51 protein-coding genes (2 of these 51 running past the window's edge) are annotated in these 56,991 nt (G+C 69.1%); 24 read left to right on the forward strand and 27 right to left on the reverse strand.

Annotation, left to right across the window (positions count from 1 at the left end; genetic code table 11):
* From sigJ to ABTW65_RS11320, 5 genes are all read left to right on the forward strand, one after another.
* Window positions 1-83 carry the end of an RNA polymerase sigma factor SigJ gene (gene sigJ, locus ABTW65_RS11300; protein WP_350660173.1) on the forward strand. Its footprint begins 808 nt before the window's first position, so 83 of the gene's 891 nt are visible here — the last part of the coding sequence; its start codon lies beyond the left edge, outside the window; its stop codon occupies window positions 81-83.
* 36 nt (window positions 84-119) lie between these two features.
* Window positions 120-881 (forward strand): DUF3109 family protein, encoded by a 762-nt coding sequence (locus tag ABTW65_RS11305; protein ID WP_350660174.1) that lies wholly within the window; start codon window positions 120-122, stop codon window positions 879-881.
* Window positions 882-969: 88 nt separating this feature from the next.
* Window positions 970-1,626 carry a VOC family protein gene (locus ABTW65_RS11310; RefSeq protein ID WP_160026421.1) on the forward strand — a complete coding sequence of 219 codons (657 nt, stop codon included), beginning with the start codon at window positions 970-972 and terminating at the stop codon, window positions 1,624-1,626.
* A 119-nt stretch (window positions 1,627-1,745) separates the two neighbouring features.
* The gene (locus ABTW65_RS11315) at window positions 1,746-2,336 is read left to right on the forward strand and encodes a class I SAM-dependent methyltransferase (RefSeq protein WP_350660176.1); all 591 of its coding nucleotides are present in this window, start codon (window positions 1,746-1,748) and stop codon (window positions 2,334-2,336) included.
* A gap of 66 nt (window positions 2,337-2,402) precedes the next feature.
* Window positions 2,403-3,167 (forward strand): D-Ala-D-Ala carboxypeptidase family metallohydrolase, encoded by a 765-nt coding sequence (locus ABTW65_RS11320; protein ID WP_350660177.1) that lies wholly within the window; start codon window positions 2,403-2,405, stop codon window positions 3,165-3,167.
* 5 nt (window positions 3,168-3,172) lie between these two features.
* On the opposite strand, the gene ABTW65_RS11325 is transcribed toward ABTW65_RS11320, so the two are convergent.
* A complete protein-coding gene (locus ABTW65_RS11325) occupies window positions 3,173-4,333 on the reverse strand; it encodes an NAD(P)/FAD-dependent oxidoreductase (RefSeq protein WP_350660178.1) in 1,161 nt (386 codons plus the stop codon).
* A 28-nt stretch (window positions 4,334-4,361) separates the two neighbouring features.
* On the reverse strand, window positions 4,362-5,399 hold the full coding sequence (locus ABTW65_RS11330; protein WP_350660179.1) for a LacI family DNA-binding transcriptional regulator: 1,038 nt from the start codon (window positions 5,397-5,399) through the stop codon (window positions 4,362-4,364).
* A 122-nt stretch (window positions 5,400-5,521) separates the two neighbouring features.
* On the opposite strand from ABTW65_RS11330, the gene radA reads away from it, so the two are divergent.
* Window positions 5,522-6,907 carry a DNA repair protein RadA gene (gene radA / locus ABTW65_RS11335; RefSeq protein WP_350660180.1) on the forward strand — a complete coding sequence of 462 codons (1,386 nt, stop codon included), beginning with the start codon at window positions 5,522-5,524 and terminating at the stop codon, window positions 6,905-6,907.
* Window positions 6,908-6,995: 88 nt separating this feature from the next.
* The gene (disA, locus tag ABTW65_RS11340) at window positions 6,996-8,078 is read left to right on the forward strand and encodes a DNA integrity scanning diadenylate cyclase DisA (protein ID WP_141801687.1); all 1,083 of its coding nucleotides are present in this window, start codon (window positions 6,996-6,998) and stop codon (window positions 8,076-8,078) included.
* Between the two features lie 101 nt (window positions 8,079-8,179).
* Here disA and ABTW65_RS11345 read toward each other — a convergent pair whose 3' ends face one another.
* Window positions 8,180-8,899, reverse strand: coding sequence for a hypothetical protein (locus ABTW65_RS11345; RefSeq protein ID WP_350660181.1), 720 nt, complete (start codon window positions 8,897-8,899; stop codon window positions 8,180-8,182).
* An 80-nt stretch (window positions 8,900-8,979) separates the two neighbouring features.
* Between ABTW65_RS11345 and ABTW65_RS11350 the strand changes: the two genes are divergently transcribed.
* A complete protein-coding gene (locus ABTW65_RS11350) occupies window positions 8,980-9,846 on the forward strand; it encodes an HhH-GPD family protein (protein ID WP_350660182.1) in 867 nt (288 codons plus the stop codon).
* A gap of 136 nt (window positions 9,847-9,982) precedes the next feature.
* Here the strand turns inward: ABTW65_RS11350 and ABTW65_RS11355 are convergent, their stop codons facing one another.
* The 8 genes from ABTW65_RS11355 to ABTW65_RS11390 all read right to left on the reverse strand — a co-directional run bounded on the left by ABTW65_RS11355 (window position 9,983) and on the right by ABTW65_RS11390 (window position 18,932).
* Window positions 9,983-12,568 carry an ATP-dependent Clp protease ATP-binding subunit gene (locus tag ABTW65_RS11355; RefSeq protein WP_350660183.1) on the reverse strand — a complete coding sequence of 862 codons (2,586 nt, stop codon included), beginning with the start codon at window positions 12,566-12,568 and terminating at the stop codon, window positions 9,983-9,985.
* A 216-nt stretch (window positions 12,569-12,784) separates the two neighbouring features.
* Window positions 12,785-13,108 carry a histone-like nucleoid-structuring protein Lsr2 gene (locus ABTW65_RS11360; protein ID WP_160026411.1) on the reverse strand — a complete coding sequence of 108 codons (324 nt, stop codon included), beginning with the start codon at window positions 13,106-13,108 and terminating at the stop codon, window positions 12,785-12,787.
* Window positions 13,109-13,231: 123 nt separating this feature from the next.
* Window positions 13,232-14,014 carry a type III pantothenate kinase gene (locus ABTW65_RS11365; protein WP_350660184.1) on the reverse strand — a complete coding sequence of 261 codons (783 nt, stop codon included), beginning with the start codon at window positions 14,012-14,014 and terminating at the stop codon, window positions 13,232-13,234.
* An 11-nt stretch (window positions 14,015-14,025) separates the two neighbouring features.
* Window positions 14,026-14,955, reverse strand: coding sequence for a carboxylating nicotinate-nucleotide diphosphorylase (gene nadC, locus ABTW65_RS11370; protein ID WP_350660185.1), 930 nt, complete (start codon window positions 14,953-14,955; stop codon window positions 14,026-14,028).
* Window positions 14,955-16,631 carry an L-aspartate oxidase gene (locus ABTW65_RS11375; protein WP_350660186.1) on the reverse strand — a complete coding sequence of 559 codons (1,677 nt, stop codon included), beginning with the start codon at window positions 16,629-16,631 and terminating at the stop codon, window positions 14,955-14,957. The genes nadC and ABTW65_RS11375 overlap by 1 nt, the downstream gene beginning before the upstream one ends.
* A 92-nt stretch (window positions 16,632-16,723) precedes the next feature.
* Window positions 16,724-17,149, reverse strand: a complete 426-nt coding sequence (gene panD / locus ABTW65_RS11380; RefSeq protein WP_350660187.1) for an aspartate 1-decarboxylase — start codon at window positions 17,147-17,149, stop codon at window positions 16,724-16,726.
* Window positions 17,146-18,012, reverse strand: coding sequence for a pantoate--beta-alanine ligase (panC, locus tag ABTW65_RS11385; RefSeq protein ID WP_350660188.1), 867 nt, complete (start codon window positions 18,010-18,012; stop codon window positions 17,146-17,148). Before panC ends, panD begins: the two co-directional genes overlap by 4 nt.
* Window positions 18,012-18,932: a Rossmann-like and DUF2520 domain-containing protein gene (locus ABTW65_RS11390; RefSeq protein WP_350660189.1), complete on the reverse strand. Its 921-nt coding sequence runs from the start codon at window positions 18,930-18,932 to the stop codon at window positions 18,012-18,014. Before ABTW65_RS11390 ends, panC begins: the two co-directional genes overlap by 1 nt.
* A 332-nt stretch (window positions 18,933-19,264) precedes the next feature.
* On the opposite strand from ABTW65_RS11390, the gene ABTW65_RS11395 reads away from it, so the two are divergent.
* From ABTW65_RS11395 to ABTW65_RS11405, 3 genes are all read left to right on the forward strand, one after another.
* Window positions 19,265-20,680 (forward strand): SDR family NAD(P)-dependent oxidoreductase, encoded by a 1,416-nt coding sequence (locus ABTW65_RS11395; protein ID WP_350660190.1) that lies wholly within the window; start codon window positions 19,265-19,267, stop codon window positions 20,678-20,680.
* Window positions 20,681-20,684: 4 nt separating this feature from the next.
* Complete coding sequence (locus ABTW65_RS11400) at window positions 20,685-21,818, forward strand: acyltransferase family protein (protein ID WP_350660191.1); 1,134 nt, start codon at window positions 20,685-20,687, stop codon at window positions 21,816-21,818.
* Window positions 21,819-21,893: 75 nt separating this feature from the next.
* Entirely contained in the window at window positions 21,894-23,393 is a 1,500-nt protein-coding gene (locus ABTW65_RS11405; RefSeq protein ID WP_350660192.1) for a class I SAM-dependent methyltransferase, read from the forward strand.
* Window positions 23,394-23,403: 10 nt separating this feature from the next.
* Here the strand turns inward: ABTW65_RS11405 and ABTW65_RS11410 are convergent, their stop codons facing one another.
* A complete protein-coding gene (locus tag ABTW65_RS11410; RefSeq protein WP_350660193.1) occupies window positions 23,404-25,341 on the reverse strand; it encodes a glycosyltransferase in 1,938 nt (645 codons plus the stop codon).
* Between the two features lie 147 nt (window positions 25,342-25,488).
* On the opposite strand from ABTW65_RS11410, the gene ABTW65_RS11415 reads away from it, so the two are divergent.
* Complete coding sequence (locus tag ABTW65_RS11415) at window positions 25,489-27,834, forward strand: glycosyltransferase family protein (protein WP_350660194.1); 2,346 nt, start codon at window positions 25,489-25,491, stop codon at window positions 27,832-27,834.
* A gap of 74 nt (window positions 27,835-27,908) precedes the next feature.
* Here the strand turns inward: ABTW65_RS11415 and ABTW65_RS11420 are convergent, their stop codons facing one another.
* The 5 genes from ABTW65_RS11420 to ABTW65_RS11440 are packed head-to-tail and all read right to left on the reverse strand — an operon-like array spanning window position 27,909 to window position 34,170.
* On the reverse strand, window positions 27,909-31,478 hold the full coding sequence (locus tag ABTW65_RS11420; RefSeq protein WP_350660195.1) for a bifunctional glycosyltransferase/CDP-glycerol:glycerophosphate glycerophosphotransferase: 3,570 nt from the start codon (window positions 31,476-31,478) through the stop codon (window positions 27,909-27,911).
* A 59-nt stretch (window positions 31,479-31,537) separates the two neighbouring features.
* Window positions 31,538-31,963 carry a 4'-phosphopantetheinyl transferase family protein gene (locus ABTW65_RS11425; protein ID WP_350660196.1) on the reverse strand — a complete coding sequence of 142 codons (426 nt, stop codon included), beginning with the start codon at window positions 31,961-31,963 and terminating at the stop codon, window positions 31,538-31,540.
* A complete protein-coding gene (locus ABTW65_RS11430; protein ID WP_350660197.1) occupies window positions 31,963-32,709 on the reverse strand; it encodes an SDR family NAD(P)-dependent oxidoreductase in 747 nt (248 codons plus the stop codon). Before ABTW65_RS11430 ends, ABTW65_RS11425 begins: the two co-directional genes overlap by 1 nt.
* Entirely contained in the window at window positions 32,702-33,922 is a 1,221-nt protein-coding gene (locus ABTW65_RS11435; protein ID WP_350660198.1) for an AMP-binding protein, read from the reverse strand. Before ABTW65_RS11435 ends, ABTW65_RS11430 begins: the two co-directional genes overlap by 8 nt.
* Window positions 33,919-34,170: a phosphopantetheine-binding protein gene (locus ABTW65_RS11440; protein ID WP_008354901.1), complete on the reverse strand. Its 252-nt coding sequence runs from the start codon at window positions 34,168-34,170 to the stop codon at window positions 33,919-33,921. The genes ABTW65_RS11435 and ABTW65_RS11440 overlap by 4 nt, the downstream gene beginning before the upstream one ends.
* Before the next feature lie 52 nt (window positions 34,171-34,222).
* Here ABTW65_RS11440 and ABTW65_RS11445 point away from each other — a divergent pair, with 52 nt between their 5' ends.
* Both ABTW65_RS11445 and pseI read left to right on the forward strand, forming a co-directional pair.
* Window positions 34,223-34,759, forward strand: a complete 537-nt coding sequence (locus tag ABTW65_RS11445) for a GNAT family N-acetyltransferase (RefSeq protein ID WP_350660199.1) — start codon at window positions 34,223-34,225, stop codon at window positions 34,757-34,759.
* Window positions 34,759-35,814, forward strand: a complete 1,056-nt coding sequence (pseI, locus tag ABTW65_RS11450; protein ID WP_350660200.1) for a pseudaminic acid synthase — start codon at window positions 34,759-34,761, stop codon at window positions 35,812-35,814. The genes ABTW65_RS11445 and pseI overlap by 1 nt, the downstream gene beginning before the upstream one ends.
* Here the strand turns inward: pseI and ABTW65_RS11455 are convergent.
* The gene (locus ABTW65_RS11455; RefSeq protein ID WP_350660201.1) at window positions 35,811-36,866 is read right to left on the reverse strand and encodes a PseG/SpsG family protein; all 1,056 of its coding nucleotides are present in this window, start codon (window positions 36,864-36,866) and stop codon (window positions 35,811-35,813) included. The two genes, pseI and ABTW65_RS11455, sit on opposite strands and share 4 nt — an antisense overlap.
* Window positions 36,867-36,947: 81 nt before the next feature.
* Here ABTW65_RS11455 and pseB point away from each other — a divergent pair, with 81 nt between their 5' ends.
* From pseB to ABTW65_RS11475, 4 genes are all read left to right on the forward strand, one after another.
* Window positions 36,948-38,006, forward strand: a complete 1,059-nt coding sequence (pseB, locus tag ABTW65_RS11460; protein WP_350660202.1) for a UDP-N-acetylglucosamine 4,6-dehydratase (inverting) — start codon at window positions 36,948-36,950, stop codon at window positions 38,004-38,006.
* Between the two features lie 160 nt (window positions 38,007-38,166).
* Complete coding sequence (locus ABTW65_RS11465) at window positions 38,167-39,288, forward strand: DegT/DnrJ/EryC1/StrS family aminotransferase (protein WP_350660203.1); 1,122 nt, start codon at window positions 38,167-38,169, stop codon at window positions 39,286-39,288.
* Complete coding sequence (locus ABTW65_RS11470; RefSeq protein ID WP_350660204.1) at window positions 39,285-40,007, forward strand: cytidylyltransferase domain-containing protein; 723 nt, start codon at window positions 39,285-39,287, stop codon at window positions 40,005-40,007. The genes ABTW65_RS11465 and ABTW65_RS11470 overlap by 4 nt, the downstream gene beginning before the upstream one ends.
* Window positions 40,008-40,083: 76 nt before the next feature.
* Entirely contained in the window at window positions 40,084-41,229 is a 1,146-nt protein-coding gene (locus ABTW65_RS11475; RefSeq protein ID WP_350660206.1) for a hypothetical protein, read from the forward strand.
* A 26-nt stretch (window positions 41,230-41,255) separates the two neighbouring features.
* On the opposite strand, the gene ABTW65_RS11480 is transcribed toward ABTW65_RS11475, so the two are convergent.
* On the reverse strand, window positions 41,256-43,553 hold the full coding sequence (locus ABTW65_RS11480; protein WP_350660207.1) for a hypothetical protein: 2,298 nt from the start codon (window positions 43,551-43,553) through the stop codon (window positions 41,256-41,258).
* A 73-nt stretch (window positions 43,554-43,626) separates the two neighbouring features.
* Here ABTW65_RS11480 and ABTW65_RS11485 point away from each other — a divergent pair, with 73 nt between their 5' ends.
* The 5 genes from ABTW65_RS11485 to ABTW65_RS11505 are packed head-to-tail and all read left to right on the forward strand — an operon-like array spanning window position 43,627 to window position 48,911.
* Window positions 43,627-44,625, forward strand: a complete 999-nt coding sequence (locus ABTW65_RS11485; protein ID WP_350660208.1) for a glycosyltransferase — start codon at window positions 43,627-43,629, stop codon at window positions 44,623-44,625.
* Window positions 44,622-45,626 (forward strand): NAD-dependent epimerase/dehydratase family protein, encoded by a 1,005-nt coding sequence (locus ABTW65_RS11490; RefSeq protein WP_350660209.1) that lies wholly within the window; start codon window positions 44,622-44,624, stop codon window positions 45,624-45,626. The genes ABTW65_RS11485 and ABTW65_RS11490 overlap by 4 nt, the downstream gene beginning before the upstream one ends.
* Window positions 45,623-46,381 (forward strand): class I SAM-dependent methyltransferase, encoded by a 759-nt coding sequence (locus ABTW65_RS11495; RefSeq protein ID WP_350660210.1) that lies wholly within the window; start codon window positions 45,623-45,625, stop codon window positions 46,379-46,381. The genes ABTW65_RS11490 and ABTW65_RS11495 overlap by 4 nt, the downstream gene beginning before the upstream one ends.
* Before the next feature lie 59 nt (window positions 46,382-46,440).
* Window positions 46,441-47,280, forward strand: coding sequence for a hypothetical protein (locus ABTW65_RS11500; RefSeq protein WP_350660211.1), 840 nt, complete (start codon window positions 46,441-46,443; stop codon window positions 47,278-47,280).
* Window positions 47,277-48,911 (forward strand): hypothetical protein, encoded by a 1,635-nt coding sequence (locus ABTW65_RS11505; protein ID WP_350660212.1) that lies wholly within the window; start codon window positions 47,277-47,279, stop codon window positions 48,909-48,911. Before ABTW65_RS11500 ends, ABTW65_RS11505 begins: the two co-directional genes overlap by 4 nt.
* Window positions 48,912-48,924: 13 nt before the next feature.
* Here ABTW65_RS11505 and ABTW65_RS11510 read toward each other — a convergent pair whose 3' ends face one another.
* The 8 genes from ABTW65_RS11510 to folP all read right to left on the reverse strand — a co-directional run bounded on the left by ABTW65_RS11510 (window position 48,925) and on the right by folP (window position 55,381).
* A complete protein-coding gene (locus tag ABTW65_RS11510) occupies window positions 48,925-51,219 on the reverse strand; it encodes a glycosyltransferase (protein ID WP_350660213.1) in 2,295 nt (764 codons plus the stop codon).
* A gap of 9 nt (window positions 51,220-51,228) precedes the next feature.
* Window positions 51,229-51,597 carry a hypothetical protein gene (locus tag ABTW65_RS11515; RefSeq protein ID WP_160026383.1) on the reverse strand — a complete coding sequence of 123 codons (369 nt, stop codon included), beginning with the start codon at window positions 51,595-51,597 and terminating at the stop codon, window positions 51,229-51,231.
* Window positions 51,588-52,268 carry a hypothetical protein gene (locus ABTW65_RS11520; protein WP_350660214.1) on the reverse strand — a complete coding sequence of 227 codons (681 nt, stop codon included), beginning with the start codon at window positions 52,266-52,268 and terminating at the stop codon, window positions 51,588-51,590. The genes ABTW65_RS11515 and ABTW65_RS11520 overlap by 10 nt, the downstream gene beginning before the upstream one ends.
* 225 nt (window positions 52,269-52,493) lie before the next feature.
* The gene (locus ABTW65_RS11525) at window positions 52,494-53,087 is read right to left on the reverse strand and encodes a hypothetical protein (RefSeq protein WP_350660215.1); all 594 of its coding nucleotides are present in this window, start codon (window positions 53,085-53,087) and stop codon (window positions 52,494-52,496) included.
* A gap of 15 nt (window positions 53,088-53,102) precedes the next feature.
* Window positions 53,103-53,540 carry a DUF3180 domain-containing protein gene (locus ABTW65_RS11530; RefSeq protein ID WP_350660216.1) on the reverse strand — a complete coding sequence of 146 codons (438 nt, stop codon included), beginning with the start codon at window positions 53,538-53,540 and terminating at the stop codon, window positions 53,103-53,105.
* A gap of 82 nt (window positions 53,541-53,622) precedes the next feature.
* The gene (gene folK / locus ABTW65_RS11535; RefSeq protein WP_350660218.1) at window positions 53,623-54,189 is read right to left on the reverse strand and encodes a 2-amino-4-hydroxy-6-hydroxymethyldihydropteridine diphosphokinase; all 567 of its coding nucleotides are present in this window, start codon (window positions 54,187-54,189) and stop codon (window positions 53,623-53,625) included.
* On the reverse strand, window positions 54,186-54,578 hold the full coding sequence (gene folB, locus ABTW65_RS11540) for a dihydroneopterin aldolase (protein WP_350660219.1): 393 nt from the start codon (window positions 54,576-54,578) through the stop codon (window positions 54,186-54,188). Before folB ends, folK begins: the two co-directional genes overlap by 4 nt.
* A complete protein-coding gene (gene folP, locus ABTW65_RS11545) occupies window positions 54,575-55,381 on the reverse strand; it encodes a dihydropteroate synthase (RefSeq protein WP_350660442.1) in 807 nt (268 codons plus the stop codon). Before folP ends, folB begins: the two co-directional genes overlap by 4 nt.
* A gap of 105 nt (window positions 55,382-55,486) precedes the next feature.
* On the opposite strand from folP, the gene ABTW65_RS11550 reads away from it, so the two are divergent.
* Window positions 55,487-56,991 carry the 5' portion of a polysaccharide pyruvyl transferase family protein gene (locus tag ABTW65_RS11550; protein ID WP_350660220.1) on the forward strand. The gene runs 16 nt beyond the window's last position, so only the first 1,505 of its 1,521 coding nucleotides appear in the window; the start codon lies at window positions 55,487-55,489; its stop codon lies beyond the right edge, outside the window.

Raw genomic sequence — 56,991 nt, forward strand, 5'->3', positions numbered from 1 at the left:
CCTTCGACATCGCCGACGGCCGCATCACCCGCATCTGGGCCGTACGCAACCCCGAGAAGCTGCGTCCGTGGAGCGCTCGGTGAAGCGTCGGAGGTAGATCGACCGCGTAGGCTTGGCAGGTGCCTGAGGTACCCCTGGATTTCCCGCGTGCGTGGGTGGAGTTCGTGAACCCCGACGACCCGGACGAGCGGATGCGCTGCGACCTGACCTGGTTGACGTCGGCGTACTCCTGCATCTTCGGCAACGGCTGCCCGGGGATGTTCAAGAGCTCGCCGGATGTGGGGTGCTGCACGCTCGGGGCGCACTTCGCGGACGAGGAGGACGAGGCCCGGACGGCGGAGTTCGTGCGGAAGCTGACCCCGGATCTGTGGGAGCAGCACCCGGGGCGCGAGGTGAAGAGCGACGACTGGGTCGAGCTCGATGACGAAGGCGAGCGGAAGACCCGCGTAACGGATTTTCGTGGGCAGGAGTCGTGCGTCCTGGCCAACCGGCCGGACTTCGCCGGCGGATCGGGGTGCGCTCTCCACATCCTGGCCGCGGCCGAGGGCCGGGAGCACTTCGAGACGAAGCCGGACGTGTGCTGGCAGCTGCCGATCCGGCGTACGTTCCGCGACGTCGAGCTGACCGACGGGACGACCTACACCGAGGTGACGATCACCGAGTACGACCGGCGCGGCTGGGGTCCGGGCGGCCACGACCTGGACTGGTACTGCTCGGGCAACACCGAGGCCCATGTCGCCGTCGAGCCCGTCTACCTCACCAACCAGGCCGAGCTGACCGAGCTGATGGGCAAGGCGGCGTACGCCGAGCTCGTCCGTCATTGCGAGGCGCACGTCCGGTCGCGGTCCGCGCTGGCGCTCCATCCCGCCAGCCCGCACTGAGCGGCACTGAACCCCGGGGTGTATCTCGACATCAAGAGATAGTGACCCTGGATTGGTCTCTCTCTCAGCGAGAGTTCAGAATCGTTACATGCGCCTGGACCATGTTTCGTACGCTGCAGGACCCGATGGCTTGGTACAGACCGCCAAGCAGCTCGGTGAGCTGCTCGGCCAGGAGTTCGTCGACGGCGGCGTCCACCCCCGCTTCGGCACCCGCAACTACATCCTCCCGATGCGCGGCGGCCTCTACCTCGAGGTCGTCGAGGCACTCGAGCACCCGGCCAGCGACAAGGCCCCGTTCGGGCAGGCCGTCAAGGCCCGCTCCGCGCTCGGTGGCGGCTGGATCGGCTTCGTGATCGGTGTCGACGACATGACCCCGATCGAGGAGCGGCTCGGCCGCAAGGCGGTCCCCGGAAACCGTCACCTCCCCGACGGCCGCGAGCTCCACTGGCAGCAGATCGGCATCAACGGCCTGATCGCCGACCCGCAGCTGCCCTACTTCATCAAGTGGGAGACCCCCGACCTGCACCCCGGCAACGCCGGCTCCGACATCACTCTCACGTGCCTGGAGATCTCCGGCGACCCCGAGCGGGTCAAGGACTATCTCGGCGACGAGCTGAAGGAACGCGTCGACCCGTGGACCGGCAAGCCCGCCGAGAACGTCCACATCGACTGGGTCGCCGAGCACGGCACCCCCGGTCTCCTGGCCGCGCAGTTCGTCACGCCCCGCGGCGAGGTCCGGATCTGACCAGGCTCGACCTGCCGGGGGCGACGGGCGCGATCCCGTCCCCCAACATCTGGAACCACACCGCGACGTACGAGATCGAGAACCGTGCGCTCGACCCGCACGGTCGGCTCTGGACCGCCATGGGCGAGACCGGGCCATGGGCGGGACGCGACGTCCTCGACCTGGGCTGCGGGACCGGGTTCTACCTGCCCAAGTTCGCCGAGACCGCACGCACCGTCACCGGCATCGAGCCCCATCCGGACCTCGTGACGCTGGCCCGGCGGCGTACGAAGCGACTCTCGAACGTCACCGTCCACAACGGGATCGCGCAGCGGCTTCCGCTGCCGCCGGCGTCGGTCGACGTCATGCACGCGCGCTGGTCCTACTTCTTCGGCCCGGGCTCGGAGCCCGGGCTCGGCGAGCTCGACCGGGTGATGCGCCGCGGCGGTGTGGCGATGGTGATCGACAACGACGGCTCCCGGTCGAGCTTCGGCGCGTGGTTCCGCCGCGGCTACCCGAAGGTCCCACCGCCCGACGAGCAGGAGCGGTTCTGGTCGAGGCATGGCTGGACGCGCTTCCCCGTCGACATGGACTGGTCCTTCGGCTCACGCGCGGACCTGGAGGCGGTCGTACGCATCGAGTTCGACCGCGGTACCGCGGCGGCGATCCTGGAAGAACACCAGGGGACGTATGTCGACTACGCGGTGAACCTCTGGTGGAAGCGTTTCTGAATCACTGCACGCCGCCGAGGAAAACGCGTGACCATTGAGACTCCCCCCAAGGAAAGGAGTTTCACCATGCACCACATCCCACGGCTCGGGCGTCGGCTCGGCACGGTCATCGGCACCCTCCTTCTCACGGTCGCGGCCTCGCTCGCCGCGGTCAGCGTCACGGCCGCGCCGGCTCACGCCGACGCCTGCTACACCTGGAGCGGCACCCTGCAGCAGGGCTCCTCCGGCGGCGCGGTCACCCAGCTGCAGATCCGGGTCGCCGGCTGGGCGGCCTCCGGCACGGTCTTCTCGATCGACGGGTCCTACGGCCCGGCGACGACGACCGCGGTCCGCAACTTCCAGTCCGCCTACGGGCTCGCCGCCGACGGCGTCGCCGGGGCGAACACGTTCAACAAGATCTACGCGCTCCAGGACGACGACTGCACCCCGGTCCACTTCGCGTGGAGCGAGGTCGACGACGTCTGCTACGGAGGCTGGCCGACGCCGATCTCCGGGGTGACGGTCGCGCAGGTCAAGGCCAACCTGATGCAGGCGATGTGGCGGGCCGAGGCGATCCGGCACCGGCTCGGCGACAACCCGCTGCGGGTGACCTCGGCCTACCGCTCGAAGGCCTGCAACGATCGGGTCGGCGGGGCCAGCAACAGCAACCATCTCTACGGCCGGGCGATGGATCTCGTCCCCGGCAGCAGCGCGACGACCATGTGCGGCATCGCGCGAGCCTCACGCCAGTCGTTCCCGCAGGTGCTCGGGCCGGGCTACCCCGACCACAGCGACCACATCCACCTCGGCATCCAGTCGAGCGTCTTCCACAGCGCCTCGCAGTGCTTCTGACCCGCTCAGGGTGACTCGGTGAGCTGGTCGGGATCGGCAACGGTCCCGACCAGCTCGCGGAGCTTGTCGTTGACGTCCCAGATCCCGACGTTCATCCCAGCGGTGACGGTGGCACCGCGCCGCCAGTACGCGATGAACTCGTCACCGTCGGTGTCGCCGCGGAGCAGCACCTCGTCCTCGGGCGCGGAGCGGCCGACGTACTCCATCGAGAACTCGAACTGGTCGGTGAAGAAGTAGGGCTGCCAGTCGTAGACGCCGCCCTTCCCCAGCATCGACCGCGCCGCCAGCCGGCCCTGCTTGATCGCGTTGTCCCAGTGCTCGACCCGTAGCGGGCCGTGCACGGTGTGCTTCGCGAGCGCGACGTCGCCCGCGGCGAAGACCCGAGGATCAGACGTACGCAGCCCCTCGTCGACCACGATGCCGTCGCCGACCTCGAGGCCGGCGTCAGCGGCCAGGTCCGTGGACGGTGCCGCGCCGACGGCGACGAGGACGATGTCGGCGGGGATCGTGCCGGCGCTGGTGCGTACGGCCTTCGGCTCGATCGCCTCGACAGTCGTCCCGGTGTGGATCTTGACGCCGTGGCGGGCGTGGAGATCGGCGACGTGCTCGCCGAGCACCGGGCCGAGGACGTTGAGCAGCGGCTGCGCGGCCGCTTCGAGCACGACCGCCCTCCCGCCGAGCGCGGTGACAGATGCCGCGACCTCGAGCCCGATCCAGCCGCCGCCGACCGTGACGACCCGGGTGCCGGGCTTGATGGCGCCCTTGATACGGCGGGCGTCCTCGACGGTGCGGAGGGTCGCCGCGTTCTCGATGCCGGGGATCGGCGGCGTCTTCGGCTCGGCGCCCGTGGCCAGGAGCAAGGTGCCGAAGGGCAGGTCGTCGCCGTTGTCGAGCGTGACGGTCCCGTTCTCCAGGTTCAGGGCGGTCGCGGTGGTGCCGGTGAGGACGGTGACGTCCCTCTCGGCGTACCAGGCCTCGTCGTGGGAGAGCTTGAACTCCTTGGCGCCGGCCAGGAAGTCCTTGGAGAGCTGCGGTCGCTCGTAGGGCAGCTCCGGTTCCTTCCCGACCAGGGTCAGGCGGCCGGCGTACCCCTCCTCGCGAAGGGTTTCGATGGCGCTGACCGCGGCGAGACCAGCACCGATGACGACGATGTTCTCAGTTCCCATGACGCCATCGTCGCTCGGAAGCGGTGAACTAAGAAGACCCTCGAACGGTCAGGGCGGGTTTCAGCATCACGCCGGGCGCGGCGTAGGACGGGGTCGCGAGGAGCTCCTCGAGCGCCTTGACCAGCTCGCGTGCAGCCTCCTCGAGCGGAGGACGTACGGAGGTGATGCCCGGCGGCACCGTCTGAGCGACCTGCGAGTCGTCGAAGCCGACGACCGCGATGTCCTCACCGAGCCGCAGCCGCCGCTCGAAGAGCGCGTGGAGCACGCCCATCGCGAGCGTGTCGGAGGCACAGACAAGCGCGGTGGGCTCGGTCTCGTCGAGGATCGCGTCGGCGGCGGCCTTGCCCGAGCTGATCGAGTCCTCGGTGCGCGAGGCCAGGCCGGTGGTCGAGAGGCCGTGGGTGTGCATCGCGTGGATCCAGCCGCTTCGTCTCTCCTCACCCAGGAGCGAGTCCTTGTGCCAGCCGATCCAGGCGATCTTGGAGTGACCGCGCTCGATCAGGTGCTCGGTGGCGATCTCGGCACCGTAGGCGAGGTCGACGTCGACCCAGGGGTGCTTGGCGTCGGGCTGCGTCCACGGGCGTCCGAAGGAGACGAACCGCGCCCGCCGCGACTGCAGCCAGGTCGTCTGCTGGCCGCCGAGGTGGGTGTCGGTCACGACGAACGCGTCGACCGCGGTCGACCTGAGCAGCTCGTCGTAGCCGTCGAGCGGGTCGGCGGGGTCACCGTAGAAGAGGAGCACGTGGTAGCCGGTATCGGCCGCAGCCTCGACGAAGGAGTGGACGAAGCGGTCCATCATCGCGTTGGCCGTGCCCTCCTGGAGGGCGGGCATCCGCAGGCCGATCAGGTGGCTCGCTCGCGTCCGCAGGCTGCGCGCGGCGCGGTTGGGCTGATAGCCGAGCTTGTCGATCGCGTCCTGCACCCTGGCCAGCGTGTCGGCACGCAGCAGATCGGGATTGTTGACCGCGTTCGAGACCGTCTGGCGCGACACACCGGCCAGCTCCGCGACGTCCGCGAGGGTCGGCGGAGCGGCCGAGATATGACCGCCGGAACGCGGCACCGCCACGCTCTGCCTCCCTTGATGCCGATGTGGAACTCTGGATCGTTCCAAGCCATGGTAACGAAGGCTGACCCCGCACGATGCTTTCGGCCCCATTCCTGTCGGTGCCTTGGTCTAGGTTGCTGGGCATGGCTACCGCTCGCTCGTCCAAACGCGCCACCTACCGCTGCTCCGAGTGCGGTTGGGAGACCGCGAAGTGGGTCGGTCGCTGCGGCGAGTGCCAGGCGTGGGGGTCGGTCGCCGAGGCGGCCGCCCCGATCGGACGTACGCAGGCGACACCGGTCTCCACCGCGGCGGTCCCGATCGGGACGGTGTCGGTGACCGAGTCGGAGCGGCGTACGTCGGGAGTGCCGGAGCTCGACCGGGTCCTCGGTGGCGGGCTGGTGCCGGGAGCCGCGATCCTGCTGGCCGGCGAGCCGGGCGTAGGGAAGTCGACGCTGCTGCTCGAGGTGGCGGCGCAGACGGCGCGCTACGGACGCCGGGCGCTCTACGTGACCGGTGAGGAGTCCGCCTCGCAGGTGCGACTGCGTGCCGACCGGACCAACGCGATCCAGGACGAGCTCTATCTTGCCGCCGAGACCGATCTCGGCGCGGTGCTGACCCACATCGAGGAGAGCCGGCCCGAGCTGATCGTGGTCGACTCGGTGCAGACCATCGGCGCCTCAGGTGTCGAGGGCGTTCCCGGTGGCGTGACCCAGGTGCGCGAGGTCGCGGCGGCGCTGATCCGGGTGGCCAAGACCCGCAACATCACGACCGTCGTGGTCGGCCACGTGACCAAGGACGGGGCGATCGCCGGGCCCCGGGTGCTGGAGCACCTGGTCGACGTGGTCCTCCACTTCGAGGGCGCGCGCGACTCACGGTTCCGGATGGTGCGGGCGATGAAGAACCGCTTCGGCCCGGTCGACGAGGTGGGCTGCTTCGACCTGTCCTCGGAGGGCATCGTTGCGGTCACGGACCCGTCGGGCCTTTTCGTGGAGACCCATCACGTCTCAGTCCCCGGCACGTGCGTCACCGTGACGATGGAGGGTCGCCGGCCGCTGCTCGCCGAGATCCAGGCGCTGACCGTGCTGGGCGCGGAGGAGCGGGCGAAGCGTACGACCTCGGGGTTGGACGGCTCCCGGCTCGCGATGATCCTCGCCGTCCTGCAGCGCCACGCGAGGGTCGGTCTCTCGGGTCGCGACGTGTTCGCCTCGACCGTCGGCGGGGCCCGGATCAGCGACCCGGCCGCCGACCTGGCGCTGGCGCTCGCGGTCGCCTCCAGCCACACCGGCACGCCGACGCCGCGCGGAGTGGTCGCGCTCGGGGAGATCGGCCTCGCCGGCGAGCTGCGTCGGGTGCGCGATCTCGACCAGCGGCTCTCCGAAGCGGCACGGCTCGGGTTCACCGTGGCCGTCGTTCCGGCCGACCCCGGAGCGCCCGTGCCCAACCGTCCGAATGAGCGCGAAGTCGACGGGATGCGTGTCTTTGAGGTGCATAGCATCAGTGGTGCGCTGGAATTCCTCCGCTTGGTGTGATCGGCTTGGTGACTCGTGGCCGAACGTTCTCGGCATTACGGTTGGATCCACGGTTAGAATCGCCCCATCCCACTCCGAAAGGAATCTCGTGCCCGCCGACCGCACCGCGGACTCCATCCGACTGCGCGAGACGCTTGCCCTGATCGCGCCCGGGACACCGCTGCGTGACGGGCTCGAGCGGATCCTCCGCGGCCGCACCGGCGCGCTGATCGTGCTCGGCTACGACAAGATGGTCGATGGGATATCGACCGGTGGCTTCACGCTCGACGTTCCGTTCACCTCCACCGGCCTGCGCGAGCTCGCCAAGATGGATGGGGCGATCATCGTCGACGACTCGCTGAGCCGCATCGTCCAGGCCGCAGTCCACCTCATGCCCGACCACACCATCCCCTCGACCGAGACCGGCACCCGGCACCGCACCGCCGACCGGGTCGCGAAGCAGACCGGCCACCCGGTGATCTCGGTGTCCCAGTCGATGCAGATCATCGCTGCGTACGTCGGGGAGACCCGCCACGTCCTGGAGGACTCCGGCCAGATCCTCTCCCGCGCCAACCAGGCGCTGGCGACCCTGGAGCGCTACAAGCTGCGCCTCGACGAGGTGGCGTCCACCTTGTCCGCGCTCGAGATCGAGGACCTGGTGACCGTGCGCGACGTGGCCGTCGTGGCCCAGCGCCTCGAGATGGTCACCCGCATCGCCCGCGAGATCGAGGACTATGTGCTCGAGCTCGGCACCGACGGCCGGCTGCTGTCCCTGCAGCTGGAGGAGCTCATCACCGGCGTCGACGCTGAGCGCGAGATGGTCATCCGTGACTACCTCCCCCGCGGCCGTCGCGCCCGCAGCCCCGAGGAGCTGCTGGCCGAGCTCGAGGCGCTCAACTCCGCCGAGCTCGTCGACCCGGCCGCCACCGCCCGGGTCCTGGGCCTGACCACCTCCGACGCGCTCGACGGCGCCGTCGCCCCGCGCGGCTACCGCCTCCTCGCGAAGGTCCCCCGCCTGCCACCTGCCGTCGTCGACCGCCTGGTCGACCACTTCGGCACCCTGCAGAAGCTCCTCTCCGCCAGCGTCGACGACCTCCAGGCCGTCGAGGGCGTCGGCGAGCTCCGCGCCCGCTCCGTACGCGAGGGCCTCTCCCGCCTCGCCGAGTCCACCATCCTCGAGCGCTACGTCTGACCCCTCGCCGAGGCGTCACCCGCGTCGGCCGAGGCGTCAGTTACGTCGGCCGAGTCGGCACACCGGTGCCATCTCGGCCGACGGGAGTGACGCCTCGGCGGTCAGTTGACCGGGGAGTCGGGTTCCGTACGCGACAGGGCGGAGCCGGGCTTGTAGAGGCCGAAGGTGGCCGAGGACGGTTCGCCACCGAGGGCAGAGGCGACGATCACGAAGAAGTTCGGCTTCACCCATGGGCCGTGGTCGGTGCACTCGCCGGCGACGACACGGCGGCCGGTCCAGGTCAGGGGCAGCGTGGTGACGACGTCGCGGCGTACGACGATCTCCTTGGTCGGCACCGCCTTGGCGCAGTCGACCGTCGACCAGACCAGGTCGCCGCCCTTCTGCGAGATCCGCACCTGGAGCGCGTCCGCGGAGAGCTTCCAGGTGCACGCAGACGCCTTCACCGTACGCAGCTGCAGCGGAATGGTGACGTTGTCGTAGGAGTAGCCGTCGGTGACGGCCGGCTCGACGATGATGTCGGAGGGCGAGCACTCGCCGGTCGGCTCCGGCGGGGCGCTGCTCTTCGGCTTCTTGGGCTTGTTGTTGCCGCCCGCGTTGCCCGCCTCCTTCGACGGCTTCGCGCTGGGCGTCGGCGTGACCGTCACGGTCGCGGTGGGCTCGTCGGCCACGGGGGTCGCGGTGTCGTCCGCCGCGTCGGAACCGCTGAGGAAGAACCGCGAGATCCCGACGATCAGGAGCAGGACGATGCCGAGCACCGCCAGCCGCCGGCGCCAGTAGACCGCGGCTGGCAGCCGTCCTCCAGTCCTTCTCGAGCGGGCCATAGGCGACACCGTAATGATCCCGTGCCCGGGTTTCGGGGTGCCACTCCGTGGCAATACCTGTCGCACGGCACAATCTGGGTGTGACAGTTCTCCACGACGCCGTCCTGGACTGGTACGACGCCAACGCCCGCGACCTCCCCTGGCGCTCCGCGACCGCGACACCGTGGTCGGTGATGGTCAGCGAGTTCATGCTCCAGCAGACCCCGGTCTCCCGCGTACTCCCCGTCCACGAGGCCTGGATGGAGCGCTGGCCGACCCCGGCCGACCTGGCCGCGGAGCCGACCGGCGAGGCCGTACGCGCCTGGGGCCGCCTCGGCTACCCCAGGCGGGCGCTGCGGCTGCACGCGGCCGCCACCGCGATCGTCGAGCATCACGGCGGCGAGGTGCCGGCGACGTACGACGAGCTGATCGCGCTCCCGGGTGTCGGCGACTACACCGCGGCAGCGATCGCCACCTTCGCCTACGGCAAGCGCCACGTCGTCCTCGACACGAACGTACGCCGCGTCTTCGCCAGGACGCTCAGCGGCGTCGAGTTCCCCGCGCAGTCGGTCAACAAGGCCGAGCGCGAGCTCGCCGCCGGCGTACTCCCGCAGGACGAGCCGACCGCCGCCACCTGGTCGGTCGCCGTCATGGAGCTCGGTGCCCTCGTCTGCACCGCGGCCAACCCGTCCTGCGCCCGCTGCCCGGTCGCCGACCAGTGCGCCTGGCGCGCGGCCGGCCACCCGGCGTACGACGGCCCGCCTCGCAAGGTCCAAACCTGGGCCGGCACCGACCGCCAGTGCCGCGGTCGCCTGATGGCCGTTCTCCGCGACGCCGACTCCCCCGTCCACCGCAGCCGCCTCGACGTCGTCTGGTCCGACGAAACCCAACGGCAACGGGCTCTCGAAGGCCTCCTGAAAGACAACCTCGCCACCGAGGTGGAACCCAACTTCTTCGCCCTCCCCTAACCAACCGCCGAAATCGCAGAAATGGCGGACGAAACTCTACTTTCGTCCGCCACAACTAACGACTCGGCCGCCAATTCGACCTACTCGGGAAAAGGCAACGCCCCGGCCGCTATGGCCGGGGCGTTGCTTTGTCGGACTACTCGGAATCCGGCTTGGGCTTGTCGATGTTGGTCGGCTCATCCTGGTCGGGGAGCTCGATATCGGACACGGTCGCACCCTCCAGCGGCGGTACGTCCGGGACGACGGAGCGCTTCTGGCCCTTGAAAGTGAACTGCGCGGCAGGACCCTCACCCTCGACGTCGACCAGCACGATCTCGCCGGGGCCGATGTCGCCGTAGAGCATCTTCTCGGCGAGCACGTCCTCGAGCTCGCGCTGGACCGTGCGGCGCAGCGGGCGAGCACCCAGGACCGGGTCGAAGCCGCGCTCGGCGAGCACCTTCTTCGCGGCCGTGGTGAGCTCGATGCCCATGTCGCGGTCCTTGAGACGGATCTCGACGGCCGCGATCATGTTGTCGACCATCGCGACGATCTGCTCCTGCGACAGCGGCGGGAACACGATGACCTCGTCGACACGGTTGAGGAACTCAGGCCGGAAGTGCTGCTTGAGCTCGTCGGAGACCTTGGACTTCATCCGCTCGTAGGACCCCGCGACGTCGCTGGCCTGGGAGAAGCCCAGGTTGACCGACTTCGCGATGTCCCTCGTGCCGAGGTTGGTCGTCATGATGATGACCGTGTTCTTGAAGTCGACCACGCGGCCCTGGGAGTCGGTCAGGCGACCTTCCTCCAGGATCTGCAGCAGCGAGTTGAAGATGTCCGGGTGAGCCTTCTCGACCTCGTCGAAGAGGACCACGGAGAACGGCTTGCGGCGCACCTTCTCGGTGAGCTGGCCGCCCTCCTCGTAACCGACGTAGCCCGGAGGCGAGCCGAAGAGCCGCGAGACGGTGTGCTTCTCGCCGAACTCCGACATGTCGAGCTGGATCAGCGCCTCCTCGTCGCCGAAGAGGAACTCGGCGAGCGTCTTGGACAGCCAGGTCTTACCGACACCGGAGGGACCGGCGAAGATGAACGAACCGCCGGGGCGCTTCGGGTCCTTCAGGCCGGCACGAGTACGCCGGATGGCACGGGACAGCGCCTTCACCGCCTGGTCCTGGCCGATGACGCGCTTGTGGAGCTCGTCCTCCATGCGCAACAGGCGCGCGGACTCCTCCTCGTTGACCTGCACGATCGGGATGCCGGTCGCGACAGCGAGGACCTCGGCGATGAGCTCCTCGTCGACCTCCGCGACCTCGTCCATGTCGCCGGCACGCCAGGCCTTCTCACGCTCGGCCTTCTTGGCGATGAGCTGCTTCTCCTCATCGCGAAGACGGGCCGCCGCCTCGAAGTCCTGGCCGTCGATGGCGGCCTCCTTGCGCTGGCGCACGTCGGCGATCTTGTCGTCGTACTCCCGCAGGTCGGCGGGGGCCGTCATCCGGCGGATGCGCAGGCGCGAGCCGGCCTCGTCGATCAGGTCGATCGCCTTGTCCGGCAGGAACCGGTCGGAGATGTAGCGGTCGGCCATCGTGACCGCAGCGACCAGCGCCTCGTCGGTGATCGTGACCCGGTGGTGGGCTTCGTAACGGTCGCGGATGCCCTTGAGCATCTCGATCGCGACCGCGATCGTCGGCTCGGGCACCTGGATCGGCTGGAAACGACGCTCGAGAGCGGCGTCCTTCTCCAGGTACTTCCGGTATTCGTCCAGGGTGGTCGCACCGATGGTCTGCAGCTCACCGCGAGCCAGCATCGGCTTCAGGATGCTCGCCGCATCGATCGCGCCCTCGGCCGCACCAGCACCGACGAGCGTGTGGATCTCGTCGATGAACAGCACGATGTCGCCGCGGGTCTTGATCTCCTTGAGCACCTTCTTCAGGCGCTCCTCGAAGTCACCGCGGTAACGCGAGCCAGCGACGAGCGCGCCCAGGTCGAGCGTGTAGATCTGCTTGTCCTTGAGCGTCTCGGGAACGTTGCCCTTGACGATGTCCTGGGCCAAGCCCTCGACGATCGACGTCTTGCCGACGCCGGGCTCACCGATGAGGACGGGGTTGTTCTTCGTACGCCGCGACAGCACCTGCATCACGCGCTCGATCTGGCCCTCGCGACCGATGATCGGGTCGAGCTTGCCCTCGCGGGCGTCCTGGGTCAGGTTGCGGCCGAACTGGTCGAGCACGAGGCTGGAGGACGGCGCCTCGGTCGCGGTCGTGCCGGTCGACGCGGTGGCGCCGGAGGTGCCGGCCTGGCCCTCCTTGCCCTGGAAGCCCGAGAGCAGCTGGATGACCTGCTGGCGGACCCGGTTGAGGTCGGCGCCGAGCTTCTGCAGCACCTGGGCGGCGACGCCCTCGCCCTCACGGATGAGGCCGAGCAGGATGTGCTCGGTGCCGATGTAGGAGTGGCCGAGCTGCAGCGCCTCGCGCAGGGACAGCTCGAGCACCTTCTTGGCACGCGGCGTGAACGGGATGTGCCCGGACGGTGCCTGCTGGCCCTGGCCGATGATCTCCTCGACCTGGTTGCGCACCGCCTCGAGCGAGATGTCGAGGGACTCGAGGGCCTTGGCAGCGACGCCTTCTCCCTCGTGGATCAGGCCGAGCAGGATGTGCTCGGTCCCGATGTAGTTGTGGGAGAGCATGCGGGCCTCTTCCTGGGCCAGCACGACCACCCGGCGGGCTCGGTCAGTGAACCGCTCGAACATGTACGCATCTCTCCTAAGAATTCTGGGGCGTCACCAAGATTCAACCCCGCAGACAGCCTACGCGTTCCCGACAACACAACGCGATCCGTGCGCTGAGAGCGAACACGCGTTCCGTAGGCCGGACAGACGCCTCTGCACAGCCGACCTCACACAAAGGCGGCTGCCGCGCCCCGGAGGGCGCGACAGCCGGACGTTCGGTGCGGTGAGACCGGTTTGTCAGTGAGCCGCTTCGAAAGCCGCTCGGACGTCAGCCGGAATGCGACCACGGTCGGGAACGGTGTAACCGTTGGCCTTCCCCCACTCGCGCATGACCTTCGGGGTCGAGCCACCGGCGGCGGGCGCCTTCTTGGCGCCGCCGCGACGGCCGCTCACCTTCTGGGCGTGGCCGATGAAGAGCGCGAGAGAATCACGAAGCTTTGCCGCATTGGCATCGCTGAGATCAATCTCGTAGGACGTGCCGTCCAGGGCAAAAGACACCGTCTCAGCAGCTTCCGAGCCATCGATGTCATCCTCGAGGATGATCTGAACCTTCTTAGCCATGTTCCTACCTTCACTGCTCTTCTTCACCCGGAAACGGGCCGAATATAGCCATCGCCGTTAAGCGAGATGCCCATAGCATTACATACGATCCGGATGAATCAACAGGTCGCCATACTGAAAAGACTAACGAACGGCATTTCGCTGGAATATGAGTTCCAGTCCTTGCATCGTCAGCCACGGAGAATGCGACGAGAAGCATTTACTCTCGTCGAGAACGAACTCCGCCAGATAGCCGGTCGCAATCACGGTCACTTCTTCGGCGGAGACACCCAGCTCGGCGATGATCCGAGCGACCAGTCCCTCGACCTGCGCGGCGACTCCGAAGACCATTCCCGACTGCAGTGCCTCGACCGTGTTCTTGGCGATCACCGAACGCGGGCGGGCGAGCTCGACCTTGCGCAGCTGCGCACCGCGCCGCCCCAGCGCCTCCAGCGACAGCTCGATCCCCGGCAGGATCGCGCCACCGACGTACTGTCCCGCAGCGTTGACCACGTCGAAGGTCGTCGCCGTGCCCCGGAAGTCGACCACGATCGCGGGGCCGCCGTGAAGGGCCACGGCCGCGACCGCGTTGGCGATCCGGTCGGTGCCGACCTCGCGCGGGTTGTCCATGAGGATCGGGATGCCGGAGCGTACGCCTGGCTCGACCACCACACTCTCGACCGAGCCGAGATGGCGGGCGATCATCTCCCGCCATTCGTGCAGGACCGAGGGCACGGTCGCGCACACCACCACGCCGTCGATGCTCGCCACCAAGGGGTCGCCGAGGATCCCCCGCAGCAGCGCCCACCACTCGTCGGCGGTGCGGTGCTCGAGCGTGGAGACCCGCCAGTCCGCGGACACGACACCGTCGGCGATCAGCCCGAGAACCGTGTGGCTGTTGCCGATGTTGACGGCGAGCAAAGACATGGCGGGACGCCTCAGCCCTCGGACAGGTCGAAGCCGATGTCGAAGACCTTCACCGAGTGGGTCAGCGCACCGACGGAGAGATAGTCGACACCGGTCTCGGCGACCTCGCGGGCCCGGTCCAGGGTCAGCCCGCCGGAGGCCTCGAGCACCGCACGCCCGGCGGTGATCTCGACGGCCTCCTTCATCATCACGGTCGACATGTTGTCGAGCATGATCCGGCCGCAACCCGCGTCGAGAAGCGCCTTGAGCTCCTCGAGCGTGGTCACCTCGACCTCGATCGGCACGTCCGGGTAGGCGAACTTCACGGCCTCATAAGCCTGCACCGCGCCACCCGCGGCGACGATGTGGTTGTCCTTGACCAGCGCCATGTCGGAGAGCGACATCCGGTGGTTGGCGCCGCCGCCACAACGTACGGCGTATTTCTCGAGCGCTCGGAAGCCCGGCAGCGTCTTGCGGGTGTCGAGGACCTGCGCGCCGGTGCCTTCCAGCTCCTCGGTCCAGGCCGCGACGCCGGTGGCGACGCCGGAGAGGTGAGAGGCGTAGTTGAGCGCCGTACGCTCCGCGGTCAGCAGCCCTCGGGTCGGCCCGGCGATCCGCATGATGACGTCCCCGGCCTTCACCTTGGAGCCGTCCTTGACGCGGTCGGTGACCGTGACGGAGTCGCCCATGACGTACGCGAAGACGAGCTCGGCCACGCCGAGGCCGGCCACGACGCCGTCCTCCCTAGCGGCGAAGACGCCGATCCCGGTCGAGTCGGGGGCGATGGTGGCCACGGAGGTGACGTCCTCGCTGGGCATCTCACCGGGAGCAGACGTGGGCAGGTCCTCGTCGAGAGCGAGCTCGACGGCGTCGTAGACCTCGCCGGCGTCCAGGCCGGCGTTGGTCAGCTCGTCGCGCAGCTGCTGCGGGATCTCGTCGAAGGGCACGCGTCGGATGGTCATCAGGCTCCTGCCAAGGTTGACTGGTTGTGTTCGGTCTGGGACGGGTCGGTCGCTGGGGCCGGGGTGAAGATGGCGACAGTCTCGCCGTCCCGGAGTCTCAGGTCGAAGTGGCCGGCGAACTCGGCGTCGTCGCGCTCGGCGAAGTCCTCGCGCCAGTGAGACCCGCGGGTCTCCTCGCGCAGCAGCGCGGACGTCGCGAGCGCGCGCGAGACGGTCAGCAGGTTGGTCGCCTCCCAGGCGGCCGGGTCGATCTCTGTCGCCGGGGTGCTCCCGAGCTGCTCGAGCTCGTCGATCGCCTCGGCGAGGCCGGTCGCGTTGCGGAGGACTCCGACCCTGGTCGTCATCGTCTCCTGCAGCTGCTTGAGCGCGGTGCCGGGGACGAGCGCGCGCCCGGTCCCGGGACCCGGGGCCGGGTCCTCCAGCTGCCGCAGCTCGCCGGGCAGGACCTCGGCGATCCGGCGCGAGAAGACCAGCCCCTCGAGCAGCGAGTTGGAGGCGAGCCGGTTGGCGCCGTGGACGCCGCTGCAGGCGACCTCACCAGTGGCGTAGAGCCCGGGCACGTCCGAACGGCCCCACAGGTCGGTGCGTACGCCGCCCGAGGCGTAGTGGCACGCCGGGGCGACGGGGATCAGGTCGACGGACGGGTCGACGCCGTGCTGCTCGCAGGAGGCGAGGATGTTGGGGAACCGCTTCTCCCAGAACTCACGACCGAGGTGACGGGCGTCGAGCCACATGTTGGGGTGTCCGGTCTCGAGCATCCGTTTCATGATCGCCTTGGAGACGATGTCGCGCGGAGCCAGGTCGCCGAGCTCGTGCACGCCCTCCATGAGCCGGTTGCCGTCCCAGTCCACCAGGAAGGCGCCCTCGCCGCGTACGGCCTCGGAGATCAGCGGCTGCTGGCCGCGGGAGTCCTCACCCAGATACATCACCGTGGGGTGGAACTGGACGAACTCGAGGTCGCGCAGGGTCGCGCCGGCCCGCAGCGCGATCGCCATCCCGTCGGCGGTGGCGACGGCGGGGTTGGTGGTCTGCGAGAAGACCTGGCCGAGGCCGCCGGAGGCGAGAACGACGGCCCGGGTACGCACGATCCCGACGCCGTCGGCATCGCCCTCGCCCATCACGTGGATGGTCAGGCCGGCGACACCGCCGTCGGCGGCGGTCAGCAGGTCGACGACCATCGCGTGCTCGAAGACCAGGATCTCGGGAGCGCGGCGTACGGCCTCCATCAGCGCGCGCTGGATCTCGGCACCGGTCGCGTCGCCGTCGGCGTGCGCAATCCGGTCACGCCGATGGCCGCCCTCACGGGTGAGCGAGAGGTTGCCGGACGGGTCTTTGTCGAACTCGGCGCCCCACTCGATCAGCTCACGGACCGCCTCGGCGCCCTCACCGACCAGGACACGTACGGCCTCGAGGTCGCACGCCCCGGCGCCTGCCACGAGTGTGTCGACCTCGTGCTGAGCAGGGGTGTCGCCCTCGCCGAGAGCCGCCGCGATGCCGCCCTGGGCCCACTGCGTCGAGCCGGCCTTGAGCTCGTCCTTCGTGACGACGGCGACCCGCTCGACCTGGTCCTTGAGCCGCAGCGCCGCGGTCAGCCCGGCGATCCCCGAGCCCACCACGATCACGTCTGCCCACTCGGTCCAGCCCGGGTCGCGGGCGGAGAGCAGCTCGATGTTCATGCTGCCCCCTCCGTCGAGGAGGGGAAAGCATACGGAGGCGACAGCATGATGATCTCGTCTGTCGCTCGCTGGCGCTCGCTCATGCCCGCACGCTACTGCGTGAGAACGAGCGGTCCACGCATCTGGTCGGTCCCTGGAACCGGCTCGCTCCGGTCGGAGCCGAGCGCGATGATGTGGTTGGCCTCGTCGACGTGCACGACGTGCGGCTCGAAGGCGCGGGCCTCCTCGGTGCTCATCTGCGCGTACGCGATGAGGATGACCAGGTCGCCGGGGTGGACCAGGTGGGCGGCGGCGCCGTTGATACCGAGTACGCCGCTGCCGCGCTCGCCCGCGATCGTGTAGGTCTCCAGGCGGGCACCGTTGGTGATGTCGACGATGGAGACCAGCTCGCCGGGGAGGATGTCCGCGGCGTCGAGGAGGTCGGCGTCGACCGTGACCGAGCCGACATAGTGCAGGTCTGCCTGGGTGACCGTGGCGCGGTGGATCTTGCCGGTCATCATGGTGCGCAGACGAGTCATCGGGATGCTCCGATCGTGAGGCTCATGTTGTCGATGAGTCGGGTGGTGCCGAGGCGGGCGGCGACGAGGATCCGGGCTTCGGTGGCCGGCTCCGGGTTGGCGGGCAGCTCTCCGAGCGCGGGGTCGGTGACCACGAGGTAGTCCAGGTCGACCCCCTTCGCCCGGCGCAGCTCGGCGCGGGCCGCGTGGAGGGCGGCCTCGACTCCGTGGGTGGCCTCGCGCTGCGCGGCGTAGAGCGCCCGCGACAGCGTCGTCGCCTCCTCCCGCTGCTCTGGCGAGAGGTAGCGGTTGCGCGAGGAGAGGGCCAGGCCGTCGGGCTCGCGCTGGGTCGGCGCACCGACGACGTCGACGCCGAGGCACAGGTCGGCCGACATCCGGCGGATCAGCGCGAGCTGCTGGTAGTCCTTCTGACCGAAGACGGCGACGTCGGGCTTGACCAGCCCGAACAGCTTCGCGACGACGGTGAGTACGCCGCCGAAGTGGCCCGGCCGGGTCTTGCCCTCGAGCACGTCACCGAGCTCGCCGGGGGCCACGGTCACCTGCGGCAGCCCGCCGGGATAGACGTCGTCCACCGACGGCGCGAAGACGACGTCGACGCCCTCGCGCTCGCAGACCTCCAGGTCGGCCTCGAGCGTGCGCGGGTAGCGGTCGAGGTCCTCCCCCGCGCCGAACTGCAGCGGGTTGACGAAGATCGACACGACGACAGGACCGCCGCCGACCCGCTCGCGGGCGACGCGCATCAGCGACGCGTGGCCCTCGTGGAGGGCGCCCATCGTGGGCACGAAGCCGACGAGCGTGCCCTCACGGCGGGCGGGGTCGAGGAGCTTCGCGAGTTCCTCGCGGGTGGATGCGACTTCGCTCATCACTGGTTCCAGGTGTGGATCGGACGCGGGAGCGGCTGCACGGCAGCACGATCCGCCTCGTCGAGCAGGTTCTTGATCTTGAGCGCCCGGATGGGCAGCAGCCGCCCGTCGGAGACGGCTCGGTCGAGCGTGGCCCGCGCCATGGAGACGTACGACGCCAGGGTCTGCGGAGCATTGGTGCGGATGTCGTCGAGGTGGGCCGCGACCGTGCCGGCGTCGCCGCGGACGATCGGGCCGGTCAGCGCCGCGTCGCCGTGGTCCAGGGCGTTGTCGAGGGCGGCCGTCAGCAGCGGCCGCAGGGTGCCCGCAGGGTCGGTGGCGCCAGCGGCGGAGAGGATCTCCATCGCCTCGGTGACCAGGGTGACCAGGTGGTTCGCGCCGTGGGCGAGCCCGGCGTGGTAGAGCGTACGCATCTCCTCGGGCACCCACATCGGCTTGCCGCCGAGGTCATTCACCAGCGCCTCGGCGAAGGCCCGGTCGGCAGGAGTGGCGGCGGTCAGGCCGAAGACGCAGCCGGAGAGCCGGGCCAGGTCGACCGAGGTGCCGGAGAAGGTCATCGCCGGGTGGACGGCCATCACGTGGGCGCCGATCGCGGCGGCCGGCTCGAGGATCGCCAGGCCGTGGCGGCCGGAGGTGTGCGCGACGTACATCCCGGGGCGGATTGCGCCGGCATCCGTCATCGTCTTGACGACGTTGCCGAGCATGTCGTCGGGGACGGTGAGAAGAAGGAGGTCGCACGCGCGAGCGACAGCTGTCGGCTTCTCGACCGAAACCCCCGGGAGAAGAGAGGCGATGCGCGCGCGAGAGGCGTCGGACTCGCCGGCGACAGCCACGATCTGGTGACCTGCGGAGCGCAGCGCGGCTGCAAGGACGGCCCCGACGCGACCCGCGCCGACGACGCCCACCCTGAGTGGGTTCATGGTTGTAGACCTTTCGTTCCAGTCCCTCCGACCACTCCCCCTTGTGAGCGGAGCCGGGATGGGTACCAGACGTTGTGCCTGCCTGCTCAGCCACCGTGACCGAGCCGTATTGCTTCGGGCTTCGCTTCAGCTCAGCCGAAACAAAGGTACGCCGCCCGACACTCATCCGAAACACCACAGTGCCGTGACTGCCATCACACCAGCGCACGGCCGCCGCGGATCACACGCCGAACCAACGGCTCGGTATCACCTCACACCCAGCATTGGAGTCATTCCCGCGCATCGTGGAAGAATCCACGGCTCCTCGTCATCTACCAAAGGGTCAGAGTTCAGTGCTTCGTAACGTTGCCGTGCTGCTTGCCGGCGGTGTGGGCTCCCGTGTGGGTCTCGACATCCCGAAGCAGCTCATCAAGATCGCCGGGATGCCGATCATGGAGCACACCCTCGGCGTGCTCGACCGCCACCCCCAGATCGACGAGATCATCATCCTGATGGCTCCCGGCCACCTCGACGCCGTGCACGCGATGACCCGCGACGGCCGCTACCCGAAGGTCTCCAAGATCCTCGAGGGCGCCGACACCCGCAACGAGACGACCAAGCGCGCCCTGGCCGCCCTCCCCGAGGGCGAGGACTGCAACGTCCTCCTCCACGACGCCGTACGTCCGCTGCTCAGCGAGGACGTGATCACCGACTGCTTCAAGGCGCTGGTGACCTACGAGGCCGTCGACGTGGCCATCCCGTCCGCGGACACGATCATCGAGCTCAACGACGACAACACCATCTCGCAGATCCCGGACCGCTCGCGGCTGCGCCGCGGCCAGACCCCGCAGGCCTTCCTCGCCTCGACCCTGAAGCGGGCCTACGAGATCGCCGACCAGGACCCTGAGTTCCGGGCGACCGACGACTGCAGCGTGGTGCTGAAGTACCTGCCCGACACCAAGATCTGGGTGGTCGACGGTCACGAGCAGAACATGAAGGTCACCGAGCCGATCGACGTCTACATCGCCGACAAGCTCTTCCAGCTCACCGCTCACCAGCAGTTCCCGCAGAAGGACGAGGCCGACTACCGGGCCGCCCTCGAGGGCAAGAACATGGTCGTCTTCGGCGGCAGCTACGGCATCGGCGCCGACATCGCGGAGCTGGCCGAGTCCTACGGCGCCAACGTCGCCTCCTACAGCCGCTCGGCCACCAGCACCGACGTCGCCAAGCGGGCCGACATCGTCGCCGCGGCCGCCGACGCCGGCAAGCGCTTCGGCTCGATCGACTTCGTGGTCAACACCGCCGGTGTGCTGCCGCGCGGCGAGCTCGCCACCGTCTCGGAGGAGACGATCTACAACGCGACCGAGATCAACTACATCGCGCCGGTCCTGATCGCCCAGGAGTTCTTCCCCTACCTCGCCCGGGCGAAGGGCTCGCTCCTCTTCTTCACCTCGAGCTCCTACACCCGCGGTCGCCGCGGCTACGCGCTCTACTCCTCCGCGAAGGCGGCCACCGTCAACCTGACCCAGGCCCTCGCCGACGAGTGGGCCGACCAGGGCGTACGCGTCAACGCGATCAACCCCGAGCGCACCGGCACCCCCATGCGCACCAAGGCGTTCGGCCAGGAGCCGTCCCACACGCTCCTGGAGTCGAAGGCGGTCGCCCGGGCGTCGCTGGACACCCTGATCGCGTCGAGCACCGGCCACGTCATCGACCTGCGCCGCATCGACCCGATCCAGGAGGCCCTGGACGCTGCGGCGGGGAACTGACCCAATGACCAGCACCCCGACCGCGCCCGCGGACACGGCCCCTGCCTCCGCGCCCGCCCCCGAGCCCAAGAAGAAGGCCGTACGCCGCTCCCGGCTCGGCGCGCTCGACGCGCTCCGGTTCATCGCGGCAGCCGTCGTCGTGGGCTACCACCTCACCGGCATCGCGACCCCTTACTGGGGTATCGACCCCCGGGAGGTCTTCCCGACGCTCAACCACGTCACCCGCTACGGCTACCTCGGCGTGGAGCTCTTCTTCATCATCAGCGGCTTCGTGATCCTGATGACCGCGTGGGGTCGTGACCTGCCCCGTTTCGTCTCGTCCCGAGTCGCCCGGCTGTTCCCGGCCTACTGGGTCGCCGTCATCATCACGCTGATCCTCCAGGCGTACTGGAAGGGCGGCCGCGACCAGGGGTTCGTCGGCGGCCTGATCAACATGACGATGACCCAGGACGCCTGGGACGTACTCAGCGCCCAGGGTGCCTTCTGGACGCTCTGGATCGAGCTCAAGTTCTACCTGCTGATCGGCGTCTTCCTGCTCGTCGGGATCACCAAGCAGCGAGTGATCGCGGTCGTCTTCCTGTGGCCGCTGCTCGCCCAGATCGCCCGCGCGACCGACTCCGGCATGCTCAACTCGCTCCTGTTCGCCGAGTACGCCCCGTTCTTCGCGATGGGCATGGCGCTCTTCCTGATCTACCGGTTCGGCAACTCGTTCATCGCCTGGCTCGCGGTCGCCTACAACGTGATCCTGGGCATCCGCCAGGCGACCGAGTACGCCGACCGGGCCACCGAGCTCGTCGGTGCCACCGTCTCGCCGGTGATCACCGGCTGGGCGATCGTGGGGTTCGCGGCACTCGTCTGGCTGGTCTCGGCCGGCCCGCTGGGCCGGGTGGAGGCGCGCTTCCTGACGACGCTCGGGGCGCTGACCTACCCGCTCTACCTGATCCACGCGCAGTTCGCGTTCTGGATCATCGACATGTTCCACGGCCGCTACGACGAGTACGTCGTCCTCGCCGCTGCCGTCTCGACCGCCCTCGTGCTGGCCATCGCGCTTCACTACCTCATCGAGCGCCGCCTCCACGACCCGGTACGCGACGCCGTCTTGCGTGGTTTACGGGAGACTCCGCAGCAACAGCGCTAATGTCTCTCCATGCTGACTCGAGGCCGGCAGAATCGCGGCGTTGCGGTTCAGCCCCGACACATCAATCCTTCCCGAGTGCGTCTCCGCCAGGAGATGGCACGCTTCGCCAAGGGCACCAAGCGTGGCATGCGTGTCCTCGATGCCGGTGCGGGCCGGTCGCCCTACCGGCGGCTGTTCAAGCACGCCCAGTACGAGGCCGCTGACTTCGCGCAGCTGAGCTCGGCGTACGCACCCCTGGACTACGTCTGCGACATCACCGACATCCCGGTCGATGACGGGTGCTTCGACCGGGTGATCTGCAACCAGGTCCTCGAGCACGTGCCCGAGCCGGAGAAGGCCATCGGCGAGCTCTACCGCGTGCTCAAGCCGGGCGGGCGGATCTTCCTCTCGGCGCCCCTCTTCTTCGCCGAGCACCAGAAGCCGTACGACTTCTTCCGCTACACCCAGTTCTCGCTGCGGAAGATGTTCGAGGAGGCAGGCTTCGAGATCGCCAGGATGAACTGGCTCGAGGGCTACTTCGGGACGGTCGCCTACAGCTATCAGATGATGGCGAAGAACCTCCCCGCGAACATCGGTGAGCTCCGCGGACGAGGTCTGCGCTGGAAGCTCGCCTACGTCGCCCCGATCGTCCTCCTCAACCGCAAGCTCGCGGTCCGGCTCAGCCGCCTCTACGCGCGGCTGGAGGTCTCCGGCCGCCGCTTCGAGCGCGGGATGCCGAAGAACTACGTCGTCGTCGCGCGCAAGCCCGCCGACGGGGCGCCGCTCGTATCGAAGCAGGCCGAGACGAAGACCCAGCCGAAGGCCACCTCCACCATGGCCGAGCTCCAGGCCGAGGTCGAGCGGCTGCGGACGGAGACCGTACGCACCCGCGAGTCCGTACGCGACCCACTGGTCGACCTCCCGCTCACTGCAGAGGTCCGCACCGTCCTCGACGGCGTCCGAGCCGAGCACCTCACCTACCTCAAGCCCGAGAACCTGCAGGTGCTCGCCCGCCAGGTGCTGGACGCCGACCTGCAGGACCGGCCAGGCCTGATCATCGAGACCGGGGCGGCGCTCGGTGGCTCCGCGATCGTGATGGCGGCAGCGAAGGACCCGAAGCGGCCGATGAAGGTCTACGACGTCTTCGGGATGATCCCGGAACCGTCCGAGCGCGACGGCGACGACGTGCACAAGCGCTACCGGAAGATCGTCAGCGGCACGTCGAAGGGGATCGGCGGCGAGACCTACTACGGCTACCGCGACAACCTCTACGACGAGGTGAGCGACTCATTCACCCGGCACGGCATCGATCCGGCGGAGCACAACGTCGAGCTGGTGCAGGGCCTGTTCCAGGACACCCTGAAGATCGACGAGCCCGTCGCCTTCGCCCACCTCGACGGCGACTGGTACGAGTCGACGATGACCTGCTTGGAGCGGATCGCCCCCCACCTGGTCGTGGGGGGACGGATCGTGCTCGACGACTACTTCCACTACAGCGGGTGCCGCGACGCGGTCGACGAGTACTTCAAGGACCGCCCCGGCTTCCGGCTGGAGCGGCGTACGAAGCTGCACGTCGTACGCACCGCCGGAGCCTGACGCCCGTCGGTCAGCGCCGCTGCAGGTGCAGGACGTCGTTCGGACCGAACGACACCTCGAAGTTCGGGCGTACGTGGCGGGGCCTGCCCAGCGTGGTCTGCCAGTTCCAGTTGTGGACGGTGAACCGAAGCCGCAGGTCGAGGTTGCGCGCGTCCTCGGAGAACTCCTCGAAGACCTCCGCGAGGTCGAACCTGGAGGCGAGCCGGAACTCGCCCCTGCCCTCGGGTGAGACCTCGAGCGGCAGCGCGGCCACCTCGCCGGTGTCGTTGCAGACGGCGTCGAGGGTGACGATGCGGTCCACCATCACGCCCTTCGGCCACTCGCCCATCACGGTGAGCGTGGCATCGAAGCGGAGCGTACGAGAGTCACGGAAGGCGGCCGAGCTCGCCTGGGTGCGGCCCAGCCGGCTGGCCGGACCGGGCAGCCGGGTAGCGACGCCCTCCGGCATCGGCCGCGCCCAGCCGAGGGCGTGGACGTCGAGGCGGGCACGGGCCTTCTCGATCCGGCCCGGCCGCTGCGCGACGGCCCCCTCGAAGGCGACTCGCCAGTCGTCGAGGAACGCGCGCCAGTCGTGCTTGCTCGCCTTCTCCAGGGCCTTGCGGGACATCTCGGCCACCTTGTCGGGGGCGTCGATCATCTGGATGCAGCGCTCGGCGACCGCGTCCATGTCTTCGGCCTCGACGATGTAGCCGTCGACGCCATCGCTGATCTGCTCGCGCGGACCGTAGTTGATGTCATAGCTGATCACCGGGCAGCCGAAGGAGAGCGACTCGAGGGTCGCCAGCGGGTAGCCCTCGTTCACGCTGGTCATGATGAAGCCGGTGGCGTGCAGCAGCGCTTCCTTCGCCCGCGGGTCGTGACCCATGAGCTGGACGTTCTTGCCGACGTCGAGCGTCTCGATCAGATCGGCGAGCGGCTTGTAGAGCTTGCCGTCGCCGTAGATCTGGAACTTGGCCTCGGGCCGCTTCTCGATCACCTTCGCGAACGCCTTGATGGCGTGCTCGAGGCGCTTCTGCGGCTCGAGCCGGGCCACCGTGACGAAGGTCGCCGGCTCCCGCACGGGCATCGTCTCGGGCAGCTCGGGCAGCTCGACCGGGTTGGGTACGACGAACCGGTGCGAGGTCGAGCCATAACGCATCGCGATGTGCTCGGACTGACGATGGGTCAGGTTCACCAGCGCGTCGTACTCGTGGATGTTGTCGAGCAGCGGGGCGTACTTGCCCGAGAGCTGGGAGTTCCAGCGCCGCTCCTTCACGACATGGTTGTTGTGCATGAGGTGGAGGAAGTAGAAGCGGTCGTCCTGGCGGGGCATGACGTCACGCAGCGCGAACCGGGAGTCGGTCACGAAGAAGACCCGCTCGGCGTCGCCGGCGAGCAGCTCGAGCCAGTGCCACAGCCAGCCGCCCAGGGTCTCCCACGACCGGATCGGGCGCCCCTCGGCGTCGGTGAGGATGTAGGGCACCCGGGACGCGGCCGGAGCACCCGGGCCCGGCGCCCGCAGATAGATCGACCCGTCGGCGCGACGGTAGTCGCGCGCCAGGTCCTTCCCCGACTGCGAGTGGGCGGTGTAGTAGACGGTGCCGTCGGGGTGCATTACGTCCGAGATGGTCGTGCCGGCCACCTCACCCAGCTGGCCACCGAGCGCGGCCACGGATTCGTCCGGCGCGTCGGTCGGAGTGTTCAGCCGGTACCACTCGTAGAGGTTGAGGAGGTCCATGCCCTCGACCAGCTGGCCCGATTCGCGCAGCACCTCGCGCACCTCGTCGTAGACGGGCTTCGACTCGGTGGTCAGCAGCGTCGTCGGGATCCCGGTGTGCTGGGTGATCAGGCGGTTGCGCATGATCATCGCCCGAGTCTGGCCGCCGAACTTGGTCGCGATCTCGTTGCACATCGTGAGGTAGCGGCCCTCGGGGAACGCGACCTGCTCGTGGGGGTTGGGGATCGGCATGCGCAGAGATTAGTCGGCGTCTTTGGGGATTGCCGATTCTTCGGGCAGGATATCCGGCCTGGATCATAGGGGGAAACGTGTGAACGGACCGCGAACATCGCGGCTCCGCCCGACGACACTGCGTCGAACCATCAATGAAGGAGTCCCATGGCCAGCCCAGCTCGACGACTCGCTCGCCAGCTGCTTCCCGAGCGCCTGCGTCAGAGCCTGACCGCTCGCGTCCCGTCCATCTCTGAGGGCGCATCGCAGGACTCTAAGCCGGCGCCGATCTCCATCGAGGTCGAGCCGCTCGTCGTCGCCGCTGATCTCGAGGGTGCTGTCAACGCCGCCGGCGGCGGCTTCTACGAGCGCGCCTGGGCTCTCTTCCAGGGCATCCCGGTGGAGACATGGGCCGCCAAGGCCGCCGACGAGTACGTCATGTCCGGCCTCAACGTCGACCCCGACGCGACCCGCGCGACCCTGCGCGAGCTCGCCGAGACCGGCGCTGCGTACGTCTCGGGCCGCGCGTGGCTCGCGATGACCAGCCGCGTCTTCGGGTTCGGCGACCAGGAGCTGGCCCGCAGCCTCTACGCCCGGCTCGACGAGGCCGTCGGCGACGGCACCAAGGGCGACACCAAGTGGGTCGTCGAGAGCCGTGACTGGCTGCGCCCGTGGGTCGCCGCCGACAACGACGAGCCCGACGCCCCGGCCGCGCCGGAGGGCACCGTCTCCTACGCGGTCGTCGACTACGGCCACCCCGGCCGCTCCCGCGCCTCGGCCAACATCGGCGACCATGTCCAGACCGTCGCCTCCCTCGGTCACCTGGTGCGCCACAAGGATCTGGAGTTCACCGGCGAGTCCGAGCTCGACGAGATGGCCAACCGGCTGCGCGAGCGGGTCCGCCCCGAGCGCGTCCGCGAGGGCCTGTCCGCCAAGGTCCAGCTGATGACCCTCCAGCGCGACGCGTCGATGTACCAGCCCGTCCCGAAGGACACCTGGATGCTCGGCTTCGGGTGGTACATGCACCCCATCTTCGAGATGCGCTACGGGATGCCGTTCCACAAGAACCTGCGCCCGATCTTCGTCTCGTTCCACTGCAGCACCCGCGCCATGATGACCGACGAGACGATCGAGTACCTCAAGAAGTACGCCCCGGTCGGCTGCCGCGACTGGACGACCGTCGACATCCTGCTCTCCGTCGGCGTGCCCGCCTTCTTCTCCGGCTGCCTCACCACCACGGTCTCGACCGTGTTCCCGGACGCCACCGAGCTGCCCGGCCCGGACGCGCCGGTCGGCTACGTCGACGTCTTCGACGGCACCATCCCCAAGGGGGCCCCGACCTACGCCCAGGGCGGCCTCGACGAGGTCCGCTTCCGGCCGTTCGTGCAGAACATCGACGACGCGATCACGATGCTCGAGGGCTACCGTCGCGACCACCGCAAGCTGGTCACCAGCCGCCTGCACTGCTACCTGCCCGGTCGCAGCATCGGCATCGACATCGACTTCCGCCCGAAGAACCTCTCCGACCCGCGCTTCGCCGGCCTCAACCCGCTCACCCCCGCCGAGTTCGACGGCATCCGGGAGAGCATGAACGACCGGCTCGAGACGATCCTCACCAAGATCTTCTCCGGCGCCAGCGTCGAGGAGGTCTACGCCCAGTGGCGCGAGATGAACGCCGCCGAGGTCGAGATCGCCCGTGAGCGCCGGGCCGCCGCCCGCAAGGTGGGCGAGCTGGTCAGCTCGATCGCCGAGGACGTACGCAGCAACCCGGTCAACACCCCGGAGCAGGTTCCGGCCGACGCGATCCACGTCGCCGTATCGGCCCGTCCGAAGCAGCGCCCGAAGCTGCGCCGGCTGATCAAGTCCATCGCCGCCTACTCGTCCCGTCCGGTCCACCTGTGGGTCCAGACCGGCGGCGCCGACCTGCGCCTCGACGAGCTCGCCCGGCCGGGGATCACGCTCAGCGCGCTGGACGTGTCCGGCTTCGACGGCATCAAGCAGCCCGACGGCAGCACACTCCCGATCGGCCAGGTCGAGCGGCTCGTGGTCGCCGATCTGCTCCCCGACGTCGACAAGCTCGTCATCCTCCCGGTCTCGGCCGTGCTGACCGAGGACATCGCCGGGCTCGCCGACACCGACCTGGAGGGCAACCTGCTGGCTGCCTCCGACGTCGTCGGCACTCGCGCGAACAGCGGTTTCCAGCAGATCCACGCCGCCGCCAACAAGCAGGCAGAGCGCACCACCGAGGCGGCAGAGCTGCGTCGTGACGGCCACCAGCGGCACGCCTTCGACTTCGACGCCTTCGACATCGACGTGCTCGTGCTCGATGCCGCTCAGTGGCGCACTCAGGACCTGCTCACCTCGCTGGCGCCCTATGTCGAGACGTACGGGATGACCTACCGGAACGTGCTCCTCCTCGAGGTCGGCCCGCACCGCGTGGTCCTGCCGGAGCGCTGGAACGCGATCCCCGGCAAGACCGCGGTGGCCAAGCCGGCTCTCGCCCGGCTGCCGTGATCCTGGCCTGAGGCCCTAGAAGGCAGCGATGGCGCGCCCCGCAAGGGGACGCGCCATCGCTGCTTTTGTGACCGTCAGGGCTTGTCGAAGCTGGGCTTGTCGAAGAAGGCCTCGACGACCCGCTCGGTCGCCTTGCCGTCCTGGGTGTACTGGTACTTGGCGTTGAACGCGGCGATCTGGTCGCGGTGCTCGGCCTCGAGCCGGTCCAGGTCGGACAGGGCCGCGACAACCTCCTCCGCGGTGTCGAGCATCGGCCCGGGGGCGGTGTCGGCGTAGTCGTAGAGGAAGCCGCGGATGCCGCCGGTGTAGTCGGACAGGTCCGGCACCAGGAACACCATCGGCCGCCCGGTGAGAGCGAAGTCGAAGCGCAGGCTGGAGTAGTCGAGCACCGCCGCGTCGGAGGCCAGGATCAGGTCATTGATCTCCGGGTAGTCGGTGACGTCGATGATCCGGGCGGTGCGCTCGCTGCGCTCGCTCCCCTTGGAGTTGAACCGGTGACCGCGCAGCAGGATGACGTACTCGTCGCCCAGCGCCTCGCTGGCCGCGACCACGTCGAGGTGCTCGACCATCTTCGCCGAGCGGTAGTTGAGCGCCAGGTGATCCCGCCAGGTCGGGGCGTAGAGGACCACCTTCTGGTGGGAGCCGATGCCGAGCAGGTTGCGCGTACGCTCGCGGTCCTCCGCCGCCGACGGGAGCACCAGCGCGTCGTCGCGCGGGTAGCCCTCGCTGTGGATCGGGCCGTCGTAGGCGTACTCCTCGCGGTAGTAGCGGTCCATCTCCGGCGTCGGGGTCAGGATCAGGTCCCACCCGGCGGTCGTACGGTCCAGCTCGGCCTCGCAGCGCAGTGGCGAGAACATCTTCGCGCGCCACATCCGCAGGCCCATCGACTTGGCGGGGTAGCCGTGGAAGGTCTGCAGGAACCGCTGCCCCTCCCGCTTGCGCCACCAGCGGTCGAAGTCGATGTTCTGCACGAGGTACTTCGCGGTGCCGATGACCCGGTACCACTCCGGGCTCTGCAGCACGACCGGGATGCCGCCCTCGGGGACCCGGGAGGCGTGGTCGGCGACGCCCCAGTAGAGGGTGAGGTCGGGCCGGGTGCGACGCAGGTGCTCGTGGATCGCGAGCTGGGAGTCGGTGGCGGTCGAGCCGGCGTAGGTCGAGAGGTAGACCGCGGACTCGTCTAGCGGCTCCTCGGCCGCCAGGACGCGCTCGCGGGCGAGGTTGTGGGCGTAGCTGCCGGCGTGGTCGACGGGGATCGGCGGCTGCAGGGTGACTCCCGGGCCGCTGCCGTTGACCGGACGCAGCCGGACCTCGTCACTGGTCTGGAACTCGGCCTGGTGCTCGAGGAACGCGGTGGTGTGGCGTACGTTGCCGGGGCGCTTGGCCCCGCAGGTGAGCTGGAACTGGTAGATGCCGCTGGGCACGACGGACTCGCCCAGGCCCCACTCGTCCCAGCGCAGCGTGAAGACGACCTCGAACTCGGCGGCGCCGGTGTCGATCTTGACGGTCTCGCTGTGCCGCGAGCCGGAGAGGGTCAGCCGGGCGTGCTTCGGGATCGTGCTGAGCCACTCGCCCCGCACCGTGATCTGGCCGTCGCCGAGCTCGACGCGGTCGATGGCGACGGTGTCGGCCACCTCCATGATCTGTGCGTAGCCCCGGCCGTCTCGCGAGGCCAGCACGCTGCCGCCACGTTCGCCGGTCCACGGCGTGCCGATCGGGTCGGCCCAGACGATCCGGCCCGAAGTGCCGTCCTGGAGGGTGTCCAGCCGCCAGGCGGCGGGCGCCCCGGGCTCGACGGCACCGTGAGCGGGGAGGCTGAGCGTGACCTTGCCGTCCTTGACGGGCGCCTCGATGCGTACGCCGCCACCGATCGCCCGCACGGCGTGCGGCAGGTCGCCGGCCAGGGTCAGGGAGACGGTGCGGCCGTCGACCTCCGCCTTCTCCAAGGAGGTGGCAGTCGTCGGGACGGCGCGGAAGCTGAGCTGGTCGAGGTAGCGGTCGCAGGCCACGGACAGGCCGGCAGAGGTGTGGACCCGCGGCCGGTAGCGCGTCGCCAGATTGCCCGCCGGGCCGCGGGTGTCGATCTGGACCTCGCTGGTGGTCCGGACGACGCCATCGACGCCGATGGTGACCTCGAGGTGCCAGCGCCCGGCGGTCAGCCGGGTGAGGTCGATCTCGGTGCGGCACCCGCCGGCGCGGTAGTCCTGGTACTTGTGACCGATGGTCATGTTGGCCTGCGCGTCATACCGCGGCGTGACGGTCAGGTCGATCGGGTCGGGCAGCGCCGTGTCGGGATCGCTCGCGACGCCGTCCTCGTCGGCGGCGCTGACGAAGTCCGGCACGAGGCGGGCGGTGAAGAAGGGGGTCGTCTCGGCGAGGTCGACGAGCTCGATCCGCGCCACCAGGTCGACCAGTACCCGGTCGGAGTCGAGTGGGCGTACGTCCCGCACCAGCACCCGCGCCGGCGTCTCGTGCTCGTTGAGCGTGGTCACGGCCTCGGGCAGGTCGGTGTCGGGGAAGATCCCGCGCACCTGGCCGCCGCCGACCCGCGTGCGTAGGTTGCCGCGCTCGAACCAGCGCGACGCGACGAACGCGGTCAGCTCCTCGCGCTGGTCGGCGATGAGGTAGGTCAGCCGAGCCCGCACCTCGACCGGGAGCTTGAGCCACACCTCCGGGGAGACGTCGCGCTCGATCTCGACGACGAGGTTGCGCAGGGCGGTCCACTGCTCCTCGCTCATCCGCTCGACGTCACCGAGGATGGTGTTGGCGCGGCCGGCGAGCCCACCCAGCGCCCAGTGGTCACGCAGGTCGGAGGCCAGCTCGCCGATCGCGATCCACGTCGAGCGGGTCTGCTCGATCCACTCCGCCATCCCGAGGGTCTGGTCGTGGAGCTGCTCGACCGGGGTGCCGTCGGCGCGGTCCATGTCCACGCACACCGGCGCGGTGACCACGTCGAAGCGGTTGGCCTTCAGGTAGCCGTCGAACCCGACCGCGTCGGCACCGCCACGGCCGCCGAAGCTGAAGCCCTGCTGACGCCAGAACGAGGTGCGGAAGAGCCGGTTGCTCACCCCGACGTCGCTCAGCGCCTCCGGGAACTCGTCGAGGGTGAGGCCCGAGCGGTTCTCCGCGTGCACGAGATCGTAGGCCGGCACCACCGGCGGGGAGAGCCGCTGGCGGCTCTCGATCCGACCGACCGCGAGATCGGACCCGCTCTCCTCCAGGGAGGTGGCCAGTGTGCGCATCGCGTTCTGGGTGAGGAGGTCCGCGGCGAGCAGGAAGCAGACGTAGGACCCGCGCGCCGCGCGACCACCACGGTCGCGGGCCTCGGCCTGCGTCGCGGAGCTGTCCAGCAGCCGCAGGCGGTAGTCGTCGGGGAGGTCGGCGAGGATCTGGTCGCTCACCACGCTGGCCTCGCCATAGGGCGCGATCAGGATCTCGAGCGTCGTGTGGGTCTGCTCGCGCACGGAGAGGAGCGACTCGGCGAGGTACTGCTTGTCCTGGTCGGTCACGGTCACCACGACCGAGACGAGCGGGCCGCGCTCGTGGCCGAGAACGCGATGCCCGGCGTCACGAGCCAGTCGACGGACACCCTGAGGCATCCTTCGTTCGGCGCGACGCAAGACGTCGACGATTCCCTGACCCATGCACATTCCCTCTCGGTCCGAGGGCGTCCCGAATGACGCGCCCGCGAATCTGATCGAACTCAGAGGTTACAGGCGAACGAACAGTCTCCCGCACTCCGGCCGATACCCCTCGGGGAACCGTCGCCGTGGAGTGTGCCGATCGACACCACGATGTCGCCCGGCAGACGTACGGTGCTCAGGCACACCCCCGCGCCGGGTCCGTCACCCCCGGCAGGGTCGTCGGCCATCAGGTCCACGATGTCGAGGACGCCGCGGCCGGTGAGCTTGACGACGCACTCGGCCCGGGTCCATCGTTCCCAGAACCCGTCGATGCCGAACCGCTTCGCGAGGGCCGCCGGGACCGTACGCTCCACCTCGGCGTCGACCGCCACCGGGAGGTCGTAGGAGCCCGCCCAGGCGACCACCCGGCCGTCGTGGAGGTGGCTGCGGGCGCGGTATCCGGCGAGCTCGGCATCGCTGCCGACATGGAGCCGGTCCCGGGACATCAGATCGAGCCGCCTCCGTCGATGACGATCGACTGACCGTTTATGTTGGTCTGCTCGAGCAGCAGCATCCGCACGGTCGGCACGACGTCCTCGGGGGTGGTCATCGCACCCGAAGGCGTACGCCGCGCGATCGACTCGAGCTGGTTCGCACCGAGCACCGCCGACATCTCCGAGGCGAAGAACCCGGGAGCGACCGAGTTGACCAGCACCCGGCCACCGAGCTCACGCGCCAGCGAGCGGGTCGCCGCGTCGAGACCTCCCTTGGTGGCCGAGTAAGCGACCAGGCCCTGATAGCCACGCTGGCCACAGATCGAGGTCACGTTGACGACCCGGCCCTTCAGGCCCTTGCCGATCAGGCGCCGCAGCACGAACCGGGTCAGCACCAGGGGCGCGGTCAGGTTGGTCTCGATGATCTGCGCGATCCGGTCGGAGGAGGTGTGCACGTGCAGCGAGTCCTGCCCGATCGCGGCGTTGTTGACCAGCCCGTCGATGACGCCGAGCGTCGCCTCGACCTCCTTGACGAACGCCTGGGCCGCCTTCTCGTCGGTCACGTCGACCGAGCCGAAATGGGTGTCCTCGGGGTATTTCGAGGCCAGCGCCTCGAGCTCGGGGGTCACCGTGCGCGCGAAGGCGGCGACCTTCACGCCACGCTCGAGCAGGTCGGTGACGATCGCGAGACCGAGGCCGCGCGAGGCACCGGAGACCAGCACGACGGACGCGGGCGGGAAGGGGTTCAGATCAGACATCGCTCTTCAGGGTCTCCTTGGCCGGGATCTCGGCAAGCATCTTGATGCGTCGCGGCACGGCGTACTCGGGCAGGCGTTCGGCGGCCCAACGGGTCAGGTCGTCGGTGGTCACGTCCGAGTCGTGGTCGGCGACCACGTCGGCGACGACCATGGTGCCGACCAGAGGCGCCTTCCGGCCGCGTACGGCCGCCCAGGCGATCGCGGGGTGGGACTGCAGCAGGTCGCGTACGGCACCGGCCGAGACCTTGGAGCCACCGACGTTGAGCTCGTCGCGGTCCAGGCGACCGGTGACCAGGACCCGGCCGTCCTCGATACGGGCGGCATCGCCGGTGCGTACGGCACCTGCCATCTCCGCGCCCGCGGCATCGGTGCCGTGGTGCGGCGAGGTGATCACCAGCTCACCATCGGCCACCGCCAGTCGCGGGCGGCCAGGGACGTCGCGGTCCAGCCACTCCTCCGGAAAGCCCGCGCGACCGTCGTGGACGACGATCGAGGCGCCCACCTCGGAGGAGGCGTAGATCCAGGAGACGCGTGCGTCCGGGAAGGCCTCGCCGAGCTGCGACAGCACGGCCTGGTCGACCGGTTCGCCACCGAGCGTGACCTGCTCGAGCGGCAGCTTCTGCAGCTCGGCGCCGTGGCGCATCAACGTACGCCGCCAGAACGTCGGGGTCCCGGACACGGCTGTGACGCCGTGCTCGAGCGCGGGCGTCACCCAGTCGTCCAGGTCGGCCGGGTCGACGAGCACCAGATCCTGGCCGGGCACGCCCAGCCCGAGGGTGATCACCTGCCACCAGGCGTAGGTGCCGGGCGAGTAGGGGCACAGCCAGGTGTGTGGCGCCACCCCGGTCACCGTCGAGAGCGACTCCAGGGTGTGACCGACCCGCTTGGGCCGGCCGGTCGACCCGGAGGTGAGCAGCCAGACCCGGCCGTCCTCGGCCGGACGGCTGTTGGTCGCCACCTGGACGTCGTCGCCGGTGACGAGGTCGAACCCGGCACCGCGCAACTCCTCGGCGAGGGATTCGTCGAGCCGTCCGGCGGCGACGACGAGCAGCTCGCCGCCGTCCTTCAGACCGGCGACCGCCGGCAGCGCATCGACGCTGTGCTCCACCACGTGGGCCGTCGGCGCCGACCGTGGGGCGGCGTGCTGGACGACCTCACCCCAGGTCGCTCGCCTCCCCGTCCGGGCGTCGACGACGAGGTTGTCGGCGATCACTGCCCCTGGATCTCCACGAGCAGGTCGAGCACGTCTCCGATCGTCTCGATCGAGCGAAGTCCGGCCGCCTCGAAGTTGAGCTCGTCACCGATCTCGTCCTCGACCCGGAGCGCGAGCTCGGAGAAGTCGAGGGAGCGAAAGCCGATGTCGGCCAGCTTCGCGGTGTCGTCAGCAGGCAGGGTCTTTCCCTGCACGGCCAGCACCTCACCCATCAGCTTGCGGACCGCCGGACGGTCAAGAGTCTCCATGGCCTCGGACCATATAACGTGACGGCGCATCCCCTGACGTCCGAGGAGACCGATGTTACGACCGGCGACCGACGCCGACCTGACGAGCATGCTGGCGTGGCGCAACCAGGACGCGAACCGGTCGGTGAGCATCAACCAGCACCTGATCCCCGCCGAGGAGCACGCCGCCTGGTGGTCCCGGGCCAGCCAGGACCCGACCCGGCGGGTGCTCATGTTCGAGTACGCCTCGCGCCCGCTCGGTGTGGTGACCTTCTTCGACCACGATCCCGTCGCCAGGTCGGCTTCCTGGGGGTTCTATCTCGACCATGACGGCACCACCGCCGACGGCACCGCGCTGCTGGCGTGGACCAAGGTGATGCGCGAGGCCGTGGCGTACGCCTTCGCCCCCGAGCCCGACGGCCTCGACATCGACCTCCTCGAGGGCGAGGTGCTCCCCCACAACGAATCCGTACGCGCCATGAACCGCCGGCTCGGGTTCACCGAGGGCGAGCCCTATGAGCAGGCCACCGAAGACGGCGTGGTGACCGCCATCCCGGTCAGCCTGCACCGCGACGACCGACCGACCCGACGTTCCGCCAAGGAGCAGTGATGACCCAGCACGAGATCACCGTCGGGGACCGCACGATCGGTCCCGGCCACGAGCCGTTCGTGATCGCGGAGATGTCCGGCAACCACGGTGGCGACCTGGAGCGGGCGCTCGACATCGTCCGCGCCGCGGGCGAGGCCGGCGCGCACGCGCTCAAGATCCAGACGTACACCGCCGACACCATCACCCTGGACGTCGACACCCCCGCCTTCCGGCTCTCGGCAGACCACCCGCTGTGGCCCAACCGCCGCCTCCACGAGCTCTACGAGGAGGCGCACACGCCGTGGGAGTGGCACGAGCCGATCTTCTCCCTGGCCAGCGAGCTCGGGATGGTGCCGTTCAGCGCCGCTTTCGACCCGACCGCGGTCGACTTCCTGGTCAAGCTCGGCGTCCCGATGCTGAAGTCGGCCTCCTCCGAGATCACCGACCTGCCGCTGGTCCGCGCGATCGCCGAGGCCGGGCTGCCGACGATCATCTCCACCGGCACGGCAACGCTCGCCGAGATCGATGCGGCGGTGCGTACGGCACGGGCGACCGGCAACGAGGACCTCGTCGTGCTGGCCTGCACCGCCTCCTACCCGGCTCCGCCGGAGGCCTCCAACCTCCGCGGGATCCCGGTGCTCCGTGACGGGCTCGACGTCGCTGTCGGCCTCTCCGACCACACGCTCGGCATCGGCGCCTCGGTCGCGGCCGTCGCCCTCGGCGCGTGCGTGATCGAGAAGCACATCACGCTCTCCCGCGAGGACGGCGCCGTCGACTCCGACTTCTCCCTGGAGCCGCACGAGTTCGCCTCGCTCGTCAGCGAGACGAGGATCGCCTGGCAGGCGCTCGGCGAGGCCCGGATCGGCCCGAAATCGGCCGAGCGCGAGGGCCTGCGGTTCCGTCGTTCGCTCTTCGTCACCCGCGACGTACGTGCCGGGGAGAAGGTCGGACCCGACAACGTACGCTCCGTCCGCCCCGCCGACGGGCTGCCGCCGGGCGACGTCGACATCGTCTTCGGCCGCACCTTCACCAAGGACACCCCGGCCGGCACACCGCTCAGCTGGGACCTGGTCTAGACCTGATCGCGGTCGAGGGCGAGGAGCGCGTCGGCGACGCGCGTCGGCCCTCGGCCGTCGACCATGGCCCAGCAGGCGGCGCGCAGCTTCTCCCGCAGACGTACGTCTCCCAGGAGCTCACGCATCCGGGCGACGGCATCCGCGGAGTCGCCGTCGAGCTCGGCCAGGGTGGCGATCCCGACGGCCAGCCGGTCCTGGTCCATCCGGACGTACGCGTCCTGCTGGTTGTCGGCGACGCAGACGAACCCGACCGCCGCACCTAGGCAGAAGAGCTCCCAGGCCGAGGTGCCGGCGGCGCTGAGCACCACGTCCGAGTCGGCGACCAGCTCGGCCAGGGTGTCGGTCGGCCCGATCACGTGGATGGCCTGCCCCGGCGCCGGCGGGATGCCGGCGATCTCCTCGGCCAGCTCCGGGGTGGCGGCGATGGCGGTCAGCTCCACGGCGTTCCCCGCCCGCGCGACCAGGCGCACGACGCGTGGGGAGACCCCGAAGGCGTCCGTCCCGCCGAAGAACGCCAGCACTCGCAGGGGCGTGTGCTCATCGGCCGCGGCCTTGGGTGCGCTCGGACGCTGCCGGACGATCTCACGTCGCTGCTGGGCGTAGTCGAGCCCACCGAGATGCCTGGCCCCCTCGGGGATGGCCCACGCGGAGGCCTCCGCGCCGAGGTTCTGGTCCAGGTAGAGGTCGGCGACCCGTCCGCGCGGGTCGCCGTCGGTGAGCGCCAGCAGCGGCCAGCGTTCCCTCAGGTCGGCGTAGACCGCGGTCGGGAGGAGATAGGAGTCCACGACCACCGACGACGGCTCGAGACGGGCGAGGACGTCGCGGACGTCGTCCGGTCCCGGCGACGCGATCTCGATCCCCCGGCGCCGCACCTGCTCCGCTGCCCACGGCACCCGGTCCAGGTCGGCGACCATCACGACGCGTACGCCGCGGGCGACGAGCTCCTCCCCGAGGGCCAGGCAGCGCATGACGTGCCCGATCCCGACATCGGGACCGGCGTCACACACCATGGCCACCCGAAGACGTACGGCCTCGAGCAACCCCACGGACATGTCTGCTCAACCTCTCGAATTCGCCTGTTCGTGACGGACCGCATGTGTCACCTTTTGAGCGCCGCATCGTTGGCGCAACAGATGAGGCCCAGAGTAGAGAGCATCCCTGTGACCGTGCCCAATTCGGAAGTCCGAGAGTCCACCCCGAACGACCATCCTCTCGATGGCGCCAGCATCTTGGTCACTGGTGGGACAGGCTCGTTCGGGAAGGCGTTCATCCGCCACCTCCTGGACAACCTCAACCCGAGGCGCGTGATCATCTTCTCGCGCGACGAGCTGAAGCAGTACGAGTGCCGCCAGCTGTTCGGGAACGACCCGAGGCTGCGCTGGTTCATCGGCGACGTACGTGACCGCGACCGGCTTCACCGGGCGCTCCACGGCGTCGACTACGTCGTCCACGCCGCTGCGCTCAAGCAGGTCGACACCGGGGAGTACAACCCCTTCGAGTTCATCAAGACCAACGTCCTGGGTTCGCAGAACGTCGTCGAGGCCTCCATCGACGCCGGCGTCAAGAAGGTCGTCGCCCTCTCGACCGACAAGGCCTCCTCGCCGATCAACCTCTATGGCGCGACCAAGCTGACGGCCGACAAGATCTTCATCCTCGGCAACAACTACGCCTCCTCCTACGAGACCCGGTTCTCCGTGGTGCGCTACGGCAACGTGACCGGCTCACGCGGTTCGATCATCCCGAAGTGGAAGGCGATGGCCGAGCGCGGCGAGGCGCTCGGCATCACCGACATGCGCTGCACCCGGTTCCTGATCACGCTGCCGCAGGCGGTGCAGATGGTGCTCGACACCTTCGAGATCATGCAGGGCGGCGAGTTGCTCGTCCCGCACATCCCCTCCCACAAGGTCGTCGACCTGGCAGAGGCGGTCGCCCCCGGTGCGAAGTTCGTCGACATCGGGCTCCGCCCGGGCGAGAAGCTCCACGAGGAGATGATCAGCCCGGAGGAGGGCCGCCGCGCGGTCAGCATCCGCGACGGGAAGTACTACGTGATCGAGCCCGAGAACCCGCAGTGGGGCTACAAGCCGATCATGGATGCCGTCCCGGTTCCCGACGGCTTCCACTGCGCCTCGGACAAGAACGACATCTGGTACGACGCCGAGGACCTCCGCAAGGTTCTGGAGTCAGGGATCTAGTGTCCCAATCCGAGAGTCCGTGCCGTAGGTCGTGCGATGCGTGCGTGCATCGCAAGGCGGCGTCGCGACGGCATACCGGGCGTCTTCCGAGCGATGCCAACGCGGCGAGGTGCGTGCGCAGCGTGCGACTTACGGCACGGAATGGAGGTGCGGGACACTAATGCTGCCCTACGGCCGCCAGTCGGTCTCCGAGGAGGACATCGAGGCAGTCACAGCGATCCTGCGCGGCGACTGGCTCACCACCGGGCCGACGGTCGCCGCGTTCGAGCAGGCGCTCTCCGACCTGGTCGGTGGGCACCGGGCGGTCACGTGCACCTCCGGCACCGCAGCCCTTCACATCGCCTACGCCGCCGCCGGGGTGGGTGCCGGTGACGAGGTCGTCACCACGCCGATGACGTTCGTCGCGACCGCGTCGGGGGCCTCGCTGCTCGGCGCGAAGGTCGTCTTCGCCGACGTCGAGGAGGACACCGCCCTCCTCGACCCGGCCGCGGTCGACGCGCTCGTCACCGACCGCACCAAGGTGGTCGCCGCCGTCGACTACGCCGGCCATCCCGCCGACTACGCCGCGCTGCAGGCGATCGCCGACCGGGTCGGCGCGCTGACCCTCGGTGACGCCGCCCATTCGATCGGTGGCTTCGCCGGCGGGCGCCCGGTCGGAGACCTGGCCGACCTGACCACGCTCTCGTTCTTCCCGACCAAGAACCTCACCACCGCCGAGGGCGGCGCTGTCGTCGCCAAGGACGCCGCCATCGCGCAGCGGGCCCACGAGTTCCACTTCGTCGGGCTGATGCGTGACGCCGACCGGTTCCGGATCAAGGACGAGGGGCCGTGGCACCAGGAGGTCCACGAGTTCGGGCTCAACTACCGGCTCACCGACCTGCAGTGCGCCTTCGGGCTCTCCCAGCTCGCCCGGCTTGCCGGGTTCAAGAAACGGCGTGCGGAGATCACCGCCCGCTACAACGCCGCGCTCGCCGACATCGACGGGCTGCGCCTGCCGGTCCAGCGCGAGGGCGTCGACCCGGCCTGGCATCTCTATCCGGTGCGCATCCTCGAGGACCGCCGGCGCGAGGTGTTCGAGAAGATGCGGGCAGCCGGCATCGGCGTACAGGTCAACTACATCCCGGTCTACTGGCACCCGGTCTACGCGGACCTGGGCTACCGGCGCGGGATGTGCCCCAACGCGGAAGCGTTCTACGCCGAGGAGCTCTCCTTGCCGCTGTACCCGGACCTGACCGACGACCAGGTCGACCAGGTCGTCGAGACGCTGATTGGAACCCTGTGAAGACCGCGGTCATCACCCAGGCGCGCATGACCAGCACCCGCCTCCCCGGCAAGGTGCTCCGGGAGGCGGCCGGCATCACCATGCTCGAGCACCACCTCACCCGGCTCACCGCTGCCGGACTCCCGGTGATCGTCGCGACGACCACCAACGTCGACGACGACCCGGTCGCCGTCCTGGCCGACAAGCTCGGCGCCGGGGTGGTGCGCGGCAGCGAGCCCGACGTGCTGTCGCGCTTCGCGCTGGCGGTGCGGGAGTTCGAGCCTGACGTCGTCGTCCGGGTGACCAGCGACTGCCCCTTGATCGACGGTGAGGTCGTACGCCGCGGCATCGACGCCTGGGCCGCGGCCGACGATCCCGCGCTCTATGCCAGCAACGCCCTGGAGCGCACCTACCCGCGCGGGCTCGACTTCGAGGTCTTCTCCGCGGCGGCGCTGCTGGAGGCCGACAGGCTCGCGACCGAGACGCCCCACCGCGAGCACGTCACCCCGTGGCTCTACACCGACGACGCCCGGCCCAAGCTCAACCTGCCGTGGGAGCGGGATGCCTCGGCGTACCGGATCACCCTCGACACCCCCGAGGACATGCGGCTCCTGCAGATCCTCATCGAGGACCACGACGCCCACCGTCTCGACACCCGTGGCCTCGTCTCCCTCCTGGAGAGCCGTCCCGAGCTGGTCGCGATCAACGCTCAGATCGAGCAGAAGAAGCTCGGCCAATAAGCCCCGGCCGGTAAGATCCGTGCCACGCGGGACGTCGCGCCGCACCCCATCCCAGCAGCGACACTTGGAGCGTTGCATGCAGAAGACTCTGATCGTCCATTCCGGCACTTTCAAGACCGGGAGCACGGCGATCCAGACCTTCCTTGCGCGCGCAAGCCGCGAGGGGAAGCTGCCTCCCGAGGTCGCCTATCCCACGATCGGCCGGGGCACGCACAGCGTCCAGCACCAGAACCTCTACTCCCAGCTCCTCGGCGAGGTGCTCTTCACGCCCGCTCTCGGCACCTGGGAGCAGCTCGTCGAGTCGATCGCCTCGGGCAGCGCCGAGACCACGGTGATCTCGTGCGAGTCGTTCTCGCTGCTCAAGCCCGAGCACATCAGCGCGATCGGTGAGTACGCCCGCCAAGCGGGCGCGAAGGTCCGTTGGGTCCACTACGTTCGCGACCAGGCCACGTTCTACAACGCCTTCTACGTCGAGCGGCTGATGGTGATGAGGCCCGAGCACGCCGAGCTGGTCGATCTCCCCTTCGAGGAGTTTCGCGAGTGGTCACCGCTCGACATGAGCTTCCTGCGCTACGGGGAGTTCGCGGACACCATCACCACTGCCATCCCGGGCGTCGACCTGCGGCTTCGCCCCTTCATCCGCAAGGAGCTGCACCACGGGAACGCGGTCGCGGACTTCCTCAGCACGTGCGAGCTCCCGATCCAGGGCGAGGGGGCTGGGTCGACCAACGTCGGATCCGGCTGGCGGACCGTCGAGACCGCCCGGCACGTGGCTCCGATCGTGGCAGCGGCACCGATGCGTGGCCGGCTCAGAGGCGTCGACTCCTGGAAGGCCACCCGGCTCAAGTGGATCCAGATCCTCCGTGGCGAGTTCGTCACCAGGGCCACTCAGCTCGGCTGGAACGACACCAGCGCGGTCTACATGACCTCCGAGTTCCGCCAGGAGCTTCTCGACGACTATCGCGACGACAACCTCCTCATCGGCAAGCTCGGCGGCTTCTCCTTCACCGACATGATCGAGCAGAGCAGCTTCCCCGAATACAACATCGGCGACTACGCCACGATCCCCGGCGACGAGGTGATGCAGGTCGTGAAGCTGGTCATGCAGGGTCTGCACACGATGCCGGAGGAGATCCAGCAGGAGGTCGAGGACGCTCGCGCCCGTCGAAGGGAAGCGGAGGCCTCGCAGCGTGGCCGGCTCCGCCGCCTCCTGCGCCGTTGACCGGCGCGTGATCGGCCCCGCGGAGTTCAGCGCAGGTCGAACACGGAGTACAGGCCGCCCTTGAAGCGCGGCTGGCCGACCTCGCGGCGCAGGCCGGGGAGGTCAGCGCGATAGCGGCGATCGACGACGAGCCAGTCGACCCCGTGCTCGTCGCGCAACTTGGCGAGCGTGGCCTTAGACGGGTGCCTGATGGCCGCATCGTTGGCCGCGAGCAGCTCTGGATCCCAGAATGGCAGATACGCCGAGTTGTTGAGGTCCGTGGACGGCAGCCCGACCACGAGCGGGTCGATGTAGGCCCATCCCTCCACCAGGACCCGGCGCTCGGCGTACGCCGCGATCCAGAAGTTCCTGCGGTCGCAGTCAGGCACTGGCAGCCCGATGCAATGGGCGTTGGTCGCGATCAGCTCATCGGGCTGCGAGTGCTCGCGGACGAACCGTGCGGCGGCGACACCACCTGGGCCGATGATGTCCGTGTCAGGAGCCCGGGGAAGCGCGGGACCGACCGTTGCCAGAGCGATGGTCTGCGGCGCCCCGGCGAGCACGACCCCCAGCATCAGCGCCGCGACGCCCGGGAGCGCCGCGATCGTCGAGCGCTTGGCGTAGACCAGCACGATGACGACCGAGGCAGCGAGCAACAGCAGCCCGATGACGAGCTGAGTCAGCAACGTCGCCGTGAAGGTCGAGCCGCTCGCCGGCATGTCATCGCCGACCAACAGCCTCGCCGCCACGACCGTGAGGCAGCCGAGAACGGCACAGCCGACGATCCGGACGCCGTCGCGCAACGACAGGTCGCCGGGGACGATGTCCGACAGCGCGACTGCGGTGGCGACGGCGATGAACCCGCTGGCGCCCAGGAGGAAGTACCCCTGGCTCAGCGCGGGGTGGCTCAGCACCAGGAATGCGCCGGCACCAGCGGCCCAGGTGCCTGCCAGGAACCACCGATCGGGCCGACGCCAGCCGCCACGCACCAGGCCCACGATCAACGGCAATGCGACGAGGACGAACCCGACGATGAAACAGATCCAGATCGTGAATGGCGCGGAGCTGGGCAGCGACTCCCCCTCCGGCAGCATCAACGCGCCCAGAGTCTGGACGGTGCTTCCGTTGAGATCGATCGACGTCGCCCTGGTCCCGCCGCCGTAGAACAGCTGCTGCACGACCAGGAAGACCGCGACAGCCGACCCCAGCACTGCTGCCAGGGTGATGACCATCCGCTTGCGGCGCACCAGAGCTGAGACGAGAAGCGCCAGGAACAGGCCGGCGATGATCGTCGGCAGGGCAGACGACTTCGCGCCGGCCACAGCGATCATGACGACCACCATGAGCGACCACGCCTGCCATCGCCACTGCTCGCGCCGGATCATCTCGATGATCAGCACCATCAGGACCATCTGGAGCGGCATCACGAACGCGTGGGTCGGGCTGTTGAACGCACCTGCGACGGAGTCGAAGGCCATCTGCGCGGGGTTGACCAGGCTCGTCCAGCCGAAGAAGTCGGGGGTCGTGCCCATCGTGAGAACCAGGGCGGCGACGAAGCCGGGCCATGCCCGCCCGGTGAGACGCACCGTCGCCGCGTACACCCCACCGACCGTGAGCAGGAGGAGCAGCGCGATCGACAGGCTGCGCATCAGCACGATGAGCTCGATGTTCGTGATCGTCGCCGCGGACGCCAGGTGGACGTAGACCAGCCAGTGGTAGAAGAGCGGCGTGCCCTCCACCCATGGCATCTGGGCGGGAAAGTGGTGGAGCAGATCGCCGGCGATCGCGAGGTGGAAGGGCTCGTCGACGTACGGCGCCCGCAGCGCGTCGATCGGTCGGTATGACCAGATCTGGTTCGTGACCAGAAGAATCTGTACACCGGCCACCGCCGCACCGGCCCACGACCAGAGGCTCGCCCGTCCGATCACCACCGGACCGACCCGTCGTCGGCGCCAGAGGACGACCAGCGCGCCGACGAGCACCGCGACCGGATAGCCGTAGATCAGCTGGGTGAGATCGAAGAGCCGCAGCAGCACGTAGAGCGGAGCCTCGAGGACGAGTCCGAGGATGGTGCCGAGGATCAGGTCGTTGCCGAGACTCGGGCCAGGTTTGGCCACAGCTCGCCACACCACGGCGCCCGGGAAGGTGAGGAACGCCAGGACGTACCCGGTGAAGAGCAGCGCGTCGCCGAGCTCGACTCTGGCGACGCGCATCGCGAGCACGAGCGTCGCGACGACAACCAGCACACCCGGGAGAGGTCCGGACCACGACCTTCCCGAACCCATGCGGTCCGAGGAAGACTTCGCGTCGGGTGCGACGCGTACGGTCGCCGGGTCAGCGGTCACCCGGGCGATCATGCCAACAAAACGCCTACATGGAGTACACCGAAGCCCCTCCGGATGCGCTATTTTCCTAGCGATGTCCCTCACCCATACCGTCTCCGTCGTCATCCCGGTCTACCGCGGTGCCGAGACGCTTCCGGAAGTGGTGAGCGAGGTCGTCGACCTCGCCGAACCGTTCGTCACCCCGAACGGGCACCAGGGACGTGTCACCGAGATCCTCCTGGTCCACGACCACGGCCCGGACACCTCTGATCTCGCCATGCGACAGCTCGCGGAGAAGTACGACATCGTTCGCCCGATCTGGCTGAGCCGAAACTTCGGCCAGCACGCCGCGACCCTTGCCGGCCTGGCCTCGTCGGGATCGGACTGGATCGTCACGATGGACGAGGACGGCCAGCACGACCCGGCGTACATCCTGCCGATGCTCGACACGGCGCTCAGGGAGCGAGCCGCCCTCGTCTACGCCCGCCCCACCAACGCGGCGCCGCACGGTCCGCTGCGCAACCTGACGTCGCGCGGCTCGAAGGTCGTCATCGACCGCCTCATGCCCGGTGGCAGCGCCCGGCAGTTCAACAGCTTCCGCCTGATCCTGGGCGAGTACGGCCGGAGCGTCTCCGCCTACGCCGCCAACGGGGTCTACCTCGACGTCGCGCTGAGCTGGGTGATCTCGGATGTGGCGACCTGTCCGGTGGAGCTGCGCGAGGAGGGTGAGCGGCCCTCCGGCTACAACTACCGCTCCTTGATGTCGCACTTCTGGCGGATGGTGCTCACCGGCGGCACCCGGCTGCTGCGCGCAGTCAGCATCTGCGGAGCCCTGCTCGCCGCGTCCGGCATCGTCCTCGCGGTCGTGCTGGTCGTCGCCCGTCTTGCCGGCGGGGTTCCGGTCCAGGGCTGGACCTCGTTGATGGCGGCCGTGCTGGTCTGCTCCGGCTCCATCATGCTAACCCTCGGAGTGATCGCCGAATACCTCGGCGTCGCCGTCAACATGGCCATGGGCAAGCCGCTCTACGTCATCGTCAGTGACCCCGCGAACGGCCCGCTTCGCGAGTCACCCCCGCCGGGTCATCCCGAGTGACCGGCGCTCAGCGCCCTTCCCGACCGCCCACGCTCGTCGTCGGCAGCGGCGGCCTGCTCGGCCGCCATGTGAGCAGCGCGTTCGAGCGCTCGGGGGCCTCTGTGCGGAGGGTGAGCGTGCCCTGGCACGAACCGGTCGCCGCTCGCGCCGCCCTGAGGTCCGAGCTCACCTCCTTCGTCGGCTCCTCGCCGGACGGCCGCCTCAACATCGCCTGGTGTGCCGGCGCGGGCGTCGTGGCCACCCCGGCGGACGAGCTCGAGACCGAGGTGTCGCTCTTCCGCGATGTGCTTGCCGACCTGCAATCAGCACTGCGGCCCACCACCCGGCTCGCGTTCTTCTTCGCCTCCTCCGTCGGTGGCGTCTACGCCGGATCGGCCGATCCCCCGTTCACCGAGCTCTCCGAGCCTCGTCCACTGGTGGCGTACGGCAGGGCCAAGCTGGCCATGGAAGAGGCACTGACCGCATTCTGCGCCGAGACGGGATCGGTGGCGCTGCTCGGCCGGATCACCAATCTCTACGGGCCCGGCCAGAAGCTCTCCAAGCCCCAGGGCCTGGTCTCTCAGCTGTGTCTGGCTCAGCTGCGCGGCACGCCACTGCCGGTCTGGGTCTCCTTCGACACCATCCGGGACTATCTCTACGTCGGTGACTGCGCCGAGATGGTCGTCGACGCCCTCGACGGCCTCCACGAGCACGTACGAGGTGCCGGATCGAACGCCGTCGTCAAGATCCTGGCCACCGGCACCGGAGCGACCCTCTCGGCCGTCATCGGTGAGACCAACCGCGTCTTCAGACGACGGGCGAGGCTGCGCATCCCGGGAGCCGGCACGCCCGGCCAGGCACGCGACCTGCGCGTCCGCAGCGTCGTATGGCCCGAGCTCGACAAACGGATACAAACACCCTTCTCCGTTGGCGTGCGTCGCATCGCCGATGAGATCGCGCTGGCCTACGCTGCTGGTACCTCCGCACTTCCGACCCACGTGAGCGAGATCTCCATCCGATGACCGAAACGGGCATGCTGCTGGGCACCAGGACGGGCGGCTCTCCATCGATCGCCCAGAGCGACTACTGGTGGTACCGAGCGCGCACCCGGATCCTCGAGACCGTCATGAAGCCGTACGTCGGGACGCCGCGCCGCCTCCTCGACGTCGGCAGCGCCGACGGGCCCAGCGTCACCTGGCTCCGGGGCACGGCCGAGCATCACGTCTCGCTGGACGTCGATCCGCGTGGCCTCGCCGACGGCGGCGTGTGCGGCTCCGCGACCCGGCTTCCGTTCGCCGACGGCTCCTTCGACGTGGTCGCGGCCTTCGACGTCATCGAGCACTGCGATCCCGAGGCCACCGCCCTCGCCGAGATCGAGCGGGTTCTCGCTCCCGGCGGCCGCTTCCTCATGTCCGTGCCGGCGTACAACTGGGCCTGGACCGGCCATGACGACCTCAACCACCACTATCGGCGCTACACCCGGCGGCGGGCGGTGGCGGCGGTCAGGGCAGCCGGGTTGTCGCCCGTGCGCGCGACGTACGGCTTCACGGGGACGTTTCCGATGTTCGCCGCTCAGCGCCTGGTCACCCGGGTCAAGGAGCGCGGTCCGGCCGGTGCGCAGCAGCTTCCCGACGGCGGTGTCGCACCGCTTCCCGAGGTCTCGCCCGCGATCGAGAAGGTCCTGCTCGGCGCCACCCGCATCGACCAGCGGCTGCTGCCCCGACTCGATCTGCCGTTCGGGTCCTCGGTGCTGGTCGCCGCGGTCAAGGCCAGCTAAAAATGCTTACACTTCAAAGGCGGGCCGGTCGACGTTCGCCAGACCGTGGAGACTGAGACTTGGACACGAGCAATCACTGGTACGGACACGCCCACATCCTCTCGGAGTACTGCGGACTCTCGTTCGAGCAGCCGCGCCCGATCTGGGGCGTGCTCCAGCACGGCTGGAACCTCCTTCACGGCTTCGGCCCGGGCCACGAGCCGCCCTATGGCTTCCCCAAGTTCGTCTGGTCCCACGCGAACCTGCGCCGGGGCCAAGCGGTCGGCTGGCGCGACTATGCCGTGATCGGCGCTCCGTGGAACTACCTGCTCGAGCTCAAGAAGGACGTCGAGCCCGTTCCCCCGGCTGAGGAGCGCGAGGGAACGATCTTCTACCCGTTCCACACCTGGGATCACGGTGAGGTCAGCGGCGATCACGACCGGCTGATCGCGGAGATTCGGGACACCGAGGACGGCCCGGTGACCGTCTGTCTCTACTGGATCGAGTACGACATGCCCGAGATCCGTCGCCGCTATGAGGACGCCGGCTTCCGGGTCATCTGTCACGGCAAGCGAGGCACGTTGCGTCAGGGTACGGACACCCGCTTCCTCCACAAGCAGTACTCGGAGCAGATCCGCCACCGCCGGGTCGCGTCGAACCGCCTGACCACGGCGATCTTCTACGGCGCCTCGGTCGGTTCCGAGGTCGCGGTCTACGGAGACCCGATGACCTTCGCCGACGTCAGGGACGCCAGCGTGCGGGACGGGAACGAGCAGGCCAAGCGGCTGTTCCCCGAGTTCCACGGGGTGGAGACCGACGCAGAGGAAGTACGCGCCACGACCGTGCGCGAGCTCGGGCTGGATGCCATGGCGTCGCCTGCTGAGCTGCGCGCGCTCTTCGGATGGGAGATCACAGCATGAACGACACCGACACGCCTTCGAAGGTCGCCGCCTACAGCGTCGTCCCGGGCGACATGTACGACTGGTCCGACATGGCCGGCGGCGGCGCGCTCCCTCGCGGCCCGGTTCTGACCCGGTTCGCTGTCGCGACGGCAACCGGGGCCTCCCACCTGCTCGTCGTCGGCCCGCACGACCTCGACCTGCTCGATGCGGTCGTCGGTCTGGCCGCGACGACGACCGTCGTCCTCCGGACACATTCCGATGCGGAGCTCGTCTCCGAGCGGTACGCCGGCAGATCTGTCGACGTCGTCTGTGGCGATCTGCGGTCTTGGGCCTCCGATCGGCCGGCCGACGCCGTGCTCGCGCTGGACGGGTTCGGACGGGTCGCGACGATCGACACGGACCCGGCGGACTGGCACGCGATCTCCGAGCACCTCGCCGGCCTCGCGACGGGTGACTCCCGCCTGGCGCTGGTCGTTCCGAACCCGGGATCCCCGCTCGCCCAGCTCAGGGCCGTCACCCCAGAAGCCTCCAACGAGAACGCCGACTGGTCGTTCCCCGTCCATGACCGTGCGAACCCGCTGAGCCTCGCGGACGCGAGCGCACGGTTCGGCGGCCGCGGCTACACGCTGTGGCCCGACGTCGGCTCGCCCACCCTGGCCGCCGTTCCCGAAGCTTGTTCGGTGGCGCTCGCCGTCGCTCACGGACGACCCTCCGACACCTCCACGTTGCGCGAGGTCCAGCCCGCTCTGGGCCAGGCCCTGGACGCGTTGGGACCCGCTGCGGCCGCCGGTGGTTGGCTGGTCACGCGGGGCCCTGACGCGATCTCTTCTGTCGTCGGTGTCGACCGGACTGGTGACGAGACGTCCTGGACGGCTGCCGAGCGGTCCTGGCTGGTCGAAGCCATGCGCGAGTCGGCACGCCGGGACGCCTCGGGCCTTCGCCGCCACGTACGCCAGCTGCACGACGCGATCGCCGACGCGCCCGAGCGGTGGTGCGGTCTTCAGGTCGACGAGATCGGCCTCGACGCCGGCGTCGTCGTCCCTGTCCACGAGTCGACGGTGAAGCTCGGCGAGTCCGCCGAGGAGATCCTCATCGGGCTGCTGGACGAGCTTGCCGCGTTCCTCTGTGCGGCGGGGTGGCGCCACCCCTGGCCCGCCGGTCGCGGCCGGGACGAGCTCGCCGTCCTGCTCGCGGCGACCATCGATGTCGCGGTCACTCCGGCAGAGGTTCGCCTGGTACGTCAGCGTCGAGAGTCCGCGCTCTCCTCGACCGGCATGACCCCCGTGGTCGCAGGTCGGCAGGCGCCGCAGGACGCCGATCCGAGCGAGCTGCGGAAGCTCGCGGAGGAGAACGAGGCGCTGCGCGGTCAGGTGACCTGGTTCAAGCAGCAGATGCGGCAACGTCAGACGATGACCCACGAGGTACGCACGGCAGCCCGACGCGACGTCGAGGCACTGAACGATCGCATCAAGGAGCTGGAGGGTCAGCTGAGCGCTCTGCAGGCCCCCGCCGTCAGCCGGGTCGCCAAGCGTGCGTCAGCCGTCCCCGGGCGGGCGCGTTCCGGCTTCGGACGTGTGCCCGGGGCCCGGCGCGCAGCACGCCTGCTCAGGAGGGTTCTCCGCAGGATCCGACGCGTGGCCAAGCGCTAGTGACGCGAGCCGGTCACGCCTCGGTGGGCGTGGCCGGCACGAGCCGCAGGTGGATCTCGTCCGACCAGCCGAACTCGAGCTTCGCTGCCTCGGTCGCGGTGGGCTGAGGCACCCGCTCACAGAGCTCACGGGCCACGACGATCGGCTTGTGGTCGCGGCCGTCCAGCAACGACCACCGCGACGTCTCAAAGGCAGCGTGCTCGACCGCGGTGCTCCGCAGCGCACTCACTGGCACGGTGATCAGGAAGACCCCGTCCCGGTCGGTCACGTCCAGGGAGACGTCGAGGGGCTTCTCCGGGGTCGGCCAGGTCCGCAGCACCGCGCCGGCGGACTCCAGCCGGGGACCGTCGGGACCACGCAGGACCAGGTCCTCACCCTGCCACCACGCGTCGTGAACGACGGGGCGGTCGGGCGTCGCGGTGATGACGAAGGAACCGTTCGGGTCGCGGGTGGCGTTCACCGCGCGCCCCTTCATCAGGGATCGAGAACCGAGGAAGTCCGGATGCACCGGCAGCGGAGACGTACGTCCCTTCCGGGCCAGCTTCACCCGGGTCGGCACGATCTCCTCCATGGGCATGTCCAGTCCGGACTTCTCGAGGACAGCCTCGACGGGCACCGTCAACCGCCACGGGGTGATGCCTCGCTCGCCCCGTTCGCCGATCGTCAGCGGGTGGGTCACCACCGAACCGCTGCGGTCGGTGAGCGTCAGCTCCGCATGCTTGGGAGGGGTGCCTCGGAACGCACCCCGGATCTCGATCTCGTCGCCGAGGTCCGTGGTGTGATCCACCCACGCGTCCGGGAGATCACGAACGGTGACCCCGAAGCCGCCTGGGAGGCGTCCTGGGCGACACCAGCGGTTGCCGATGCGGCGCCAGCCCTGCCACCGCTCCCGTCCGTCTCCCGACGTCGTCACCTGGATCACGTCGCGGACGTCGCGGTTTCGGATGCTGATCATGAGGCGCCACTGGCGATCACCGGCCAGTCGCGACGGGTCGATGCTCAGCTCGAGCGTGGACCTGTCGACCTGGCCGAACGGGATCGCCCGTTGCCGAGCGACGTGATCCACCGGCACCTTGCCGCCGTTGGGACTCTCCAGCCACACCTTGAAGCGTGTCCGGGGCGCGAGCGCGAGCGTGTTGACACCGATGTTGACCCGGACCGTGACCCGGGAGCCGCTCCACCAGGCCTCGGTCGCCACGGCCTTGGCCTTCATGTACGCAGGCGCCAAGCGGAACACCGAGTCAGGTGCGCCGACGGCGGCGTCCTCGAAGGACGGGAGCTTCGCGTACCAGCCATCCGTTCGTCGGGCCAGCGGCGCCTGGGTCCCGTTCTCGGCCCGATAACGGGTCAACGCCGACAGCGCGTCACGCTGACGACGCTTCAGCAGGTCGAACACGAGGCGCTCGTACGGTCCCTGACGGTTGAGGATCGCGTCGTCGACGCGTGCCAGGTAGCGCTCCGCCAGGTCGAAGATGCGTCCGGACTCGTCGGCCGGATGGTCTTCGATCGACCGGGCAAGCACCTGGACGTCCGTCGCCGCCAGATGCGACTTGACCAGGTCGGACAGGTAGGGAGCCTGCTCCTCGACCATGTCGAAGAGCATCTCGGCCGAACGTACGCGGTCACCGAGGTTGTCGAGGTTCCAGTGGCTCTGCGTGATCGAGGCCTCGCCACCGTCGCGGTGGCGCCAGTAGTAGATCGGCTCGGCGAGGATGTCGACCTGTCGGGCGCGGATGTGCGCGGCAAGGGCGACCGGGTAGTCCTCGTAGAGCATGTCCGGGTAGCTGAGGCCCGCGGAGTCCCAGAAGTCGCGCCGGTAGACCTTGTTCCAGATGTAGCGGTCGATGCCCAGGATGTGGGTCCGGCTGCAGTGCGTGGCGATGCGGGTGGTGACGAACGGGCGCCGGTGGGACCACGACTGCCAGACCGACACCGAGTCGAACCGACGGGCGTTGCCCGCCACGAAGTCGGAGCCCGAGCGCGCCAGCGTGTCCGTCATGAGCTGGTAGGCGTACTCCGGGACATAGTCATCGGCGTCGACGAACGCGAGCAGGTCACCCCTGCTCTCTTCGACCCCGATGTTTCGAGCCACACCGACGCCCACCTTCTCCGAGGAGACCACCCGGAAACGCGAGTCGCTCGACGCGAACCGGTCGGCGACTGTCGCGGACCCGTCGGTGGATGCGTCGTCGACCATGACCACCTCGAAATCCGAGAAGGTCTGGGCGCGAAGCGACTCCAGGCACGTCTGAAGGAAGGGCTCCACGTTGTGAAACGGGATGACGATGCTCAGAGCGGGATGCGGCACAAACTCACCTTAAGTCGCTCCGTCCTCGAGCCTTCGCAACCGCTCCTCGAAACGCGTGGCAGCCGTGATTCGGGCGCGCACCTGCTCCTGCTGACGCTGGATCTCGGCCCAGATCGAGGAGGCGTCGACGTGGCCGTCCGACGGCGCTCCGGCCGCGAGGTTGCCGCGCTCGACGGTGTCGCGCAGGGTCTCCAGACGTGCCTCGAGGGCCGCGACCTGCGGGCTGACCCGAGCGAGCTCGCGCTCGAGGTCGCCGATACGGACGCGCTGCCGGTCCGTGATGGCACGCAGCTCCTCGATGGTGGCTCGAGCCTCGTCCAAGTCGGCTGCGGATCCGGCCAATCTGTTGACCTTGCCGCGCAGTCGGTTCATCGCCATAGGGAAACGCGCTCCTCCTCGAGCCAGCCGGTCATGACGCGGGCCTCCGCCTCGATCCGATGCTCCGGCGCCACGGGCGAAGAGCCGCCGGCCTGATAGGTCCACTCCGTCTGCCCGGGGTTGTCGACGAACGAGAACCCGGACAGCAGGATGTCGGACTCCGGGAACAGGTTGACCGCCAGCCATGCGGCGGTGAAGCCCGTGGTCGGTGCCAGCTTCTCGGTCCTCCAGGGGATGTCGAGGTCGGTCCCGGTGCCGGTGAGCAGCTCGCCGTTCGGGATGGGTACGAAGCCCAGATCGGGCGGCCAGGACATCGGCCACACCTCGAGGCGGCCATGGAAGCGCATCGGTTCGGCGAGGAGGTAGAGGCGCTCGCGGTAGCGGTCGAAGGTGAACCGTGTCGGTCGGGTGATCCGGTTCCAGATCACCACGTCGGCCCGCGATCCCTGAGCGCGCGGCTCACCCGGGACGTCCAGCACGAAGCTGTTCACCCGGATCACCAGGTCCGAGTCGTCGATGGCCTGCGCACGGCCGTCGCTGGGCCCCAGAGGAGCATTCCCGAGCACTGCGACCGACCTCACCGGCGCCCTCTTGGCGTACGTGGTCATCAGGTCGCGTAAGTAGGCGAAGCCTTCAGTGATCGTGACTGCCCGTTCGGCGATCAACGTCACCGGCTTCCCCTTTCCGACGACTCTCGTCGCAGCGTCGTCACAGATCTCGGGGACGCGGCAGGCGCGTTACCCGTTCGGAAAAATCATAACGAGCCAGACCTCCGACAGTTACCCACCCGAGTATCGATTTGAGCGTCGCGGCGCGTTTTCAGGCGTGCCGGCGCAAAGTGCCATGACGCTGTTGGTGCCTCGTCACCATCCATACATCTGTGTGTCGCTCGATGGTCAGGCGGACTGAGCCCCGGTCCAGCTCGTACGCTCGGCCTCGAGCTCGGCACGCACGGCGTCCAGCTCGGACTCCAGCTCGGCGACCCGGATGGCCGCCTCGGCGGCGTCGGCCTCGACTGCCTGGAGCCTCGCCTCGAGCTGCTCGCCGCGCATCTCGGCCTGGGCGGCCCGGCGGGCCTCCTCGCCACGGCGACGGACGGCCTCGGCGGCGCGCTGGTGGGCGGCGGCCAGAGCGGACTCGAGCTCCTCGACGGCCTGGACGCGCTCAACGAGCTTGGCATCCATGTGCTCGCGGAACTCGGCATTCTCCTCGGCCCGCTTCTCGGACTCGACGCGGTAGGCCTGGGCCTGCTCGGCGCGGTCGCGTGCCCAGTCGCGGCGGGTCTGGAGAAGCTCGGAGTGAGTGATCTTGGTTGCGGCAGCGCCACAGGCGAGCCCGAGAACGGCTGCGAGCACGACAACCAGCCAGGACCCGGAGGCCACCGCGGCGGTGATCGTGATGGCGGCCAGCGCCAGCAGGCCTACAGCAACCGTCAGGCGTGTGCTGCGCTGACGCCTGCGTGTGACTGGAGTTGCGGATGGGGAAGGCATGCTTCCACGGTACGGCTAGTTTTCATCGCGTTTGCGGACCCGGCACGCGTGTTCGAGGAGTCGGGCGGCGACCAGGATCGCGGTTCCGGCCACGGCTGCGAGGGCTGAACGCACCAGCCGCTCCCCTGCTGCGGTGTTGGCGTCGTAGCCCAGCCAGCTCACCGCGTAGCCCAGATAACCGCCGGCAAGAAGCGCGCCAACCAGGCTGCAGGCGCGGGCGAGCACCAACCGGTTGACCGCCTGATGAGCCTCGATGCGTTCGCCGCGTACCTGCAGCTGGCGGTGGGTGATCCAGGCGGTCACGCCCAGGGCCGCCGCGATCAGCAGCAGCACGATCGGCTGCGCCCAGGTGACCACCGGAGCGACGCCGCGCCAGGACTCCAGCACGGGGTGAGCCAGCCAGCCACCGACGATCCCGATGACCGCCCACGCCGTGATGGCTCCGCCCGACATCGGGCGGAGCCGGCGCTCGTCGTCGGCTGGATCCTTCTCAGGACCCTGGTCGGGGTCCTCGGGTGCTGTGCTCAGATTCGGCTCAGAGGTCGAGGGTGAGATCGTCGCGGCGGGTGATGCCGGACTGGTCGGACTGCTCCAGCAGCTCGGCGATCGGACCCACGCCAGGAAGATCGGCGCTCGGCTCCAGGTCGAGCCACGGCTTGAGCACGAAGGCCCGCTGGTGCGCACGCGGGTGCGGCAGCGTCAGCGACTCCTCCTCGAGGATCTTGTCGCCGACCGAGATGACGTCGATGTCGAGCGTGCGCGGCTCGTTGAAGATGCCGCTGCGCGAACGGCCATAGGCGTCCTCGATGGTGAGCGCACGCTCGAGCAGGCGCGTCGGGGTGAGCGTGGTGTCGGCAAGGACGATGGCGTTGAGGTAGAGCTCAGCATCCTCGGGCGAGTCGACCGGCTCGGTCTCGTAGACCGGCGAGATCGTGGTCACCCAGACATCCGGGGTCTCGGCGAGGGTGTTCAACGCGTCCTGCAGATTTGCCAACCGGTCCCCGAGATTGGAGCCCAACGACAGCACCGCCCGTCGGATCGGCCGCATCTCCCCGGTGAGCGTGTCGGCGTCGATGATGTACGGGTTGGGTACCTCTGTCACGTGCTCTGCCTCCGGGTGATCGTCAGGGTGACGTCTTTGAACGTCGCTTCGATAGGCGCCCCCGGTTTGTGAACCGTAACACGTACCCAAAGTGCGCGGATGTCTGCAAGGCAAATGTCCGCGATCCGCTGGGCAAGCGTTTCGATGAGGTCCACCGGGTCGCGCTCAACATTGGTTTTGACCGCCATCGCGAGACTTCCGTAATCGACGGTGTCATGCAAGTCGTCCGTTTCCGCGGCCTTGCGGGAGTCGGTGCCGATGACCAGGTCGATGATGAACTTCTGCCCCTCGCGGCGCTCGAAGTCGAAGACTCCATGATGGCCGAAGCACTCCAGACCGAGGATCTGGATTTCGTCCGCGGGTTCCGCAATGTTCATCGAGTGGTTCATCCAATTGTCTCCAGTTTCGCTGCCGCCGCGAGGGTGTCCCTGGCGGCACGTACGTCATGAACACGCGTGGCCCAGACACCGCGTTGCGCGAGAAAGACGGTGATCGCATCGTGGGCATTCTCACGCTCGGTCACCGGACGCAGCGTGCCGTCGGGGGCGGCCAGCAGGCGGCCGAGGAAGGTCTTGCGGCTGGCCCCGATGAGCACCGGGAAGCCGAGCTTGTGGAACTCCTCCACACCCGCCAACAGCCGCCAGTTGTCATCGGCCGTCTTGGAGAAGCCGAGCCCGGGGTCGACGACGATGTTGTCGTCCTGGATCCCAGCCGCCCGCGCCGCCTCGATCCGCTGCTCCAGCTCCGCCTTGACCGTGTCGACCACGCCGTCGGCGTAGACGAGGTGGTCCTGCTGCTGCATCTCCGCGCCGTGCGCGCGCCAGTGCATCACGACGTACGTCGCACCGTGGTCGGCCGCGACCTTCAGGATCCCCGGGTCGGCCAGACCGCCCGAGACGTCGTTGATGATCTTCGCCCCGGCCTTCACGGCGGCCTCGGCAACCTCGGGGCGCATCGTGTCGACCGAGAGGGTCGCCCCCTCGGCGGCCAGCGTTTCGATGACCGGCACCACCCGGGCCAGCTCGTCGGCCACCAGCGGCCTGGTCGCTCCCGGACGGGTCGACTCGCCACCGATGTCGAGCAGGTCGGCCCCCTGCTCCAGAAGCGCATGACCGTGGGCCACCGCGTCATCGGTCGCCAAGAACCGTCCGCCGTCGCTGAACGAGTCGGGCGTGACGTTGACGATTCCCATGACCTGCACGCCACGACCCTATCCGGCGGTTCCGGAGGAGCAGACTTGACGAGGTGGGCCCGCTCAGCCAGGCTGCCCGCCATCTCATTTACCCATGGAGGCATCGTGGCCAAGATCCTGCTCCGCTCGGCGAGGGACCCGTTCGACGTGATCGAGGCGGGCGACCCGCGTGCGTGGGGCATCGGGTTCTATGGCACGAACGTCGGCAACCTCCTCTTCGCCGACTCGACACACCGGCTCCTCAGCGTGCCCGGAACCGAGATCGTCGCGAACCAATTCGTCCATGAGCGACGTGCGTTCACCGCCGACGAGGTAGCGGCGGTCAACGACGAGTACGACCACTTCGTGGTGCCGCTGGCCAACGCCCTCCGACCGGAGTTCACCCGTCCGTTGACGCGTCTGACCGCCTTCATCGAGCAGCTCTCGATCCCGACCACCATCGTCGGCATCGGCGCGCAACTCTCCCTCGACGAGCTCGACACCGCTCCCGGCGACGAGCTGGCAGCTCTTCACCGCCGCTTCATGAACAGCGTCCTCGAACGGTCCCCGAAGGTCGGCGTACGCGGCGAGATCACCGCCGAGTACCTGCGACGTCTCGGCTACGGCGACGATCACGTCGAGATCATCGGCTGCCCGTCGATCTACCTCAACGGCCCGGGCCTCACCGTCCGCGACGAGCGCGCCACCCCGATCGACGACGAGGACCCGATCGCGGTCTCGATGAGCCCGCTGACCTCGCCCTGGTTCGAGACGTACGTCGACGCCTTCGCCGACCGGCACCCGCAGATGACGTACGTCGGCCAGACCCACCACGACTTCGCGATGCTCCAGTGGGGTCGACACAGTCAGCCCGAGATGGGTATCGACCGCGACCACCGGCTCTACTTCGAGGACCGGACCCGGATGTTCCTCGACGCCGGATCCTGGATGCGGTTCCTGGCCACCCAGCGGTTCGCCTTCGGCACGCGCATCCACGGCAACGTCGCCGCAGTGTTGGCCGGGACCCCCGCCATGGTCATCGCTCACGACTCACGCGTGCTGGAGCTGTGCGACTACCACGGCCTGCCCTACACGATGCTCGACTCGATCACGCCAGAGACCACGGTCGACGAGCTGTTCCAGGCAGCCGACTTCACCAGCTTCCACAACCGCCTGGCCGAGGGCTGGAAGCGGCTGACCGCGTTCCTGGACGAAGCCGGTCTGGCGAACGTCGCTCAGCCCGGCCAGTCGAGTGCGGCGTACGACGCCGAGCTCGCCGCGCTGGAGCCGGCGGCACCCGTCGCCACGCTCCGTGGGTCGGGCGATGACGCCCTCCGGCGCATCGAGGACCGGATCCACGCCCTGAAGATCGCCTCCGAGCACGCCGACACCGCCGCCAAGCGGCGTGAGCGGGAGCTCGAGAAGAAGCTCACCGCGTCGGTGAAGGGCCAAGCCAAGCGAATCGCAGCTCTCGAGTCGACCACGCGCAAGCAGCAGGCCCGGATCGAACGGCAGACCGGTCGCCTGGATCGCCAGCGAGGCCTGATCGACGAGCTGCGCGCAGACCTCGCTCGTCACGAGGAACGAGCGGGCCTGCGCGGCTTCGTCCGACGGGTTCGCCGCCGGCTGCG

It is taken from the genome of Nocardioides sp. NPDC127503, from assembly GCF_040302165.1.
Classification (GTDB): domain Bacteria; phylum Actinomycetota; class Actinomycetes; order Propionibacteriales; family Nocardioidaceae; genus Nocardioides.

What these genes read in the sequence shown, in the direction of transcription:
- ABTW65_RS11310 (WP_160026421.1), top strand. Translation starts at nt 970, where the DNA reads ATGCGCCTGGACCATGTTTCGTACGCTGCAGGACCCGATGGCTTGGTA.
- ABTW65_RS11315 (WP_350660176.1), top strand. Translation starts at nt 1,746, where the DNA reads ATGGGCGAGACCGGGCCATGGGCGGGACGCGACGTCCTCGACCTGGGC.
- ABTW65_RS11320 (WP_350660177.1), top strand. Translation starts at nt 2,403, where the DNA reads ATGCACCACATCCCACGGCTCGGGCGTCGGCTCGGCACGGTCATCGGC.
- ABTW65_RS11325 (WP_350660178.1), bottom strand. Translation starts at nt 4,333, where the DNA reads ATGGGAACTGAGAACATCGTCGTCATCGGTGCTGGTCTCGCCGCGGTC.
- radA (WP_350660180.1), top strand. Translation starts at nt 5,522, where the DNA reads ATGGCTACCGCTCGCTCGTCCAAACGCGCCACCTACCGCTGCTCCGAG.
- ABTW65_RS11345 (WP_350660181.1), bottom strand. Translation starts at nt 8,899, where the DNA reads ATGGCCCGCTCGAGAAGGACTGGAGGACGGCTGCCAGCCGCGGTCTAC.
- ABTW65_RS11355 (WP_350660183.1), bottom strand. Translation starts at nt 12,568, where the DNA reads ATGTTCGAGCGGTTCACTGACCGAGCCCGCCGGGTGGTCGTGCTGGCC.
- ABTW65_RS11360 (WP_160026411.1), bottom strand. Translation starts at nt 13,108, where the DNA reads ATGGCTAAGAAGGTTCAGATCATCCTCGAGGATGACATCGATGGCTCG.
- ABTW65_RS11365 (WP_350660184.1), bottom strand. Translation starts at nt 14,014, where the DNA reads ATGTCTTTGCTCGCCGTCAACATCGGCAACAGCCACACGGTTCTCGGG.
- nadC (WP_350660185.1), bottom strand. Translation starts at nt 14,955, where the DNA reads ATGACCATCCGACGCGTGCCCTTCGACGAGATCCCGCAGCAGCTGCGC.
- ABTW65_RS11375 (WP_350660186.1), bottom strand. Translation starts at nt 16,631, where the DNA reads ATGAACATCGAGCTGCTCTCCGCCCGCGACCCGGGCTGGACCGAGTGG.
- panD (WP_350660187.1), bottom strand. Translation starts at nt 17,149, where the DNA reads ATGACTCGTCTGCGCACCATGATGACCGGCAAGATCCACCGCGCCACG.
- panC (WP_350660188.1), bottom strand. Translation starts at nt 18,012, where the DNA reads ATGAGCGAAGTCGCATCCACCCGCGAGGAACTCGCGAAGCTCCTCGAC.
- ABTW65_RS11390 (WP_350660189.1), bottom strand. Translation starts at nt 18,932, where the DNA reads ATGAACCCACTCAGGGTGGGCGTCGTCGGCGCGGGTCGCGTCGGGGCC.
- ABTW65_RS11400 (WP_350660191.1), top strand. Translation starts at nt 20,685, where the DNA reads ATGACCAGCACCCCGACCGCGCCCGCGGACACGGCCCCTGCCTCCGCG.
- ABTW65_RS11410 (WP_350660193.1), bottom strand. Translation starts at nt 25,341, where the DNA reads ATGCCGATCCCCAACCCCCACGAGCAGGTCGCGTTCCCCGAGGGCCGC.
- ABTW65_RS11415 (WP_350660194.1), top strand. Translation starts at nt 25,489, where the DNA reads ATGGCCAGCCCAGCTCGACGACTCGCTCGCCAGCTGCTTCCCGAGCGC.
- ABTW65_RS11420 (WP_350660195.1), bottom strand. Translation starts at nt 31,478, where the DNA reads ATGGGTCAGGGAATCGTCGACGTCTTGCGTCGCGCCGAACGAAGGATG.
- ABTW65_RS11425 (WP_350660196.1), bottom strand. Translation starts at nt 31,963, where the DNA reads ATGTCCCGGGACCGGCTCCATGTCGGCAGCGATGCCGAGCTCGCCGGA.
- ABTW65_RS11430 (WP_350660197.1), bottom strand. Translation starts at nt 32,709, where the DNA reads ATGTCTGATCTGAACCCCTTCCCGCCCGCGTCCGTCGTGCTGGTCTCC.
- ABTW65_RS11440 (WP_008354901.1), bottom strand. Translation starts at nt 34,170, where the DNA reads ATGGAGACTCTTGACCGTCCGGCGGTCCGCAAGCTGATGGGTGAGGTG.
- ABTW65_RS11445 (WP_350660199.1), top strand. Translation starts at nt 34,223, where the DNA reads ATGTTACGACCGGCGACCGACGCCGACCTGACGAGCATGCTGGCGTGG.
- pseI (WP_350660200.1), top strand. Translation starts at nt 34,759, where the DNA reads ATGACCCAGCACGAGATCACCGTCGGGGACCGCACGATCGGTCCCGGC.
- ABTW65_RS11455 (WP_350660201.1), bottom strand. Translation starts at nt 36,866, where the DNA reads ATGTCCGTGGGGTTGCTCGAGGCCGTACGTCTTCGGGTGGCCATGGTG.
- pseB (WP_350660202.1), top strand. Translation starts at nt 36,948, where the DNA reads ATGAGGCCCAGAGTAGAGAGCATCCCTGTGACCGTGCCCAATTCGGAA.
- ABTW65_RS11465 (WP_350660203.1), top strand. Translation starts at nt 38,167, where the DNA reads ATGCTGCCCTACGGCCGCCAGTCGGTCTCCGAGGAGGACATCGAGGCA.
- ABTW65_RS11475 (WP_350660206.1), top strand. Translation starts at nt 40,084, where the DNA reads ATGCAGAAGACTCTGATCGTCCATTCCGGCACTTTCAAGACCGGGAGC.
- ABTW65_RS11485 (WP_350660208.1), top strand. Translation starts at nt 43,627, where the DNA reads ATGTCCCTCACCCATACCGTCTCCGTCGTCATCCCGGTCTACCGCGGT.
- ABTW65_RS11495 (WP_350660210.1), top strand. Translation starts at nt 45,623, where the DNA reads ATGACCGAAACGGGCATGCTGCTGGGCACCAGGACGGGCGGCTCTCCA.
- ABTW65_RS11505 (WP_350660212.1), top strand. Translation starts at nt 47,277, where the DNA reads ATGAACGACACCGACACGCCTTCGAAGGTCGCCGCCTACAGCGTCGTC.
- ABTW65_RS11515 (WP_160026383.1), bottom strand. Translation starts at nt 51,597, where the DNA reads ATGGCGATGAACCGACTGCGCGGCAAGGTCAACAGATTGGCCGGATCC.
- ABTW65_RS11525 (WP_350660215.1), bottom strand. Translation starts at nt 53,087, where the DNA reads ATGCCTTCCCCATCCGCAACTCCAGTCACACGCAGGCGTCAGCGCAGC.
- ABTW65_RS11530 (WP_350660216.1), bottom strand. Translation starts at nt 53,540, where the DNA reads ATGTCGGGCGGAGCCATCACGGCGTGGGCGGTCATCGGGATCGTCGGT.
- folB (WP_350660219.1), bottom strand. Translation starts at nt 54,578, where the DNA reads ATGAACCACTCGATGAACATTGCGGAACCCGCGGACGAAATCCAGATC.
- folP (WP_350660442.1), bottom strand. Translation starts at nt 55,381, where the DNA reads ATGGGAATCGTCAACGTCACGCCCGACTCGTTCAGCGACGGCGGACGG.